General features: G+C 65.3%; 55 protein-coding genes and 1 pseudogene (1 of these 56 cut by a window edge). 35 read left to right on the top strand and 21 right to left on the bottom strand.

Going from position 1 to position 55,225, the window contains the following annotated elements:
- The 6 genes in view from hyfB to EPN80_RS20965 are tightly spaced (at most 3 nt apart) and all read left to right on the top strand, a layout consistent with a single transcriptional unit that may run on beyond the window.
- Positions 1-347 carry the 3' end of a hydrogenase 4 subunit B gene (gene hyfB, locus EPN80_RS20990; RefSeq protein ID WP_293031969.1) on the top strand. Its footprint begins 1,660 nt before the window's first position, so the window shows 347 of its 2,007 coding nt (coding positions 1,661-2,007); its start codon lies beyond the left edge, outside the window; its stop codon occupies positions 345-347.
- Positions 347-1,297, top strand: coding sequence for an NADH-quinone oxidoreductase subunit H (locus EPN80_RS20985; RefSeq protein ID WP_293032004.1), 951 nt, complete (start codon positions 347-349; stop codon positions 1,295-1,297). The genes hyfB and EPN80_RS20985 overlap by 1 nt, the downstream gene beginning before the upstream one ends.
- Positions 1,298-1,957, top strand: coding sequence for a formate hydrogenlyase (locus tag EPN80_RS20980; protein WP_293031967.1), 660 nt, complete (start codon positions 1,298-1,300; stop codon positions 1,955-1,957).
- Positions 1,950-3,413, top strand: a complete 1,464-nt coding sequence (locus EPN80_RS20975; RefSeq protein ID WP_293031965.1) for a hydrogenase 4 subunit F — start codon at positions 1,950-1,952, stop codon at positions 3,411-3,413. Before EPN80_RS20980 ends, EPN80_RS20975 begins: the two co-directional genes overlap by 8 nt.
- Positions 3,414-3,416: 3 nt before the next feature.
- Entirely contained in the window at positions 3,417-4,967 is a 1,551-nt protein-coding gene (locus EPN80_RS20970; protein ID WP_293031963.1) for an NADH-quinone oxidoreductase subunit C, read from the top strand.
- Entirely contained in the window at positions 4,967-5,494 is a 528-nt protein-coding gene (locus EPN80_RS20965) for an NADH-quinone oxidoreductase subunit B family protein (RefSeq protein WP_293031961.1), read from the top strand. The genes EPN80_RS20970 and EPN80_RS20965 overlap by 1 nt, the downstream gene beginning before the upstream one ends.
- Before the next feature lie 19 nt (positions 5,495-5,513).
- On the opposite strand, the gene EPN80_RS20960 is transcribed toward EPN80_RS20965, so the two are convergent.
- On the bottom strand, positions 5,514-5,945 hold the full coding sequence (locus EPN80_RS20960; protein ID WP_293031959.1) for a VOC family protein: 432 nt from the start codon (positions 5,943-5,945) through the stop codon (positions 5,514-5,516).
- A complete protein-coding gene (locus tag EPN80_RS20955) occupies positions 5,942-6,481 on the bottom strand; it encodes a helix-turn-helix transcriptional regulator (protein ID WP_293031957.1) in 540 nt (179 codons plus the stop codon). The genes EPN80_RS20960 and EPN80_RS20955 overlap by 4 nt, the downstream gene beginning before the upstream one ends.
- Before the next feature lie 180 nt (positions 6,482-6,661).
- On the opposite strand from EPN80_RS20955, the gene EPN80_RS20950 reads away from it, so the two are divergent.
- The 6 genes from EPN80_RS20950 to EPN80_RS20925 all read left to right on the top strand — a co-directional run bounded on the left by EPN80_RS20950 (position 6,662) and on the right by EPN80_RS20925 (position 13,934).
- Positions 6,662-7,057, top strand: a complete 396-nt coding sequence (locus EPN80_RS20950; protein WP_293031955.1) for a BlaI/MecI/CopY family transcriptional regulator — start codon at positions 6,662-6,664, stop codon at positions 7,055-7,057.
- Positions 7,047-7,949 carry a hypothetical protein gene (locus EPN80_RS20945; RefSeq protein ID WP_293031953.1) on the top strand — a complete coding sequence of 301 codons (903 nt, stop codon included), beginning with the start codon at positions 7,047-7,049 and terminating at the stop codon, positions 7,947-7,949. Before EPN80_RS20950 ends, EPN80_RS20945 begins: the two co-directional genes overlap by 11 nt.
- Positions 7,946-9,040, top strand: coding sequence for an efflux RND transporter periplasmic adaptor subunit (locus EPN80_RS20940; RefSeq protein ID WP_293031951.1), 1,095 nt, complete (start codon positions 7,946-7,948; stop codon positions 9,038-9,040). Before EPN80_RS20945 ends, EPN80_RS20940 begins: the two co-directional genes overlap by 4 nt.
- A gap of 6 nt (positions 9,041-9,046) precedes the next feature.
- Entirely contained in the window at positions 9,047-12,118 is a 3,072-nt protein-coding gene (locus EPN80_RS20935) for an efflux RND transporter permease subunit (protein ID WP_293031949.1), read from the top strand.
- Entirely contained in the window at positions 12,115-13,485 is a 1,371-nt protein-coding gene (locus EPN80_RS20930; protein WP_293031947.1) for a TolC family protein, read from the top strand. The genes EPN80_RS20935 and EPN80_RS20930 overlap by 4 nt, the downstream gene beginning before the upstream one ends.
- Positions 13,486-13,637: 152 nt before the next feature.
- Positions 13,638-13,934 (top strand): YciI family protein, encoded by a 297-nt coding sequence (locus EPN80_RS20925; RefSeq protein ID WP_293031945.1) that lies wholly within the window; start codon positions 13,638-13,640, stop codon positions 13,932-13,934.
- Here the strand turns inward: EPN80_RS20925 and EPN80_RS20920 are convergent, their stop codons facing one another.
- A complete protein-coding gene (locus EPN80_RS20920) occupies positions 13,935-14,858 on the bottom strand; it encodes a LysR family transcriptional regulator (protein WP_293031943.1) in 924 nt (307 codons plus the stop codon).
- Positions 14,859-15,056: 198 nt separating this feature from the next.
- Between EPN80_RS20920 and EPN80_RS20915 the strand changes: the two genes are divergently transcribed.
- Positions 15,057-15,761, top strand: a complete 705-nt coding sequence (locus EPN80_RS20915) for an SDR family NAD(P)-dependent oxidoreductase (RefSeq protein ID WP_293031941.1) — start codon at positions 15,057-15,059, stop codon at positions 15,759-15,761.
- A gap of 7 nt (positions 15,762-15,768) precedes the next feature.
- Here the strand turns inward: EPN80_RS20915 and EPN80_RS20910 are convergent, their stop codons facing one another.
- The 4 genes from EPN80_RS20910 to EPN80_RS20895 form a co-directional block, all read right to left on the bottom strand.
- Entirely contained in the window at positions 15,769-17,094 is a 1,326-nt protein-coding gene (locus EPN80_RS20910) for a chloride channel protein (protein ID WP_293031939.1), read from the bottom strand.
- A 136-nt stretch (positions 17,095-17,230) separates the two neighbouring features.
- Positions 17,231-18,100: an amidohydrolase family protein gene (locus tag EPN80_RS20905; protein WP_293032003.1), complete on the bottom strand. Its 870-nt coding sequence runs from the start codon at positions 18,098-18,100 to the stop codon at positions 17,231-17,233.
- Positions 18,101-18,201: 101 nt separating this feature from the next.
- A complete protein-coding gene (locus EPN80_RS20900; protein ID WP_293032002.1) occupies positions 18,202-19,503 on the bottom strand; it encodes an MFS transporter in 1,302 nt (433 codons plus the stop codon).
- A 40-nt stretch (positions 19,504-19,543) separates the two neighbouring features.
- Positions 19,544-20,266 carry a GntR family transcriptional regulator gene (locus EPN80_RS20895; protein ID WP_293031937.1) on the bottom strand — a complete coding sequence of 241 codons (723 nt, stop codon included), beginning with the start codon at positions 20,264-20,266 and terminating at the stop codon, positions 19,544-19,546.
- 209 nt (positions 20,267-20,475) lie between these two features.
- On the opposite strand from EPN80_RS20895, the pseudogene EPN80_RS20890 reads away from it, so the two are divergent.
- Positions 20,476-20,613 (top strand): annotated as a pseudogene (locus EPN80_RS20890) (RNA polymerase sigma factor SigJ); the annotation flags it as partial.
- Between the two features lie 4 nt (positions 20,614-20,617).
- Here EPN80_RS20890 and EPN80_RS20885 read toward each other — a convergent pair.
- Positions 20,618-21,511 carry a LysR family transcriptional regulator gene (locus EPN80_RS20885; RefSeq protein ID WP_293031935.1) on the bottom strand — a complete coding sequence of 298 codons (894 nt, stop codon included), beginning with the start codon at positions 21,509-21,511 and terminating at the stop codon, positions 20,618-20,620.
- A 109-nt stretch (positions 21,512-21,620) separates the two neighbouring features.
- Between EPN80_RS20885 and EPN80_RS20880 the strand changes: the two genes are divergently transcribed.
- From EPN80_RS20880 to EPN80_RS20870, 3 genes are read left to right on the top strand one after another with little or no spacing between them, the layout of a single operon-like run.
- Entirely contained in the window at positions 21,621-22,238 is a 618-nt protein-coding gene (locus tag EPN80_RS20880) for a nitroreductase family protein (protein ID WP_293031933.1), read from the top strand.
- The gene (locus EPN80_RS20875) at positions 22,235-23,107 is read left to right on the top strand and encodes an EamA family transporter (RefSeq protein WP_293031931.1); all 873 of its coding nucleotides are present in this window, start codon (positions 22,235-22,237) and stop codon (positions 23,105-23,107) included. Before EPN80_RS20880 ends, EPN80_RS20875 begins: the two co-directional genes overlap by 4 nt.
- A gap of 32 nt (positions 23,108-23,139) precedes the next feature.
- Positions 23,140-23,940, top strand: coding sequence for a dienelactone hydrolase family protein (locus tag EPN80_RS20870; protein ID WP_293031929.1), 801 nt, complete (start codon positions 23,140-23,142; stop codon positions 23,938-23,940).
- 38 nt (positions 23,941-23,978) lie between these two features.
- On the opposite strand, the gene EPN80_RS20865 is transcribed toward EPN80_RS20870, so the two are convergent.
- Positions 23,979-24,983, bottom strand: coding sequence for a LysR substrate-binding domain-containing protein (locus tag EPN80_RS20865; RefSeq protein WP_293031927.1), 1,005 nt, complete (start codon positions 24,981-24,983; stop codon positions 23,979-23,981).
- A 136-nt stretch (positions 24,984-25,119) separates the two neighbouring features.
- Here EPN80_RS20865 and EPN80_RS20860 point away from each other — a divergent pair, with 136 nt between their 5' ends.
- A complete protein-coding gene (locus EPN80_RS20860) occupies positions 25,120-26,334 on the top strand; it encodes an MFS transporter (RefSeq protein WP_293031925.1) in 1,215 nt (404 codons plus the stop codon).
- 5 nt (positions 26,335-26,339) lie between these two features.
- Here EPN80_RS20860 and EPN80_RS20855 read toward each other — a convergent pair whose 3' ends face one another.
- Positions 26,340-27,821, bottom strand: coding sequence for a PLP-dependent aminotransferase family protein (locus EPN80_RS20855; protein ID WP_293031923.1), 1,482 nt, complete (start codon positions 27,819-27,821; stop codon positions 26,340-26,342).
- A 121-nt stretch (positions 27,822-27,942) separates the two neighbouring features.
- Between EPN80_RS20855 and EPN80_RS20850 the strand changes: the two genes are divergently transcribed.
- A complete protein-coding gene (locus EPN80_RS20850; RefSeq protein ID WP_293031921.1) occupies positions 27,943-28,689 on the top strand; it encodes a GNAT family protein in 747 nt (248 codons plus the stop codon).
- A gap of 19 nt (positions 28,690-28,708) precedes the next feature.
- Here EPN80_RS20850 and EPN80_RS20845 read toward each other — a convergent pair whose 3' ends face one another.
- From EPN80_RS20845 to EPN80_RS20835, 3 genes are all read right to left on the bottom strand, one after another.
- Positions 28,709-29,926 (bottom strand): MFS transporter, encoded by a 1,218-nt coding sequence (locus tag EPN80_RS20845; RefSeq protein WP_293031919.1) that lies wholly within the window; start codon positions 29,924-29,926, stop codon positions 28,709-28,711.
- Positions 29,927-30,106: 180 nt separating this feature from the next.
- Entirely contained in the window at positions 30,107-31,246 is a 1,140-nt protein-coding gene (locus tag EPN80_RS20840) for an FAD-dependent oxidoreductase (protein ID WP_293031917.1), read from the bottom strand.
- Positions 31,243-31,917, bottom strand: a complete 675-nt coding sequence (locus tag EPN80_RS20835; protein WP_293031916.1) for a cupin domain-containing protein — start codon at positions 31,915-31,917, stop codon at positions 31,243-31,245. Before EPN80_RS20835 ends, EPN80_RS20840 begins: the two co-directional genes overlap by 4 nt.
- Positions 31,918-32,083: 166 nt before the next feature.
- Here EPN80_RS20835 and gcvA point away from each other — a divergent pair, with 166 nt between their 5' ends.
- From gcvA to EPN80_RS20800, 7 genes are all read left to right on the top strand, one after another.
- Complete coding sequence (gene gcvA, locus EPN80_RS20830; protein ID WP_293031915.1) at positions 32,084-33,016, top strand: transcriptional regulator GcvA; 933 nt, start codon at positions 32,084-32,086, stop codon at positions 33,014-33,016.
- Positions 33,017-33,148: 132 nt separating this feature from the next.
- A complete protein-coding gene (locus tag EPN80_RS20825) occupies positions 33,149-34,429 on the top strand; it encodes a thiolase family protein (RefSeq protein WP_293031914.1) in 1,281 nt (426 codons plus the stop codon).
- Between the two features lies 1 nt (position 34,430).
- Positions 34,431-34,850 carry a zinc ribbon domain-containing protein gene (locus EPN80_RS20820; protein WP_293031912.1) on the top strand — a complete coding sequence of 140 codons (420 nt, stop codon included), beginning with the start codon at positions 34,431-34,433 and terminating at the stop codon, positions 34,848-34,850.
- A gap of 121 nt (positions 34,851-34,971) precedes the next feature.
- The gene (locus EPN80_RS20815) at positions 34,972-36,390 is read left to right on the top strand and encodes an efflux transporter outer membrane subunit (protein WP_293031910.1); all 1,419 of its coding nucleotides are present in this window, start codon (positions 34,972-34,974) and stop codon (positions 36,388-36,390) included.
- A gap of 40 nt (positions 36,391-36,430) precedes the next feature.
- Entirely contained in the window at positions 36,431-37,726 is a 1,296-nt protein-coding gene (locus tag EPN80_RS20810; protein ID WP_293031908.1) for an efflux RND transporter periplasmic adaptor subunit, read from the top strand.
- Entirely contained in the window at positions 37,723-38,445 is a 723-nt protein-coding gene (locus EPN80_RS20805; protein WP_293031907.1) for an ABC transporter ATP-binding protein, read from the top strand. The genes EPN80_RS20810 and EPN80_RS20805 overlap by 4 nt, the downstream gene beginning before the upstream one ends.
- Entirely contained in the window at positions 38,442-39,650 is a 1,209-nt protein-coding gene (locus EPN80_RS20800; RefSeq protein WP_293031906.1) for an ABC transporter permease, read from the top strand. The genes EPN80_RS20805 and EPN80_RS20800 overlap by 4 nt, the downstream gene beginning before the upstream one ends.
- Before the next feature lie 121 nt (positions 39,651-39,771).
- Here EPN80_RS20800 and EPN80_RS20795 read toward each other — a convergent pair whose 3' ends face one another.
- The 6 genes from EPN80_RS20795 to EPN80_RS20770 form a co-directional block, all read right to left on the bottom strand.
- A complete protein-coding gene (locus EPN80_RS20795; protein ID WP_293031904.1) occupies positions 39,772-41,124 on the bottom strand; it encodes an MFS transporter in 1,353 nt (450 codons plus the stop codon).
- A gap of 61 nt (positions 41,125-41,185) precedes the next feature.
- A complete protein-coding gene (locus EPN80_RS20790) occupies positions 41,186-41,998 on the bottom strand; it encodes an enoyl-CoA hydratase-related protein (protein WP_293031902.1) in 813 nt (270 codons plus the stop codon).
- Between the two features lie 23 nt (positions 41,999-42,021).
- Positions 42,022-42,798, bottom strand: a complete 777-nt coding sequence (locus tag EPN80_RS20785) for an enoyl-CoA hydratase-related protein (protein ID WP_293031900.1) — start codon at positions 42,796-42,798, stop codon at positions 42,022-42,024.
- 9 nt (positions 42,799-42,807) lie between these two features.
- Positions 42,808-44,031: a CoA transferase gene (locus EPN80_RS20780; protein WP_293031897.1), complete on the bottom strand. Its 1,224-nt coding sequence runs from the start codon at positions 44,029-44,031 to the stop codon at positions 42,808-42,810.
- A 152-nt stretch (positions 44,032-44,183) separates the two neighbouring features.
- Positions 44,184-45,068 (bottom strand): LysR substrate-binding domain-containing protein, encoded by an 885-nt coding sequence (locus EPN80_RS20775; RefSeq protein WP_293031895.1) that lies wholly within the window; start codon positions 45,066-45,068, stop codon positions 44,184-44,186.
- A 27-nt stretch (positions 45,069-45,095) separates the two neighbouring features.
- Entirely contained in the window at positions 45,096-46,046 is a 951-nt protein-coding gene (locus tag EPN80_RS20770; RefSeq protein WP_293031893.1) for an AraC family transcriptional regulator, read from the bottom strand.
- Between the two features lie 250 nt (positions 46,047-46,296).
- On the opposite strand from EPN80_RS20770, the gene EPN80_RS20765 reads away from it, so the two are divergent.
- From EPN80_RS20765 to EPN80_RS20755, 3 genes are read left to right on the top strand one after another with little or no spacing between them, the layout of a single operon-like run.
- Positions 46,297-47,685 carry an NAD-dependent succinate-semialdehyde dehydrogenase gene (locus tag EPN80_RS20765; protein WP_293031891.1) on the top strand — a complete coding sequence of 463 codons (1,389 nt, stop codon included), beginning with the start codon at positions 46,297-46,299 and terminating at the stop codon, positions 47,683-47,685.
- A gap of 6 nt (positions 47,686-47,691) precedes the next feature.
- Positions 47,692-47,829, top strand: a complete 138-nt coding sequence (locus EPN80_RS20760; RefSeq protein ID WP_293031889.1) for a hypothetical protein — start codon at positions 47,692-47,694, stop codon at positions 47,827-47,829.
- Positions 47,830-47,836: 7 nt separating this feature from the next.
- Positions 47,837-47,989: a hypothetical protein gene (locus tag EPN80_RS20755; RefSeq protein WP_293031887.1), complete on the top strand. Its 153-nt coding sequence runs from the start codon at positions 47,837-47,839 to the stop codon at positions 47,987-47,989.
- A 255-nt stretch (positions 47,990-48,244) separates the two neighbouring features.
- On the opposite strand, the gene EPN80_RS20750 is transcribed toward EPN80_RS20755, so the two are convergent.
- A complete protein-coding gene (locus tag EPN80_RS20750) occupies positions 48,245-49,375 on the bottom strand; it encodes an alpha/beta hydrolase (RefSeq protein WP_293032000.1) in 1,131 nt (376 codons plus the stop codon).
- Positions 49,376-49,870: 495 nt separating this feature from the next.
- Between EPN80_RS20750 and EPN80_RS20745 the strand changes: the two genes are divergently transcribed.
- Positions 49,871-50,452, top strand: coding sequence for a TetR/AcrR family transcriptional regulator (locus EPN80_RS20745; protein ID WP_293031885.1), 582 nt, complete (start codon positions 49,871-49,873; stop codon positions 50,450-50,452).
- A gap of 337 nt (positions 50,453-50,789) precedes the next feature.
- On the opposite strand, the gene EPN80_RS20740 is transcribed toward EPN80_RS20745, so the two are convergent.
- Entirely contained in the window at positions 50,790-51,668 is an 879-nt protein-coding gene (locus tag EPN80_RS20740) for a LysR family transcriptional regulator (protein WP_293031883.1), read from the bottom strand.
- A 127-nt stretch (positions 51,669-51,795) separates the two neighbouring features.
- Here EPN80_RS20740 and EPN80_RS20735 point away from each other — a divergent pair, with 127 nt between their 5' ends.
- The 5 genes from EPN80_RS20735 (at position 51,796) to EPN80_RS20715 (ending at position 55,109) form a co-directional block, all read left to right on the top strand.
- A complete protein-coding gene (locus EPN80_RS20735; protein WP_293031998.1) occupies positions 51,796-52,227 on the top strand; it encodes a VOC family protein in 432 nt (143 codons plus the stop codon).
- Between the two features lie 18 nt (positions 52,228-52,245).
- On the top strand, positions 52,246-53,241 hold the full coding sequence (locus EPN80_RS20730) for a homoserine dehydrogenase (protein ID WP_293031881.1): 996 nt from the start codon (positions 52,246-52,248) through the stop codon (positions 53,239-53,241).
- A 51-nt stretch (positions 53,242-53,292) separates the two neighbouring features.
- On the top strand, positions 53,293-53,985 hold the full coding sequence (locus EPN80_RS20725; RefSeq protein WP_293031879.1) for a type 1 glutamine amidotransferase: 693 nt from the start codon (positions 53,293-53,295) through the stop codon (positions 53,983-53,985).
- Positions 53,986-54,271: 286 nt separating this feature from the next.
- The gene (locus EPN80_RS20720) at positions 54,272-54,598 is read left to right on the top strand and encodes a DUF1484 family protein (RefSeq protein ID WP_293031877.1); all 327 of its coding nucleotides are present in this window, start codon (positions 54,272-54,274) and stop codon (positions 54,596-54,598) included.
- A gap of 232 nt (positions 54,599-54,830) precedes the next feature.
- A complete protein-coding gene (locus EPN80_RS20715; RefSeq protein WP_293031875.1) occupies positions 54,831-55,109 on the top strand; it encodes a type II toxin-antitoxin system RelE/ParE family toxin in 279 nt (92 codons plus the stop codon).
- Positions 55,110-55,225 lie beyond the last annotated feature (116 nt).

Below are 55,225 nucleotides of genomic sequence, written 5' to 3'. Positions count from 1 at the left end.
TGCGCAGTCTCTATCATGGCCGCACCCGGCGCTCGGCCCCGTGGAGTTGCGGATACCCGGCCAGGAATGCCAGGATGCAGGACACCGCGGAGGGTTTCGGCCAACCCATTCGCGAAATTTTCACGCCGTTTTTCAAGATCGAGCGGCATCTGCCGTCGCCGTTCGACACCGCGCCAGCATATCGCGTCACCGCCACGGACCGCACCTGGCGCTGGATCTACGAGCCGGTGTTGCGTGCCGTCAAGCGCGGCGCGGCGCTGGTCGGCGCCCTCCAGACCGGCCGCATCTCCATTTACCTGTTGCACAGCTTTCTTGTGCTCATCGCACTGCTGATGGTGGTCCGATGATGCCGACCTTTTCCGGGATTTTTTCGCAAGGGCTCGAAATCCTGCTGGCGCTGGCGGCCGCGCCGCTGCTCACCGGATGGATCAACATATGCCGCGCCTGGCTGCAAAACCGCCGCCCGCCGAGCCTCTGGCAACCCTACCGGATGCTCCACAAGCTGTTCAACAAGGAGTCAGTCGTGGCCGAGCACGCCACCCCGGTGTTCCGCGGCGCGCCGTATGTCGTGTGGGCCTGCATGACGCTGGCATGCGCGATCGTGCCGACCCTGTCGACCGACCTGCCGCTCTCGCCGGCGGCCGACGCAATTGCGCTGGTAGGCCTGTTCGCATTGGCACGCGTGACGATTTCCCTGGCCGCGATGGACATCGGTACCGCGTTCGGCACGCTCGGCGCGCGGCGGGAAATGCTGGTCGGGTTCCTGGCCGAACCGGCCTTGCTGATGGTGCTGTTCTCGGCCTCGCTGCTCACGCAGTCCACCCTGCTGACCAGTATCGCCGGCATGCTCAGCCACCGCGACCTGGCGATCTATCCGAGCCTGGCTTTCGCCGGCATCGCCTTCACGATGGTGTCGCTGGCCGAGAACGCCCGGCTGCCGGTCGACAACCCGAACACGCACCTCGAACTGACGATGATCCACGAGGCGCTCATCCTCGAATATTCGGGCCGGCACCTGGCACTCATGGAATGGGCCGCCAGCCTCAAGTTGTTCGCCTATTCGTGCATTGGCCTCGCCCTGTTCGTGCCATGGGGCATTGCCGAGGCGGGCAACCTGATGGCGCTGCTGCTGGCGCTGCCGCTACTGGTACTCAAGCTGGCCATCGGCGGCGCCGCGCTGGCGCTGGTCGAGTCCACCAACGCCAAGATGCGTCTTTTCCGCGTTCCCGAATTCCTGTCGATGGCCTTCCTGCTCGCTGTCATCGGCATGCTGGTCCATTTCCTGCTGGGGGCTTAGATGCACAGCTTCTCGACGCAGATCATCAATTTCCTGGCGGCCATCCTGTTGCTGCTGTCGTTCGCGATGCTCAGCCAGCGCCGCATTCTCGCGCTGATCCACCTCTACACGCTGCAGGGCGTGACGCTCGTCTCGGCCAACCTCGTCCTGGGCGTTGCCACCGCCGACACCCATCTCTACGTCTCAGCCGTGCTCACGCTGCTGCTCAAAGTGGCATTGCTGCCCTGGATCCTTTACAAACTGGTGCAGCGCCTGAACGTGAAAGCCGACGTCGAACCGCTCTTGAATATCCCCGCGACGCTGCTGATCGGCATTGTGCTCGTGATCGTCGCCTTCAATGTCGCCTCCCCGGTCAGCCAGCTCGCCGCCTCGGTCGCGCGCGGCACGCTGGGCATTGCGCTGGCCTGCGTGCTGCTGTCATTCATGATGATGATCACGCGCGCCAAGGCAATCCCCCAGGTGATCGGCTTCCTGTCGATGGAAAACGCACTGTTCTTTGCCGCAACGGCCGCCACCAACGGCATGCCGATGATCGTCGAGCTCGGTATCGGGCTGGACGTGCTGGTCGGCCTGCTGATCCTTGGCGTGTTCATGTTCCAGATTCGCGAGCAGTTCGACAGCCTGGACATTCATCACCTTGAAAAGCTCAAAGATGACTGACGCCCACACGCTGCTGCTGATTCTGGCGACTCCGCTGCTGGCCGGCGGCTGCCTGGCGTGGGTTGGCCAGCATCGCGCGGCGCCTCGGCTCAATATCGCCTTCAGTTTTCTGACTTTCGCCGCCGCCATGCTGCTGGCCGCGCAAATCGTCTCGCACGGGCCGGCGATCCTGCTCGGCAAGCTCTTCTTCGTCGATCCCTTCAACGTGTTCCTGGTGGCCCTGACCACCTTCGTCGGCTGGACCACCGCGGTGTTTTCGCGGCCGTATATGCAAATCGAGCGGGATCGGGGCAAGATGACCGGCGCGCGCATGCGGCTCTATCACAGCATGTACCAGCTCTTCATCTTTGCCATGCTGCTCGCGCTGCTGACCAACAACATGGGGATTCTGTGGGTCGCGATGGAAGCCGCGACACTCACCACCGTCCTGCTGGTCAGCGTCTATCGCACCGCGGCCAGCCTCGAAGCCGCGTGGAAGTATTTCATTCTTTGCGGCGTTGGCATTGCCCAGGCGCTGTTCGGCACCGTGCTCCTCTATCTCGCTGCCAACCGGCAGCTCGGCGGCGCGGCAGACGCCTTGCTCTGGACCAGCCTGAATGCGGTCAAGGGGCATCTCGACCCTACTATCATTTCGCTCGCATTCATCTTCCTGCTGGTCGGCTACGGCACCAAGGTCGGCCTGGTGCCGATGCACAACTGGCTGCCCGATGCACACGCCGAAGGCCCCACGCCGATTTCCGCCGTGCTCTCCGGCCTGCTGCTCAATGTTGCGCTCTATGCGGTACTGCGCTGCAAGGTCCTGGCCGACGGCGCCCTTCACAACGGCTTGCCGGGCCATTTGCTGGTCGGCTTCGGACTGGTCTCGGTGGTAGTGGCGACCTTCTCGCTGTTTCGTCAAAAGGACGTCAAGCGGCTGTTTTCGTATTCGTCGATCGAGCACATGGGGCTGATGACTTTCGCCTTCGGCCTGGGCGGGCCGGTCGCGACCTTCGCCGGTTTGCTGCATATGACGGTGCATTCGCTGGTCAAGTCCTCGATCTTTTTCTCGGTCGGTCATGCCGCCCAGAAAGCCGGCACCCAGGTCATCGACGACATTCGCGGCGTGCTGCACGTGAGCCCCACGGTGGGATGGGGCATGATGCTGGGCTCGCTCGCGATCCTGGGACTGCCCCCTTTCGGCGTATTCGCCAGCGAGTTCCTGATCGTCACCACCACCATGAGCAAGCTGCCGTGGGCGGCGCCCATCCTGCTGGTCACGCTGGCCGTCGCGTTCGCCACGATTTTCGCGCGCGTGCGCCGCATGGTGTTCGGCGAGACCACTGCCAAAGTCCTCGAGCACTCGCCCGCCTTGCTTCCCGTGTTCATTCATCTGGGCATCGCGCTCATGCTCGGGCTCTACATTCCGGCGCATCTGGCGACCTGGTACCAGCAAGCTGCCGCCATGATCTCGGGGTAACGCATGCGTCTTGAACACCTTTCATTGCCCAACCAGACCCGCTTGCCCAATGTCGGCGACGGACCGGCAACTATCGTGGCCCGCGTCGACGCCCGTGCCTGGATCGACCTTGCCGGAACGGCACGCCAGGCTGGCGCATGGCTGATCTCGCTGTGGGGCCGCCAGGAAAGCACGGATACCTTTGTGATATCGGCCGCCTACGCGCTGGAAGACGGACTGCTATGGCTGCAGTTGCCGACCGGCGAGCATGATGGCTATCCCGATCTGTCGGCCCTATTTCCCTGCACGGCGCGCATGCAGCGCGCGCTCTGCGATCTGCTCGGATTGCGCGCGTCGGGCGCCGCCGATACCCGCCCATGGCTCAATCACGGTCACTGGCCGGCCGGCGATTATCCCTTGCGGCGCGAGCCGGTCGCGGCAACGCCCGGCTCGCCGCCGCCCGAGGACTACCCGTTCATCCCCGTGCTCGGCGACGGCGTCCATGAAATCGCGGTTGGCCCGATCCACGCCGGGACCATCGAGCCCGGGCACTTCCGCTTCTCGGTCGTCGGCGAAAAAGTCTTGCGCCTGGAGCAGCGCCTGGGCTACGCGCATCGCGGCATCGAACGCCAGTTCCTGGACACGCCGCTGCTTCACGGGCACCGGCTCGCCGGGCGCATCGCCGGAGATTCCACGGTGGCATTCGCCTGGGCGTTTTGCATGGCTGCCGAACAGGCGCTGGGCATCGGCGCGCCACCGCGTGCAAACCATCTGCGGGCGCTCCTGCTCGAGCGCGAGCGTGTCGCCAACCACCTGGGGGACCTCGGCGCGCTCGGCAACGACGCCGGCTTCGCCTATGGCCTGACACAGTTCTCTCGCCTGAAGGAAGATTGGTTGCGTTTGAACGCCCAAGCGTTCGGGCATCGCTACTTGATGGATCGCATCGTTCCCGGCGGCGTCGCGCAGGACGCCGCGCCGTCCACCACCGCAGCCATCGCCGCGCAATGCGATCACATCGAACCGCAGGTCCGCGTCATGCAGCGCATTTACGATGAGCAGTCGGGCTTGCAAGACCGCCTCTCCGGCACCGGGCGGCTCACGTCGGAGGTGGCCGGGCATTTCAGCGTTTACGGACTCGTCGGGCGCGCCAGCGGGCGCGCGATGGATGTGCGCGTCGATTACCCGCACGCGCCGTATCGCCAGATGCGGGTGCAGGCCGCCGGCGACGCTCGCGGCGACGTGGCGGCCCGGCTCGCCGTGCGCTTTAACGAAATTTACGAATCACTGCGGCTCATACGCGCGCTGGCGAATTCCTTGCCGGCCGGCGATATCCAGCTGCCGGTGACACACCAGGGCGCCGTATCTTGCGGGACCGGCTGGATCGAAGGCTGGCGCGGCGGCGTGCTCGTCGCGCTCGAGACCGATGCCGCCGGACGCATCGCCGGCTGCCATTGCCACGACCCGTCATGGCAAAGCTGGCCGGCACTGGAGCACGCGATCATCGGCAACATCGTTGCCGATTTTCCGCTGATCAACAAATCGTTCAATCTCAACTACGCTGGACACGACCTGTAATGTGGCAACTCCTCAAACAGATCGCCCGCACTCGCGCCCCGGCCGAGCCCACGCCGGCCGGCGAAGATGCCTGGCGTGCCGACGGCGAACGCATTCACCAGGACATCCTCGACGTGCTCGGCCGCGCGCTGTGCATCCGCGAAATCGATGCGGGCTCGTGCAACGGCTGCGAGCAGGAAATCAACGCGCTCGGCAATCCGTACTACAACATCGAGGGGCTCGGCATCAAATTCGTCGCCAGCCCACGCCATGCCGATATGCTGCTGGTCACCGGCCCGCTCACGCTGAACATGCGAGACGCCGTGCTGCGAGCCTACGAGGCCGTGCCTGATCCCAAACTGGTGGTCGCCGCCGGCGATTGCGCCTGCACCGGCGGCATCTTCCACGGCAATTACGCCGTGTGCGGGCCGTTATCGAATCTTCTGCCGGTGGACGTCACGATCCCCGGCTGCCCGCCCCCGCCTATCGACATCCTGCGAGGGATCATCACGGCGCTGCAGAACAAGCGCGCGGCACTGTGGCGCTAAGAGGCGTATATCAAATGCGTCAGGAAGCGTTTGCCCCGTTCGTGCCGGACGCCATCTGAATCATTTTCCAGCCGTTGCCGGCCGGGTCGCGAAAGCCCGCGTCGACGCTGCCGTAGCGCTCGACCGGCTCCTGGGTGAATTCCACGCCGCGGGCCTTGAAGCGCTCATAACTCGCGCGGCAGTCCGACACGGCGAGCACCAGCGGCGGCATGGCCCCCTTGGCGACCATCGCGCGCAAAGTGAGCGCGGTGGCTTGGTCGTGGACTGGCGGGCCGGGCAAAAACAGGCCCAGCTGAAACAAGGGCTGCTCCGGATGCTGGACCGTGAGCCACCGATAGTCGCCGTTGCGCACGTCCGTATGGACGCGAAATCCGAGTTTTTCGACATAGAACGCCAGTGCTTCGTCCTGATTGTCGACATACAAGCCCACCACATTCACACCTTGACTCATGACACCTCCTTGGTTGATGGCCCCAATGTATCCGCGCCCATGCGACGGCGCTTCTCCAAAACTGCACTGGTGAGATCGGGACGCTGCGCGGCCTTCAGCACGCAGGCGGGTACGCGGTCGAGCCGATCGGAGGCAGCCCTCGCCGCCTGGCGCATGGCGCCGGGGCTAAGGCCGGTGACGTCGCGAAAAATGCGGCCGAAGGTGCCCAGGCTCTCCCAACCGGTGGCAAAGGCGATTTCCGTGATGCTGAGTTCGGTATCGCGCAGCAGCGTGCTGGCCTGCTCGATACGCCGCGTCAGCAAGTAGCGATGCGGCGGCATTCCGTAGGCGCGCTTGAAGGATCGTGCGAAATATGCCTCCGAGACACCGCAAAGCGCCGCCAGACGGGCCACCGGCCAAGCTTCGTGGGAGGCGGCGTCCATCCGATCCCTGGCACGCAGCAAGCGCCGCAGCAACACGGGATCCTGCAATGGATCGTCCTCGGACGGCGCGATGCGCGAGACAGACGAATGGGAGCGGCGACGGGGCGCGGGCATGGATTCCAACGGGCGATCGGGATACGCATAGTTTAGCGCTACGAACGAGTCAGCAGGTGCACCAAGGTCCCTCCTTGGCCTTCATCGTGGTTATTTAACTTATTGCCCCCCGCGACGAATGCTGGCTGGCGGCCAGTGCCGCGCTTGACGACGCTACGACGAACGTCGTAACATCGCCGCATGACACGCTATCGACTACCTGCCGACGATCTCGAATACGCGGTGCTGAGTCTGCTCTGGCAGCTCGGCACGGGATCCGTGCGCACCTTGCACGAGCGCCTGGGCGAGCCGGCCGGGCGCGCCTACACAACTACCGCGAAAGTCGTCGACCGGTTGCGCGAGAAAGGACTGATCGAGCGCCGGCGCGAGGCGGGCGGGTTCGTCTACAGTCCGGCGGTCGCCCAGCAGGATGTCGAACGCGCCCGGGCACGCCATCTGATGACCCGCTTCCTCGGTGCGGCGCCGCATGCGGCAGTGGCGGCCCTGGTCGATGCGGTCGACGAGATCGATCCGGTGCTGCTCGAAGACCTCGAGCGCGCGATTCAAGCCAAAAGAGGACCAGGCCATGGAACGTGAGTCGTTGCTGACGGTCCTGCTGATCCTGTTCGGCGGCCTGGCGCTGCAACCGTTCGCGATGGTGTCGTTGCGCGCGACACCCAAGCTGGACGGGCGCAGCGCCGAGCGCCTTGCCTGGCTGCGCCTGTGGCTGCCGGTCATGCCCGCGCTGCTGGTTGCCGCCTGGTTGTGCGGCTGGGCGCTGCGTGAGCCGGACCCGGTGCACGACCACGTCGACCGCTGGGTGCTGATCGGCGCGTGCGTGCCCTTTGCCGTGGTGATCTGGCGCGCGGCGCTGCGCGCGGTCTGGGCGCTCACGCGCGAGCCGTTCGATGCCGGCACGGGTGTTTGCACCGTCGGGTTGCTGCGGCCGAAAATTCTGTTCTCGCCGTTCCTTGCCAAGACACTCGACGACGACATGATCGACGCGGCCTGGCGGCACGAGCAGGCGCATGTGCAGCACCGCGATCCGCTGCGCATCTGGCTGGCCCAACTGGCGACCGATCTGCAATGGCCATGGCCGGGCGCGCGGCAGCGCTTCGACACCTGGCTCGAGGCACTGGAACTGGCGCGCGACGACGAAGCGCGGCGGCACGGCGCATCCGGCGCGGCGCTGGCAGCGGCCTTGCTGAGCGCTTTGCGGCGCGCCTCCTCGGGCGCCGAGGCGCAGGCGCGGCGCAATCGCACGCACCTGAGCGCGCATGCCTGCCTGACGGGCAACCCGCAAGCGCTGCAACGACGAGTCGCCCTGCTGCTGGCGCCGCTGGCCGAGGCGCCGACGGCCCCGCCCCGGGCCCTGACCCGATTCCTGCAAATCGAGGCACGCTTCATTTGCATGCTGATGGCCGCCGGCATCCTCGGCGCGCTCTACGGCGAACGCATCCTGCACCCTTTGCTCGCTTGGACATTTTGAAAACTCACCGGCAGATTCGCCAGCGGCGCCTGGTTGCCGCGTGGCTGCTCACACCCCTGTTGTGCCTGGCTGGCACGGGCCTGGCGCAAGCCGCCGATGCCACGCAGGCCGGCATCCCGACACAGCCGCCCGTCGTCACTGTACAACCCAAAACGTTCTCGCCGCGCTTGAGCGCCTACGGCCAGGTCGTGCCCACCGCATTGGTCAAGGTCCGGGTGGTCAATGCTGGTGTCGTGCGCGATCTGCGCGTGCTGCCAGGCAGCGTGGTGAGTGCCGGCGAGGTGCTCGCGAAATTGAGCGGCACGCGCATGCAGGCTTTGCTCACGCAGCGCGAGACGGCGGTGCACAGCGCGCAGGCGCGGCTTGATGCCGCGCGCCAGGCGCTGGCCATCGCGCGCCGCCAGCTTGCGGCGCAACTGAGCACGCGCCAGGCAGTCGATGCGGCAGCCAGCGAACTCGCCGCCGCACAGGCGGCCCGGCAGACCGCGCAGGCCCAGCTCGACGAAGCCCGTGATCTGCAGGTCTTCAAGGCGCCGACGGCCGGCGCGGTGGTGGCCGTGCAAGCCGCCAACGGCGAGGAACTCACGCCCGGCCAGACGCTCCTGAGCCTGCAGCCGGCCGGCAAGCTTTGGATTCGCGCCGAATACTTCGGCGCGGACGCCGCCGCGGTGCATGTCGGCATGCGCGGCCGGTTCGAGCCGGCCGGCGGCGGCGACGCGGTCGCGGTCAAGGTCTCCACGGTCGGCGCTTCGCTCGACGCCGACGGCGGCACGCAAGTCGGGCTGAGCCCCGCGCAGGCGACAGGAACCACACCCTGGAAGAGCGGCCAATGGGGCACGGTCACGCTCGACGGCGCGCCGCAAGCGATGCTCGCGGTGCCCACCGCGTCGCTGATTCTCGATCGCGGCCACTGGTGGGTGATGGTGCGCACCGCGCACGGCGACGAGCCGCGGCAAGTCATGCCCGGCCCCACGCGCGGGTGGCAAACCTGGATCGCATCGGGCCTGCGGCCCGGCGAGCAGGTCGTGGCGCAAAACGCTTTCCTCGAGTATCACCGCGGCATCGCCCACGCCTACCAGCCCCCCGACTGAGCCGCCATGAACAAAAACATCTCGCTATCGCGCGTGTTTCAACGCCCGATACTATGGTTGCTCGTGCTCGGCGCGGTGGTGCTCTACGCCACCTACGCCTTTGTGCAAACGCCGGTGGAGGTACTGCCGCAGTTCGACTTTCCGCAGATCAGCGTGACCGCCCATCTGCCGGGCACCACCGCCACCGAGCTCGAGCGGCTGGTCGTCAACCCGCTGGAGAGCCAGATCCTGACGCTGACCAACCTGGCCAGCGTGCGCTCGACGATGGGTAACGGCACGGTCGAGATCGACGTGCGCTTCCGCCAGGGCAGCAATGCGCAGATCGACTTGCAGAGCGTCAACGGCGCGCTCGATCGTGCCCGCTCGGAATTGCCCACGCAAGTCAATCCGGTCGCGCAGATCATGGGCAACGCGATCAACGAGGTGGCCGACTACACCGCGCAGATTCCCGCCGACGTCGCGCCCGCGCAGGTTCAGCGCGCGGTGCGGGCGAACATCGTGCCGGCGCTGCGGGCAATTACCGGCGTGCAGTTCGTGCACGTGTTCGGCGCCGGCGACGAAGCGCTGTGGATCCAGCCCGATCTCGGCGCAATGCGGCGCTACGGCGTGCCGGTGACAGCGCTGGCCCGGGCGGTTCAGTCGCAGGTGCTGCTCGAACCAGCCGGCTTCGTGACGATAGGTCACAATGACGTGCTGATCGAGGCGCGGCACCTGCCGGTGCATATCGCGCAGCTCGAGCAGGTGCCGGTCACGACGCCGCAAGGCTCCATCCCGCTGAGCGCCCTGGCGCGCATCGTGCGCGCGGCGGTACCGACGCACAATGCGGTGGCCCTGGACGGCCGCCCCAGCATCGCGCTGACCGTCGTCAAGCAGCCGGGCGCCTCCACCCTGGCCGTCACGCAAGCGGTCCAGCGAACGCTCGACCAGACGCTGCCGCAGTTGCCGGCCGGCGTGCACTGGGTGCGGACCTACAGCCAGGGCCATCTCGTGCGTCTGGTCGGCGCCGACCTTGGCCGCAATCTCTTGATCGGCGCGGTGCTGGCGGTGCTGGTACTGTTTTGGGTGCTGGGCGCCGGACGCGGGATCGTGGCACTGGCCATGAGCATCCCGCTGTCGCTGGCGCTGGCCATCGCCGCGCTGCATGCGTTCGGGCAAGACCTGAACCTGATGACGTTCGGCGCGCTCACCGTCGCGGTCGGCTTGCTCGCAGACGATGCGATCATCGTGCTCGAGAGCATTTATCACCGCTGGGAACAGGGTGACGCGCATTGGGACGGCATCTGGGCTGGCCTGAAGTCGATCGTCATTCCCGACATCACCGGCACGCTGACCAATATCGCGATTTATGTACCGCTGCTGTTCGTCGGCGGGCTGGTGGGATTGTTCTTCATTCCCTTCTCGCTGGCGATGATTCTGGCGCTGCTGGCCTCGCTGCTGGTCTCGCTGACCTTCACCCCGCTGAGCCTGGGTTTTTTGCGCGCCAGGCCAAGCGCCGGCACCAGCGGCGGCCAGCGCTTGCTCAAGCGCCTGCAGCATGCCAACGAGAAGCTGTTTCAGTGGGTGGCGCGCGCGCCGCGCACCAGCCTGGCGATCACCTTCGGCGTGCTCGCGTTGAGCCTGGTGGGGCTCGTATTGGTGCCAATCAGTTTCCTGCCGCTGCCCAACGAGGGTGCGTTGCTCGAGTCCTTCACGCTGCCGCCCGGCAGCTCGCTGCTCGACACGCGCGCGGCGGTCGGCACCATTACCCGGCGCCTGCTCAATGACCCGGCGGTCGCGCACGTCTATGCGCGTATCGGTTCGGCCTCGTCGACGGCCTATACCGAACCGGCCTATGCGGGAGAAATCCAGGTGGTGCTCAAGTCCGGCGTCAGCGTCAATGCGCTGGATGCGATCGGCGAGCGCATCCAGCGCGAATCGCAATTGCCGGGCGTGCAGCTCGCGGTCGATACGCCGACCATCGAACGCGTCGGCGAGAGCCTGTCGGGCCTGCCGCAGCCGTTCGTGATTCATCTGTTCGGCAGTAACGTCGCGCGGCTGCGCAAGCTCTCGGAAGCCATCGCCGCCAAGCTGCACCAAATTCCGGCGCTGAGCGACGTGTTCAACAACGACGGCTATCCGGTCACGCAACTGCAGATCGAACCCAGCATGCAAGCACTGGCCGTCTACAAGATGACGCCGGCCTCGCTCTACGCGCAACTCGACGCGCTGATCAACGGCAAGGTGGTCAGCCGCGTGCCCGAGGGCAACGTGCCGCTGGTGCTTTATATGCGCCTGGCCGATGCGCCGCAGCGCAGCGTGGCGCAGCTCGCCGCGCTGCCGATCCGCACGCCCGGCGGCTGGATGCCGCTGTCGCAACTGGCGCGCGTCGAACTCGGCAATACGCCCAACCAGATCGAGCATATCGCCGGCGCGCGCGCGCTCGACATCCTGGCCACGCCCAACGGGCCGATCGGCAGCACCATCGCCGCCGTGCAGAAGGCGCTGGCCGATATGCACTTGCCCGCCGGCTATCGCATCGCCTTCGGCGGCCTCTATGCGCAGATCGAACAGGCGGCACTGGGGTTGCTGGTCGCGGCATTGGCGGCGTTCGTGATCATGGTCGGCATACTGCTGCTGCAATTCGATGGCCTGCTGATACCGGCCATTCTGCTGCTCGAAATCCCGCTCGCGCTGACCGGCGGCACGGTTGCGCTGGTGGTCAGCGGCGTGGGGCTGAACGCGACCGGCATGATCGGCTTCCTGACCTTGATCGGCATCGGCCTGCGGCACAGCATCGTCTTGCTCGACCGCGTGCGGCACAACGAGGCCGCCGGCATGCCAGTGGAAGAAGCCGTGCGCGAGGCCATCCAGGTGCGCTTTCGCCCGATCATGCTGACCGCGGTCACCGCCATGCTGGGCATGTTGCCGACCGCGCTCGGGCTCGGCGAAGGCGCCGCGCCCGAGCAGGGCCTGGCGGTCGTGATTCTCGGCGGACTGATCTGGAGCGCGGTGCGCAGCACTAATCTGATCCCGGCGCTGTACCTGCATTGGCGCCGCAAGCAACTCGCGCGCCTGGCGCAACGCAAGGAGCCGGCATGAAATCGATGAACGTCCCGCGCCTGTTGCGCAGGGGCCCGGCGCTTGCCTTGTGCGCCACGCTGGCGGCCTGTGCGACCTATGCTCCGAAGCCATTGCCGAACAACGTCGCATGGCACGACAGCGCTGCCGGCCCGCGCGTGACGACGCGCGACATCGCGCTGCCCGCGCTCGCCGCCCAGCAGATCGATTTGCACGCGCCGCTCGACATCCGCGCGGTAGCCGCCCTGGCGGTGCTCAACGATCCCCGCCTGGTAGCCGCGCGCGACCAGGCCGGTGTGGCCCGCGCCCAGGCGTTCGCCGCCGGCCTGCTGCCCGCGCCGAAACTCTCGGCCGAGCGTGATATTCCGCAAGGACAGTCCGACGCCACCACCACCGCCTACAACCTCGGCCTGAGTCTCGATCTCGACCAGTTGATCACGCGCGGCGCGTCGGTCGCGGCCGCGCGCGAGCATGTGCGTGCAGTCGACCTCGGCATCCTGTGGCAGGAATGGCAAACCGCATCGGCCGCCGAACTCGACTACATTGCACTGGTCGGGCTGCGCGAGCGCGATCGCCTGCTCGAGATGCAGCGCCAGGCCATTGCTGCCCGCCTGGGGCGCGAGCGCGCCGCCGCGGCGGCTGGCATCGCGCCGCGCACGACGGCTGACGCCGACCTGATCGAACTGAACGCCGTGCAGCATCTGCTGGCCACCGACGCGCGCCAGCGCGCGGCCAAGCAAGGCCAGCTCGATGCCATGCTCGGACTGCCGCCCGGGCAGGCGCTGCGCCTCGCCGGATTACCGCGCTTCGACGCCGCGGCGGTGCGCGAAGCGGCCGGCTCGCTCGACCGGCTGCCGGAGATTCGGCCCGACCTGATGGCGCTGCGCGCCGGCTACGCAAGCCAGGAACAGACGCTGCGCAAGGCCGTGCTGTCGCAGTTCCCGTCGGTGGGCGTGACGCTCTCCCGCGCGCGCGATACCTCCAACGTGCATACCCTGGGATTCGCGGTCGACTTCAGCCTGCCGATTCTCAACGGCAGCCCCGGCAAGATCGCCGTGGCGCGCGCCACGCGCCGCGCCCTCTACGATACCTACCGCGTGCGCCTGCAACAGGCGCATGCCGAAGTGGCGCAGGCGCTGGCTGACCTCGCCATCCTGCAACAGGAACGATCTTCACTGCAGGCCGCCCTGCCCGCGTTGCAAAGCGCCTCGCAAGCGGCCGACGCCGCGCTGCGATCCGGCGAAATCACCTTGCCGCAGGCGCAAAGGCAAGCGCAGGCGCTGCTCGACCAGCAACTGGCGCTGCAGGCCAACGCGCAGCAAATCGCCGAGCGCACCGTGGCGCTGCAACTGCTGACCGGCAGCGGCATATTCGCGGCAAAAGGATAGAATCCCGAACTGTACGGAATGCCTGCCCTGAACCGGTCGATCCGCATCGTCGGCAGGCATGCCCGAGCGCTGGGGAACGCCAGCAACGTTACCGCCGGTCGGGACGAACCGCGTTCCCGGAGTCGTCGTCCCGGCTGTCCAAGGAGAAATCGATGTTTATTGTTTTGCTGCGCTACGTCAAACCCATCGAGGTGGTCGAAAGCCTCGTCCAGGAGCACAGGGATTATCTGGACCGCCACTACGCGGCGGGACACTTCGTGGCTTCCGGGTCCCAGGTGCCGCGTGTCGGGGGCGCCATTCTTGTCCAGGGACTGTCTCGCCCGGAACTCGACGCCGTGCTGGCCGAAGATCCGTTCCATCGGGAGCAGGTCGCGCAATATGAGGTCGTAGAGTTCGATGCGACCAAGGTCGCCTCCGGATTCGAGACGCTACTCGCGCGCGCTCGCTGATCAGCCCGGCGCCTGCTGCCGGCAGACCGTCACAAACAGCTGCCGTAGCCAGCGGTGAACCGGGTCGGCCTCCAGGCGCGGATGCCACAGCAGCGACACCGTGATGGCCTCGATGGCTACCGGCAGCTCGAACGCGTGGATTGCGGCGGTATCGCCCGGACCGGCCGGCTGCGCGCGCAAGATTGAGGCCGGCACCAGTGCCACCAGATCCGAGGCGCGAGCCACGGCCAACGCCGCTGAAAAACTCGGCACGATAGCCGTCACGCGGCGTGCCAAACCCAATGCCGAGAGCGCCGCGTCCACCGGGCCATTCGCACGCCCCTGGCGCGATGCGACTACGTGGCAGAACGCCACATAGCGCGCCAGCGTCACCTCGCCCTCGGCGGCGAGCGGATGCCCGCTTCTGACGACGCCCACGAAGCGATCGCGAAACAGCGCCTGCACGCGCACTTCCGGGCCCATCTCGCCCAGCACGCCAACTTCGAGATCGGCCGTCCCTTCGCGCAAGGGCCTCGCGGTCTTCTCCGATTTGGCGGCGAAGCGCAAGCGCGCCAGGGGCGCGGCGGCCGTCACCGCCGCGATGAGCGGTGCGCCAAACACCTCCACGAAACCTTCGTTGGTCCGGATCACAAAGGTGCGATCCAGCGCCGGCAAATCGACTTCCGTCGCCGCGGGCCGCAGCACGATGCGAGCCTCGTGCAGCGCATCCCGTGCGCGCTCGCGCAAGATCCGGGCGCGCGGCGTCGGCACCATGGCCCGGCCGGCCCGCACCAGCAACGGGTCGCCGGTGGCGGAGCGCAGGCGGGCCAGCGTGCGGCTCATTGCCGACGCGCTCAGCCCCAACCGGCGTGCCGCCCCCGCGACGCTGCCTTCGGCAAGCAGTGCATCGAGCGCAATGAGCAGATTCAAGTCGGGTTCGGCCATGCGCGCATGCTAGCACGCAGGCATGTCCAGGCGCGTGGCCACCGGGCATGGCGTGCGATGCATGCCAACAGTGCATCGGCCGCGCCTTCCGACATCGCCCTCGCGCCGTTATATTGGCTCGGCCGATTCGCTCGACCCTGATTCTTACCCACCACCCGCCGCCTGCGCGAAGCCGGTCTTGTCTCAAAGGAGTAACCCATGCAACATCCATCGCCGCATAAAACCGCCCTGCTCATTGGCGCCTCCCGTGGGCTGGGGTTCGCCATGGTCGAGGAATACCTGAAGCGGGGCTGGCGCGTTATCGCCACCGCCCGGGCCAACTCCACCGACCGCTTGCGCCGCCTCGCCGGGGATTGCCCCGGCATGCTCGACGTCGAAACCGTCGACATCACGCACGACGACGAAATCGCGGCTTTGCACACACGCCTCGCGGGCCGGCGGCTGGATCTGCTTTTCGTGAATGCGGGCGTCAAGAACGACGACCGGGAGACGATCGCCGATGTCTCGACGGAAGAGTTTGTTCGGGTGATGGTGACCAACGCGCTGGCGCCGATGCGAGTTGTCGAGGCGTTCCAGGACCTTGTTGCGCCGGACGGCATGATCGGCGTGATGTCTTCCGGTCAAGGCAGCGTCGCCAACAACCAGAACGGCAACTACGAGGTCTATCGCGGCAGCAAGGCCGCGCTCAATATGTTCATGCGCAGCTTTGCCGCACGCCACGCCGGCGACTCACGCACGCTGCTGCTGACGGCACCCGGCTGGGTGCGCACCGATATGGGCGGGCCCGAAGCACGCTTGAGCATCGAGCAAAGCATTCCCAGTCTGGTGAGCGTCATCGAAACGCAACGAGGCCGCCCCGGGCTGCAGTACCTCGATTATCTCGGCCGCGTGGTGCCCTGGTGAGCGCCCGTCACGCCGACGGCTTATGCTCTTGGCTGTGATAGCGCTCCGACAGCGCTTCATACAGCGGCGGCGCAAAGAAGCTCGAGACGCGACTGGCGATGAGCGCGGTGGCCATAAGGGCGATCACCAGCGCGTGGCCGTTGATCATCTCGATAACAATGACGAACGCAGTGATCGGGCTTTGCGTGACGGCGGCCAGATAGCCGACCATGCCGAGCGCGATGAGCATCGGTAGCTGCATTTGCGAAAACACCAGGTGCAGCGTGTTGCCGATGCCCGCGCCGATCGCCAGCGATGGCGCGAACAGCCCGCCCGGCGAGCCCGGCAAATACGAGCCGACCATCGACACCATTTTGAGCGCCGGGTAAAACACCGTGAAGTGACCGCGCTGGTCCAGCATCGAACGCGCTTCGGCGTAGCCGCTGCCGAACGTGTGGCCGCCCGAGGCCACGCCGACCACGGCAATCGCCAGGCCGCACAACGCGCCGAAGTAGACCGGGCGCCTGGCGCGCAGCGTCAATACGGCAGGCGGCATCCAGCGCGAGGTATTGAGCAGGAGCCAGCAGAAGATGCCGCCGGCGCAGCCCGCGAGCACGCCGATCATGGCCACGGCCACGACCAGCAGATCGGGAAAGCGCGAGCCGATATTGATGGTGCCGAAATAGGTGTAGTTGCCTTGCAGACCCAGCGATACGATCCCGGCAAAGATGATTGCGGTGATCAGCACCCCGCTGGTGCGCTGCTCGAAGCTGCGGGTCAGCTCCTCGATGGCGAACACGACCCCGGCCAGCGGCGCGTTGAACGCGGCCGACAGCCCCGCCGCCGCGCCCGCCAGCGCCAGCCGTCGCTCCAGCGCGACGCCGCGCATCGCGCGAAACCGCTTTGGATAAAAGCGCCGCAGGTTGTACATCAGCGCCGCGCCAACGTGAATCGTCGGGCCTTCTCGGCCAATCGTCATGCCGCCGAGAATCGCCAAAAATGACACCAGAATCTTGCCGATCAGAATGCGAAGCGTCAGCAGCCGCTCGCCCAGTTCGCTGGGACCGTGCAGCATCGCAATCACCTGGGGAATACCGCTGCCCTCGGAGCCCTTGAAGAATTTCAGCGTGATCCAGACGCACGCCGCACTGACCGCCGGCGTGACCAGCAGCGGCAACCACGGATAATGTCTGGCGAAATGCAGGAATGCGGCATAACCGACGTCGATCAACTCGGCGTACAGCACGGCAACCAGACCTACCGCAATGGCGCCAAGCCAGAAGATGCCGTAGTGCAACCACAGCCGATAGGCACGCTGGAATGTCCGTTGGTCGATAAGGTAGGCCAATTGCATGTTTTCGGGGGACGGCGAAAACCTGCCATTATAGTCCTCCAGGTTCTGCGCGCAGCCCTGTATTACCCTGCCCGGCCTCATCCGCCGGGCAAATGCGTGCCGCCACGGCCGGTTTGGGGCAGGCCGCCCCGCCGCCTCAACCGAACCTGAAGAGTCGGGCCGGCGTATCGACCAGCACCGCGCGCCGCTCGTCGGCATCAGGCAACAGCGCCTGTATCGCACGGCAAGCCTGGCTATAGTCCACCGTGGTCTCGAAGCGAGTGTGCGGCCAATCGCTGCCCCACAGCAGCCGGTCGAGCCCGAACGCCTGTTTGAGCAGTGGCGTCGCCGCGCGTGCGATTGCCTCGCCGGCGACGCCTGCGGCACTGCGGTACGCCGCCGAGAGCTTGACCCAGACCCGCCGCGTCGCGCCCAGCGTCAGCAAATAACGAAAACCCGGGTCGGTGACGCCTTGCGCCGGATCCGGCAAGCCGAAATGGTCGATCACGACATCCAGGCCGTGTTCGAGCAGCGGCCGAACCAGCCGGGCCAGCCGCGACGCTTCGCACTGCAATTCAATCTGCCAGCGCAATGCCGCCAGGCGCGGCAGCAGCGTTTGCCACGCGGCGGCGGCGAAATCGGGATCGGACATGCCGAGCAGATTCAGGCGAATGCCGACCACGCCTGCCCGCGCCCATCGCTGCAGCCGCTGCGCATCCGCGGCGGCCTCGAGCGGGTCGATCACCACGATGCCGCGCAGTCGTTCCGGTTGCGCAGCCAGCGATTGCAGCAAATAGCCGTTGTCGGTGCCCAGAAAACTGGGTTGCACCAGCACCCCATGCGACACGCCGTGCGCATCCAGTTGCGCCAGATAGGCGCCAAGCGGCGCGTCGTAACCTGGCGCATAGCGGCGTTGCCGCGCCAATGGCAAATCGCGCACGAACACGTGCGCGTGCGTATCGATAGCCGTGATGGCTTCGTCACGCGGCGACGCCGTGCAAGCGAGCGAGTCGGAAATCTCCAGCATGGTTGATACGTTCGGCATAAACATCGTCGGCGCGGCGGGCTACCCGCCCGCCGCACCGGCATCTTGAAGTCATTCACGACGCGGCTGCAGGGCCGCGCGGCTCAGTAGCGGGCCTGATGGCTGGCCGCGGCGGCAGGCGCCGGCTCGCCGCCGGGCAGCGCCTCGGCCAGCGAGCGTCCGCGTGTCTCGGGCAGCATCAGCACGGCCAGCGTGACGATACTATAGGCAATCGCCGCATCGATACCGATCGCATAACCCAGCGGCATGCTCGCGGCCATATGCCCGACCAGCACCGGAAAAGCGGCCGACGCGACCCGCCCGAAGTTATAGCAGAATCCGACGCCCGTGCCGCGCACGCCGCGCGGATACAGCTCGCTGAAAAGCGCCCCCATGCTGGCCGGAATGCCCGCGGCGAAAAATCCCAGCGGAAAGCCCAGCACCAGCATCGCGGCGTTGCCCAGCGGCAGGAATAGGTAGATCAACACTGTCGCCACGCAGCAGATCGCGAACAACAGAATCGTGCCGCGCCGGCCGATGCGATCAAGCAAATGGGAGCTGGCCACGCAACCGCAAAAGAACGCGAAGATGATGACCGCCAGATACCCGCCCGTGCCGAGCACCGAGAGGTGGCGCTCGGTCTTCAGGTAGGTCGGCAGCCAAGTCATCAGCGCATAGTAGCCGCCGTGCGCGCCCACGCCCAGCAGCGCGCCGACCAGCGTCATGCGCAGCATGCGCGGCGAAAAAATGCCAACCAGCGGTGCGCTATCGCCACTGCCGCCGCTACCGGCGGCGTTGCGCGCCGCCTGGCGCGGCACTTCCGGCTCCTTGACGTGGCGACGCACGTAAAGGACCAGCAGCGCGGGCAAAATACCGGCGGCGAACATCGCCCGCCAGGCCATATGCGCGGGCATCACGGAAAACGCCAGCATGTAGAGCAGCACGGCGGCGGCCCAGCCGACCGCCCAGGCGCTTTGCACCGTGCCCATCGCCTTGCCGCGATGCTCGGGGCGGATCGACTCGGCCATCAGCACCGCGCCGGCGGCCCACTCGCCACCGAAACCCAGGCCTTGCAGCGTTTTCAGGAGCAAGAACTGCGTGTAGTCCTGCGCGAACGCCGAGGCGAAAGTGAACACCGCAAAAAACACGATGGTGATCTGCAAGGTGCGCACCCGCCCGATACGGTCGGCCATCGCGCCGGCAATCCAGCCGCCCACCGCCGAGGCAATCAGGGTGGCGCCGCCCACATAGCCGGCCTGGGTCTTACTGATCGCCCATTCGGCGATGATCGCGGGAATCACCAGGCTGAACATCTGCACGTCGAGCGCATCGAGCGCCCAGCCGCCGAAACACGCCCAGAAAGTGCGTCTTTCGGACGCCGATACTTGCTTGAACCAACTGAACATCATGGGTCTCCTCAATCATTGACAGGGGTCGCACCGATCTCTAGCGGATCTCGACCTGGTAAAGGAATTCACTGGCCGGCCCGCGCGAGCGCCGCCATTCGAGCGGGCGACGGTCGTAGCCGAGGGCCAGCCGCTCGATCACCACCACCGGCGCGCCGCGCTCGATACGCAACAGCCGCGCGTGCATCGGATCGACCGTCTCCACGGTCAGCGTCTCGCTGGCCGAGGCGACCACCTGGCCGCACTGCGCCTCGTAGACCGGGTACAGCAGATCACCAATGCCGGCGACGTCGAGCCCGGCAAAGGCCGCGAAGGGCTCGTAGGGCAGCCAGATCTCTTCGGCCAGGATCGGGGCGTCATCAATGATCCGCAGCCGCGACATGCGAATCACCTTGGCGTTCGGCGCGATCTGCAGCGCCGACGAAACGGCGGACGGCGCCTCGAGCACTTCGCGCTTCAGAATGCGGCTCGACGGAATGCGGCGCTCGCCAAGCCGGCTCTGAAACCGGAAGAAACGAAACAGCGAACCATCGAAACTCACCCGCCGCACAAACGTGCCGCGCCCCTGAAAGCGCTCGAGCATGCCCTCGGCGACCAGCACATCCACGGCCTTGCGCACCGTGCCCACCGCGACGTCGTAACTGCGCGCGAGCTCCTGCTCAGTGGGAATGGCCTCGCCTGGCCGCCAGCGCCGCTCGGCGATCTGTGCCGCCAGCTCATCACGCAGGCGCTGATAACGCGGCAATCGGTTGTCGATTTGCATGGCAAATTTCATTTGGTCGTTTAGTCATATATATGTTTATATGAAACAGCATGAGCCGCAATGCGCGTTAACCCTTGGGGCACGAAGAATGGAATGCAGCACGCACGCCTGCGCGGCCCGCGCGCCGGCCATAAAATTTTCCTGACGATGTCGCACGCGAGCTCGCCCGCTCGTCATGTCAGGTGAACCCTCACCAAAGAAGATGCCACATGGCGGGCTGCATCACGCGCGAGGCTGACGGCGAGTTGCAAACGACCGTCCTCGATATCGGGGATAGCAAGGCGCGCGCCATTTATGTCGCGGGCAATCCGGACAAGCTGCGGCGCCTGCATGGGCAGCGGGGTTGAAAAACTAAAGCGCGCGGCTGAACTCGTCGACCAGGAAATCGAGGAAAGCGCGAATTTTCGGGGCGACGTGCTGCCGCGACGAATAGACCGCGTAGAGGGTGGTTTCCACGGTGCGCCAGTCCTCCAGCGCGGCTTGCAGCCGCCCTTCCCGCAGATCATCGTCGACATACGGACGGGGCATCAGGCTCACGCCGAAACCGGCGCGCAGCGCGTCGCGCACCGCCAGACTCGATGACACCGAATAGCGCGCGCCGACGGCAACCCGCTCGGTGCGACCGTCCTTGCTGAACTCCCAGACGTCGGCATGCCCGGACAGGCTGAAGCGAACGTGATCGAGCGCCTTCAGCTCGGCTGGCGTGCGGGGCTTGCCGCGCGCCGCGAAGTAAGACGGCGCCGCGCACAGCACGTGCGGCATGACCGCCAGCTTTCTGGCGATCAGGCTGGAATCCTCGAGATTGTCGCTGCCGCGAATGGCCATGTCGAACCCGTCCCGAACGAGATCGACGCGCCGGTCGTCCAGATGCAGATCGAGTTTCAAATCGGGATAGCGCGACAAAAACCGGGGGATGGCCGCCGACAGCCGCGTCAAGGTCACCGTCATCGGTGCGCTTACGCGCAGCGTGCCGCGTGGCGCTGCCTTGATCGGAGACAGCGCCTGATCGGCTTCGGCCAGCGCGTCGAGCCCGCGCGTGACATGCGCCAGATAAATCCGCCCTTCCTCGGTCAGCGCCATGCGCCGCGTCGTCCGGTGGATAAGCCGCACGCCGACATGCGCCTCCAGCTCGGCGACATTCTTGCTGATCGCCGCCGATGACAGTCCGAGCCGCCGCCCGGCTTCGGCAAAACTGTTGAGTTCCGCGGCACAACGAAACACTTGCAGGGCCGTATAGCGATCCATTGATCATCCACCTTTGGTAAATAATGTTCTTACTTTTATCGCATTAACATCTGGCAGTGCATTTTGTATTCTAGCTGCAGCCTTTCTCACTTTCCTGGTCAGGAACGAAATGACGACCCATCCCAGCATTGCCTTGATCGAGCAGCGCGTCTCCGCCAATCGATTCGACACATCGCATGCCATGGCGCCCGCCGAGATCGAGGCGCTGGTGCGCCTGGCGACGCGCGCCCCGACTGCCTACAACCTGCAGAACTGGCGGTTCATCGCCGTGCACACGGCGGCGGCCAAGGCCACGCTGCGCAGCCTCGCGCACGGCCAGGCCAAGGTCGCCGAGGCCGCCGTCACTTTCATCGTCTGCGGCGCGCTGCCCGACCCGGCCGCACTCCCCGCCAGACTGCGGCCTTTCGTCGAAGCGGGCCATATGCCGGCGGGAATGGCCGAGAGCTGGCAAGCCGGCGCGCTCGCGCAATACGCCAATGCGCAGACCGCCCGCGACGAAGCCGTACGCTCGGCCAGCCTGGGCGCCGCAACACTGATCCATGCGGCCGGGGCGCTGGATTTCGCCTCATGCCCGATGGTCGGGTTCGATGCCGAAGGCGTCGCGCACGCGTTCGGGCTCGCCTCAAACGAAATCCCCGTGCTGTTGCTCCCGGTTGGCCGCGCCGCGCCGGGGAACTGGCCGCAAAAGCCCCGCCGTCCGCTCTCCGAGGTCCTGCAAATCATATGAAAACCGCCGCTTCCGACCTGCTGCTCACGGCCATCGCGCCTGCCGTCTGGGGCAGCACCTATATCGTCACCACCCAGTTTCTGCCGAATTTTTCCCCGATGACAGTCGCCATGTTGCGCGCCCTGCCCGCAGGATTGCTACTGCTGGCGATCGTGCGGCAACTGCCGCGCGGCATCTGGTGGCTGCGCGCTTTCGTGCTCGGCGCGCTCAATATCTCGATCTTCCTGAGCCTGTTGTTCGTCGCGGCGTACCGCCTGCCCGGCGGGGTCGCGGCGACGGTGGCGGCGGTCCAGCCGCTGTTCGCGATCTTCCTGGCCGCCGCTTTGCTGGGCAGCGTGATCCGCGTCATGGCAGTGCTCGCGGCCCTGATCGGCATCGGCGGTGTCGGACTGCTGGTGCTGAGCCCGCATGCCGCGCTCGATGCCGTGGGTGTGGCCGCCGGGCTCGCCGGCGCGGCCTCGATGGCGCTGGGCAATATATTGACCCGCAAGTGGCAACCGCCAGTCTCGCTGCTGACCTTCACCGCATGGCAACTCACCGCCGGCGGCATCCTGCTGGTGCCGGCGGTGCTGCTGTTCGAGCCGGCGATGCCGGCGCCTACCCTCGCCAATCTGGCCGGACTGACGTGGCTCGGCCTGATCGGCGCAGCGTTGACCTACGTGCTCTGGTTCCGGGGCATCGCGCGGCTCGACGCCGCCGTGGTGTCACCGCTGCTGTTCATCAGCCCATTGACCGCCGTGCTGCTGGGATGGATGATCCTGAATCAGACGTTGAGCCCGCCGCAGATCGCCGGTATCGTGCTCGTCATCGGCAGCATCTGGCTCAGCCAACGCCCCACTCGCAGGTTAGCGCGCCAAGCGTCACACTGAATCGTCGTCTCAACCGTCGGGAGAACACCGCCATGCGACTCGCACGCCTCATCCCTGTCCTGCTCGCCGCGCTCACGGCGTCCCTCGCCTCGTCGGCCTTCGCGAAAATGGTCGCCCGCCCGGTCGACTGGACCCTCGGGGGCACCACTTTCAAGAACGTGCTGGTCTATGACGACGCCACCACGGCCAGGCGCCCCGGTCTGGTGATGGTGCCCAACTGGTTCGGCGTCAATGACACGGCCATCGCCAAAGCCAAGATGATCGCGGGCAAGAACTATGTGATTTTGCTCACCGACATGTACGGCGCAGGCATCCGGCCCACCAATACCAGCGAGGCCCAGCAGGCCGTCGCGCCGCTCTATCACGATCGCAGCCTGATGCGCGCGCGCATCGGCAAAGCCTTCGCGCAACTCAAGGCCGAAGCCGGCAGCGCACCGATCGATCTGTCGCGGCTGGCTGCCATCGGCTTTTGCTTCGGCGGCGCCGCGGTGCTCGATCTGGCGCGCAGCGGCTCGGATGTGAAGGCCGTGGTGGCGTTTCACGGTGACCTGAGCACGGACGATCCGGCGCTCGCCAGAAACATCAAGGCGCGCGTGCTGGCCATCAACGGCGGTGACGACACCATCACCATGCCGCAAGTGCCGCAATTCACACAGGACATGCGGCAAAGCCCCGCCGATTGGGAGTTCGTCGAAATCGGCCATGTCGTGCATTGCTTCACCGAAACCGAGGCGACCGCCACGACCGGCAATTGCCGTTACAACGCCAAGGCCGCGGCGCGCTCCTACCAGATGATGCGCGACTGGCTTAATGAGAGCTTTGCCGCGAATTGAGCGCACGCCCCTGGCGCGGCGGGCGGCTCACCGCGGAATCATGCTTTGCGGCGCGCCCGCTTCGCAGGTGGCGCCGCTGGCCTGAGCTGTCGCGCACGCTCGCGTTGGGCCGGCGCGGCCGGATGTTGGGCGGCCGCCGTGATCCATTTTTTGAAGGCCATGACCGCGCCGTCGTCCGCGCGCTCGGCGTTCACCACCAGCGTGTAATCGGGCCCGCGCCAGATCGGCCCTGAAATCGGACATACCAGACGCCCGGTGGCAATCTCGCGCTCTATCAGCGGCAGCGACGCCAGGGTCACGCCAAGGCCTTCGGCGGCCGCGCCCAGTTGCAGAAAGACGTGATCGAAATCGAGGTGGCGCACGCCCCGCAGGCCCGGCGCGCCGGCCTCGCGCAGCCAGTCGGACCAGGCCGTGCGCGTGCTCATGGAGTGCAGCAGCGTGTGATGGCGCAAATCGGCAACGGTCCTGATCGGGTGGTTAAGCAGCACCGCCGGACTGCACGCCGGCAGGCGCAAGTCGGGCATCAGCGGCATCGAGACGAGGCCGGCCGCCTCCTCCGGCCCCGAGCGCACGCCGATGTCGAAGGCATCCCCGACGTAGCGCAACTTGCGCGAGGCGGTCGACAGGCGCACCTCGATATCGGGGTAGCGCGTCTGGAAGCTCGCCAGGCGCGGAATCAGCCAGCACAGGGCGAAGCTCGCCAGCGCGTTCACACGCACCACACCGGTAATGCGGCGCGGCATTGACTCGTGGCGCAGCCGGGTCACCGAACTGCTCAGGCGCGCGAACGCGCCGTTGACGTCATTGAGCAGCGCTGCGCCTTCGTCGGTCAGCACCACGCCGCGCGAGCGGCGCTCGAACAGCGGCACGCCGAACCAGTCTTCCAGTGATCGAATCTGCTTGCCGACCGCCCAGTGCGTGACATGCAGATCGCTGGCCGCGGCCGCGAAACTCCCCAGGCGGGCCACCGCCTCGAAATGCCGCAACGCATTCAATGGCGGTAATCGTTCGGCGTCCTTGGCGGTGCGTTTGTCTGTACTCATGAGGTGACTTTTTCTCCCGGCTGACTCAATATTACGTCAGTTGCGGCACGTCGAGAGCGAACCTAGACTATCCGTGTTCCGCAACACGACGCTCGCGCTGTCGCCACCGCCCGCGCCGGCGCGACTCGCCTGAACCATGAGACCTTTCTCTTTCTCCAGCACCACGACCGGCGCGGCCGACGGCTCCGGCCCATCGACGGCCACGACACGCACGCGTGTTTTATGGATCTCGTGCATGGCGCATGCGCTGCACGACGGGTACACCGACATGATCTACGCCCTGCTGCCCATTTGGCAGGCGGACTTCGGTCTCGATTACGGCGCCCTGGCGATCGTGCGCGGCATCTACGCGGGCACGATGGCCGCGCTGCAGATGCCCGCCGGGCGCCTGGCCCGAACCCTGGGCACGCGTGCCACGCTTGCGCTCGGCACGCTCCTGGCCGCACTGGGCTATGCCGTCGCGGGCATGTCCGGCAGCCTGGCCGGCCTATGCGTGGCGCTCGCCATCTCGGGCGGCGGTTCGAGCACCCAACATCCGCTGGCTTCCGGCGCGGTAGCGCGCGCCTACGGCCGCGACGCGCGGGGGCCGCTGAGCGTCTACAATTTTTCCGGCGATCTCGGCAAAGCGGCGCTGCCGGCTGCCATCTCGCTGCTGATTACCTTCATGCCATGGCGCCATGCGCTGTGGACCCTATCCACCGCCGGTGTTTTGTTCGCGCTGGCGATTGCACTTTTTCTCCCCTCGGTACCGCGCGGCGAGCCGGCGCCGGCAAACGCGCAGTGCGCCACCGGCAACGGCTCGCGATCGGGTTTCTCATGGCTGTTCACGATCGGCGTGCTTGACACGGCCGTACGCATGGGACTGTTGACGTTCCTGCCCTTCCTGTTGAAGGAAAAAGGCATCTCGCCGCCGATGATCGGCACTGCGCTGGCGCTCGTGTTCATCGGCGGCGCTGCCGGCAAGTTCGTGTGCGGCTGGCTCGGCGCGCGCCTGGGCGTGATCGGCACGGTGTTCGCCACCGAAGGCGGCACGGCCGCGTTGATACTGGCCGTGATTTACCTGCCGTTGACGCCCGCGATGATCCTGCTGCCGCTGCTGGGCGTGATGCTCAACGGCACCTCGTCTGTCCTCTACGGCACGGTGCCCGAGCTGACCCCGGTCGAGCGCACCGAGCGGGCATTTGCGCTCTTTTACACCGGCACCATCGCGGCAGGCGCACTCGCCCCGATTGCCTATGGTTTTCTGGGCGACCGCATCGGCGTGCACGGCGCGACGATCGCCACCGCAGCAACAGCGCTGGCCGTGTTCCCGCTTGCGCTTGCCCTGCGGCCGCATCTGCGCGCGGCGTGAGCGTGCTATCGCCGTACGGCAGCCGGTCGGGCCGCCTTCGACGCCAGCCGCGCCAGCACGCGCACGCCCCCCGGAATCTCTTGCGCAGAAGTATTGCCATAGCCAATGACCAACCCGTTGCCCTGCGTGGCGCCGCCGATTGCGAAGCGCGACAGCGCCCCCACGCCAATCTGGCGGGCCTGGGCCAGCTCGACCACCTTGCGGTCGACGATATGCGGGGGCAGGCGCAAGGTCAGATGCATCCCGCAGTTGCCGCCCAGAATGGGCGCCTGCGGGAAATACCGGCTCAGCGCGTCGCGCAGCACCTGCTGCCGCTCGCGATACAGGCGGCGCATGCGGCCCAGGTGCCGGGCGAATTCGCCGCTGGCGATGAAGTCGGCGAGCGCCAGCTGGTCGAGCCGGTGGCCGCCGCGCAGCAGTTCCTGCAGGGCCAGCCGGGATGGCTCGACGATGCCGCGCGGCAGTACCGCAAAGCCGATGCGAAGCGCCGGGAACATCGTCTTGCTGAACGAACCGACATAGAGCACCGGCGCATCGGGCACCAGCCCCTGCATGCTGGCGATCGGCTCGCCGGTATGGCGAAACTCGCCGTCGTAGTCATCCTCGATCAGCCAGGCGCCGGCACGGCGGGCCTGGGCAATCAGTTCGAGCCGGCGCGCGACCGACAGCACCGCGCCGGTCGGATACTGGTGCGCCGGCGTCGTGTAGACGAGCTTCGGCGCCTGCGTGCGCCATGCCCTGGCTGGGGCGGCAAGTCCCTCCTGATCGACAGGCATCGGCACGATCCGCAGATCGCCGGCATGGAACGCCGCGCGCGCGCCGCGATAGCCGGGGTCTTCAATCCACCCCACGTCGCCGGGATTGCTCAGCAGCGTCACGCACAGATTCAGCGCCTCCTGCGCGCCGCCCGTGATCACCACTTGCGCGCCATCGCAGCGCACGCCACGCGCGATTCGCAGATGCGCGGCGACCGCCTCGCGCAGCATCGGCTCGCCAGCCGGTTCGCCATAGCCCAGCGCATGAGGCCGCGCACCTTGCAATGCGCGCTCGAGAGAGCGGCGCCAGGCCGCCAGCGGAAAACGGTCCAGCGCCGGCGTGCCGGCCCTGAGCAACGCCTCGCGCGCCGGTTGCGCCCCGATGCCGGCAAAACCCGCCAGCCGCCGCGCCAGTGCCGGCGGCGCCGGCGGGGTATCGCACGCAAGCTCCCGATGCATCGCCGGGCTCGAGAGCGCGCTCACGCGCGTACCCTTTCGGTCGGCGATCACATAACCCTGCGCGGCCAGATGGTCGTAGGCGATCACCACCGTGTTGCGCGATACGTCAAGCTCGGCAGCCAGCAGCCGCGACGACGGCAGCAACGCGCCGGCCGGCAGGCGGCCCGACAAAATGGCCTGTTGCAGCCGCTCGATCAGCTGCTTTTGGAGCGACATGGGTTTGCCGGTCTGCGCAACCAGGCCGGGCGCCAGCGGGCCAATGATTTCAATCATGATGCCTGGACCTATGAAATGCTTGAACGGTGGATCTTTCTAACGTACCACAGGTGGCTTATCTTACGAGCCAGAACGCGGCGTACACCGCCACCGTCCCCCAACGATCAAGGAGATTGACATGGCGTCACGACTCAACGAATACCAGCAGCCGATCGGTGCGGCGCTGCCCGACTGGCGCGGCGCGCGGCTACCGCAGCGCGTGACGCTGGCGGGCCGCTATTGCCGGATCGAACCCGTGGCGGTCGAGCGGCACGCCGCCGAACTCTTTGACGCCTACCAAGATGCGCCCGACGGCCGCGACTGGACGTATCTGTCGGTCGGCCCGTTCGAGACGCTCGAGGCTTATCGAACTCACCTGACGAGCGCCGCGCAAAGCCGCGATCCGATGCATTACGCGGTGATCGACCTGGCCACCGGCAAGGCGGTCGGCACGCTCGCGCTGATGCGCATCGACGCGCCCAACGGCGTCATCGAAGTCGGACACGTGACGTATTCGCCGCGCCTGAAGCGCACCCGCATCGCCACCGAGGCGCTGGCGCTGCTGATGAAATACGTGTTCGAGGATCTCGGCTACCGCCGCTTCGAGTGGAAGTGCGACGCGCACAATGAACCATCGCGCGTCGCCGCCTTGCGCTACGGTTTTACATTCGAGGGAATTTTCCGCCAGGCCATCGTGACACGCGGGCGCAATCGCGACACCGCGTGGCATTCGATTATCGACACCGAATACCCGGCGCTGAGCGCAGCCTATGCGCGGTGGCTTGCCCCGCAGAATTTCGATGCGCAGGGGAAACAGATCGAGACGCTCGCGAGCTGCATTGCGCGGGAATCGTCGCGCCCCAGCCAGCCTTTGGCAGAGCACTGATCGGAGTCGACGCGCGAACTCAGGCGGCCATCCCGCCGCGACGCGTCGCGGCCGAGTAGGCCAGCACGCAGATCACCAGCGCCAGCGGAACGAAGGACACCCCCAGCACCGCGCTCCATCCATACGCGGTCAGCAGCCCGCCTGACAGGAAGGAGCCGACGGCGATGGTGCCGAACACGATAAAGTCGTTCAGCGATTGCACGCGGGCCTTCTCTTCGGGGCGATGACATTCGAGCACCAGCGCCGATGCGCCCACGAAACCGAAATTCCAGCCCAGGCCCAGCAGGATGAGCGTGAGCCAGAAATGCGCGACGTCGACGCCCGCGAGGCCAATCGCCGCGGCGCATCCGATGAGCGTAAGCCCCGTGACGACGACCCGCTGCGCGCCGAAACGCGCAATGAGGCGGCCGGTGAAGAAACTGGGCGCGTACATGGCGATGACATGCCACTGAATGCCCAGGTTGGCGGACTTTTGCGTCAGGCCGCACATCTGCATCGCCAATGGCGCCGCCGTCATCAGGAAATTCATCAGCAGGTAGGACACGGCGGCACAACTCACCGCGGTGACGAACAGCGGCTGGCGAACGATCTCGCGCATCGGGCGGCCGACAGTCGCCGCCGTTCTCACCGACGCCGACGCCGATACTGGTAAGGGAATGCGCACGCCCGATAGCACGAGCGCCGCGAGGACGGCGACCGCGCCTTGCGCCAGAAACGTCACTGCGAAGGTGTGCGGCGTCCACAGGTTCATCGTGACGTTCACCAGTTGCGGCCCGATCACGCCGGCCACCACGCCGCCGGCCATCACGAACGACAATGCCCGCGCGCGGCGGTCCGGCGGCACGCAATCGGCCGCTGAAAACCGGAAAGAAAGCACCACCGCCGCATAGGCGCCGCCGAAGAACATCGCCGTGCAAAACAGCGCAAACGAGCCCAGTACGACGGCAAGCGCGGCGAGCAGGCCGACCAGCACGCCGCACCCCGTGCCCAGCAAAAACGCGGCCCGGCGCCCGAACCGCTGAGCGACGACCCCTGCCGGCAAGGAGCACGCCGCCATGCCCACCACGAATATCGAAATCGGCAATGTCGCGAGCGCGCGATTGGGTGCCAGTGCGTCGCCGACAATCGAGCCCGTCGCATACACCACGGTCGAATTCGCGCCGGCGAGCGCCTGCGCGATCGTGAGTCGTGCGACGTTGCCGCTGGCGTGGGTGTACAGGCTGTCGTCAGAATGCACGATGCGTCTTCCCCATCGCCCTGGCCCGGCGGCCCACGGCAGCACTCCGCGCGCCCCGGTGGGCAACGCACTGCATCGTGACCTGCGTGGCCCTGCTGGTACTTTTCACGTTGACGTTCCCCAGTGTCGTTTGCACGGCCGCCGATGCCGCATTGCATCGGCCTCAGCACCCATCGGTTGTTACCGCATTGTAGGGGCGTGGCCCAATGCCGTGCGCAGCCCCGCACTGGCCGCCTCGATCGCGCCCGCGACGTAGCCGGGGAATTGCGGCGACCATTCGCTTGCAATGCCAATCAGCGCGTTGCGCCAGACGCCCGCGCCGGCCGTGGCCGCCGGCGCGGCGGCATGCCCGGCCGGGCCATCCAGATCCTCGGCGATCGCGGTCAGCGCGTCCGCCGACCAATCCTTGACGAATTCGTCGCGGGGCCGCGCGGCCGGCTCGCCGAAGAGCCGTGTGAATTGTGCGCGGCAGTGCTCGCGCAACGCGTCGTCGGACAAACGCCGGCGCGCCGACGCGGCGATCCCGAAAAAGCCGAACAGCGCGGCATGGCCGCCCGGCATCGAGGCGTCGTGGATTTCGACGAGCGGGCCGCAGGCGCTGCGGGCCTCGCCCGAGAGGCCGCGCTCACGCCAGAACGGCGCATCGTACACGGCAACATACTTGGCATGCGCGGCCATCCAGGTGGCGGTATGGCGCCACTCGCGCGCGAGCGGCTCGGGCAAGGCCGGCGAAAAATCGATCGTGGCGAGCGCAAGACGCGGGGGCACCGCCAGCAGCACCGACTCGGCGCGATAAGTCACCAACCGCCCTTGCGCATCCTCGGCGCTCAGCTCGACGTGCGACTCGGCGCGACGCATCTGCCGCACCCGCGTGCCCAGCGCGAGCCGCGATGGCGGCAACTGCCGCCGCAGCGCGTCGGTCAGGGCGGCCATGCCGCCCACCAGGCGCATCGATTGCGGCGACGTCGCATAGCCGCGCATGCGCATCGGCCCCTCGTGCAACGAGCGCTCCGCCACCATGTCGCCAGACTCGTGCTGCGGGAAGCGCGCCAGGCCAAGCTGCGTTACCAGCGCGTCGAGTTCGGGTTGCAGCGCCGGCCAGAACCACGTCGGCCCAAGGTCGAAGCGATCGCGATCGCCCGACGCGATGGTGTCGACGGCACCCGGCGTGGGTGACAGCGAGGCCGACAGAATGCGTCCGCCCGGCCGCGTGCGCGCCTCCAGCACCACATAGTCGTGCATGCCCTGCTGCTCGAGCAGCGACGCCGCATACAGGCCGGCGACGCCGGCGCCCACGATGGCGATGCGCGTTGCCGTCATGGCTGTGCTCCGCTCGGGTGGTAAGCCGCCTCGGTCTCTTTCACGTAAAACATCGCACCGTGCGCGCCAGCCAAGACGGCCGGGCATGCGCCGCGCGGCGACCGCACCCAGCTGCCGCGCTCGTAGGACTGCACGCCGATCACGACCGCGCCGGCCAATACCAGCAGCTCGACACCGCGCTTCGATGCGGCCAGGGCCGTCGCGCCGGGCGCCGCGCGCCGCAGGCTGACATGCTCCACCGCATTGGAAAAAAGCGGGCAGACGTCGACACCCTCCCGCCGCTGCCACGCCGCCGGATCCCGGGTGTCGATGCGTACGCTCAGGCGCTCGTCGGGCAGCATCTGCCGCAGCTTGACGAAGATAAGCGCGCCCTCGCGGCTCGACGGGCAATGGCCGGAACCCGGCGGATTGCGCAGGTACCAGCCCGCCGGATAATCCTCGCCCTCTTCGGAGAACACGCCCGAGAGCACCAGGATCTCTTCGCCGGCCGGATGCTCATGGCGCGGAAAAAACGAATCGGGCGCATAGCGCACGATGCTGGTCGCGCGTGCCTGCTCGCCACCGATGCGATCCAGCATCACGCGTTCGACGCCGCCCTGCGGCGACGTCACCCAGCGATACTCGCGCGGCGTCACGCTCGCCCAACGGGAAAAGTCGTCATTGATCCGCATGATTGTCGAAAAGGAAAACTATCTGCCTACCCTGCCCGGCCGCGGGCCTGCGGCGTACCGCCGCCGCCCGCCCCGCCAGGCAGACCGTGAGTGATATTTTTCATCGATTCCCGCCAGCCGGCAAACGAGATAAAGTATCCGGCATCGATAGAAAATCTTTAGCTCCATGAAATCTCCCGTTCATCTGAACGCGTTGCGCGCGTTCGAGGCCAGCGCCCGCCATCGAAGCTTTGCAGCCGCCGCAGCCGAATTGCATGTGACCCCCGCCGCGGTGGGGCAACTGGTGCGCACGCTGGAAGATTCGCTGGGCGTGACGCTGTTTCACCGCACCGCGAGCGGGCGCGTGCGGCTGGTGCCGACCGATGCCGCCGAGCGCGCCCTGCCCGACATTCGCGCGGGTTTCGATCGCCTGACCCTGGGGCTCGAGCGGCTCAGGGAGGAGTCGACCAGCGGGATGCTGACGGTGGCCGTGAGCCCCGCGTTCGCGGCCAAATGGCTGCTGCCGCGCATCGAGCGCTTCCAGGCCGCGTGGCCGGATACCGACGTGCGGCTCGACACCAATCTGAAGCCGGTGGATTTCGTCGCGCTGGGCGTCGATATCGGCGTGCGCTATGGCACCGGCCGCTGGCCCGGCCTGAGCGCGGTCAAGCTGATGGACGAGGAAGTGTATCCGGTCTGCTCGCCCAAGCTGCTGCACCGGCGCGGCCGCTTGCAGACGCCGGAATCGCTGGCGCGCGAGACATTGATTCACGATCTCTCGATGGACGCCGCCACCGGTTTTCCCACCTGGGACATGTGGCTGCAAAAAGCCGGCGTGACGGGCGTGGCGACCATGCGCGGCATGAAAATCAACAACTCCGCCGCCGTGCTGCAGGCGGCCATCGACGGCCATGGCATTGCGCTGGCGCGCAGCGTGATGGCCGGCGACGACCTGGCCACCGGCCGGCTGGTGCGCCTGTTTGCGGGCATCACGTTCGCTTCGCCGCTGGCCTATTACGTGGTGTATCGCGCCGACGGCGCGAGCCTGCCCAAACTCGCCGCATTTCGCGACTGGCTGCTCGACGAGGCGGCCGCCGCTCACGGCAAGCGCCGCTTCTGACGACGCGCGTCCGCAAAAAGACCCGCTTGCCCGCGGCCGATGAAAATCACGGCGCGATTGACGTGCATCAAACCACCCCCCCTTGGCCGGTGCTCAGATAGCGCTGCGTGAACCATTCAAGGAGGCATTTCCATGAGAAACACTTTACGCGAACGAGTGGCGATTTCGGGTGTCGGCTGTTCTCGTTTTGGCGACCTGCTCGAGACGCCCGAGCTCAAGGGAACGAGCCTCCAGGAGCTCACCGCGCGTGCGGTCAAGGAAGCGCTCGACGACGCCGGCATCAGCGCGCAGGACGTCGATGCCGTGTGCGCCGGCAATGCCATGGTCGCCAGCTCGCAGTTGCCCGGCACCTATACGCAGCTCTCCAAATGGACCGGCACGCAGTTCAAGGCCGGCGTGCATTTCGAGGCACAATGCTCGACCACCAACGTCGGCGCTTCGCTGGCCGCCATGGCGATCGCCGCCGGCGTCTACGACACGGTCCTGGTCTACGGCGTGGAGACCACGCGCACCAAGGTCAAGCAATACAGTCCGTACGAGCGCGAGCCCATCTCGCACCAGCAGACCTGGCTATGGACCGATATGGCGGTCAACCAGGCCTATGGCGTGCCGCAGGGCTATGACATTTTCTCGACGTATAACGGCCTGGTCGCGCTCGGCTACTGCCGCAAATACGGCATCTCGATCGAAGATTTCGACCGGGGCATGTTCGAACTTTGCCGCACGCGGCGCATGCACGGCGCGATGAATCCCAAGGCCAACATCCAGGAAAAGCTGGAAGATCGCGCCGCGCGCGAGGGCTTCTCCGACCCGTACGACTACTGGCGATCGGACAAGCACAATCCGTTCGTCGCCTGGCCGTCGCGGCTGCTGAGCCTGGTGACCACGGCCGACGGCGCCTCGGCCATGGTGCTCACGCGCGCCGACCTGGCCAAGCGCGGCAAAACGGAGCCGGTCGAGTTCAAGGGATTCGGCATCAGCTACAGCGACCTGCCGTGGTACGGCGATGACCCGACCTACTGGGAATTCGACAAGCGGGCCATCGACGCGGCCTTCGGCATGGCCAACATCAAGGCGGCCGACATCGACTATCTGCACACGCACGACTGCTCGCACATCTCGAGCATTTGCACCGCCGAGACGATCGGCTACCTCGACGCGGGCAAAGGCCTCGCCGCCGCGCGCGACGGACGCCTGCGCTTTGACGGCAACCGGCCCATGTCGACCCACGGCGGGCGCCATGCGTTCGGGCATGCGTGGGCGGCCAGCGCCGGCTCCGATACCTACGAGGCCGTGATGCAAATGCGCGGCAAGGCAGGCGCACGGCAGATTCCCAGGCCGCCCCGGGTCTCCGTCATTCACACCCACGGCTACGCCATGATCGGCACCGTGGTCGTTCTCGGGAGTCTCTGACATGCAAAACGCTACCGAACAGCCCAACACCATCCGCTCCTACTACGAAGGGCTCGCCAGCGGCGTGTTTCGCGCCATCGCCTGCAAGTCGTGCGGGCGCTACACGTTCCCGCCGACCGGCTGCTGCGAGCATTGCGGCAGCTGGAACGTCGAGCCCGCGGAACTCAGCGGCGAGGGCACGCTGCTGTTTGCCACGCACAACATCACGCCGGCCTGCCACCCGCGCTTCGAAAAAATCGCGCCCTACGTCTACGGCCACATCCAGCTCAAGGAGGGCCCGATCGTCCAGGCCATCGTGCTCGGCGTCAAGGCCGCGCCGGAAGACCTGCGCCAGCTCTTCGAGCGCGGCCCGGTGCCCGTCAAGGCCGAAGTGCTGCAAATGGATGACCTGCCGGTGCTGGCGTTCAGGGTGGCGGGTTGAGTGGGTGGGTAAGCGCGCAACGAAGGCCCGCACGTCGAGCATCGGCGCCACGCCGGCGGCACGCTCGACGGATCGCAGATCGGTTGCGGCGACGCTTGCATCCAGGTGGAGACGAGGCGCCATGCCGGCCGGCATGGCGGTCATCGCCCTGCTGCTGTCGGGCTGCGCCGCGGTCGGTCCCGATTACAGCAAGCCACACATCGCGGTGCCCGAGAACTGGCATGCCGCCCATCAGGCAGGCGCCGTCGACGCGAACGCGTTGGCCCAGTGGTGGACGCAGTTCCACGACCCCGTACTCGAGCGCCTGATCACCGAGGCGCTCGTATCCAACACCGATCTGGCGGCGGCGCGCGCCCGGCTGCGGCAAGCCCGGGCCCTGCGCGCCCTGGCCGGCGCCCAGTTCTATCCTACCGTCAGCGCATCAGGCGCGGCCCAGCACAGCAAGTTCAGCGGGACGACCGGCACGGCAGGCTCCCGCAACTACTTCAGCGCCGGCTTCGACGCGGCATGGGAGCCGGACATCTTCGGCGCACAGCGGCGTGGCGCCGAGGCGGCGCAGGCGGACCTGGAAGCCACCGAGGCGTCCTTGCACGCCACCCAGGTTTCACTCGTGGCGGAAGTGGCCGTCAACGTCGTGGAACTGCGCGCCTACCAGGGACGTCTGGCGATTGCGAGGGCCAACGAGGCCACCCAGGCGCAAACCCTGCAGATCGCCGAATGGCGCGCGCAGGCGGGCCTGGTGACCAGCCTCGACGTGGAGCAGGCCCGCACCAACCTCGAGCAGACCCGGGCCAGCATCCTGCCGCTCGAGACCAGCGTGGCCGCAACGACGAACCGCCTGGCGGTCCTGCTCGGCAAGACGCCCGGCAGCCTGAACGCCCTGCTCGACCCGCCGGAGAACATCCCCGCCGTGCCGGAGGCGGTCGCAGTGGGCATTCCTGCGGACACCCTGCGGCAGCGCCCCGACGTTCGGGCCGCCGAACGCACCCTGGCTGCGGAAACCGCGCGCATCGGCGTCGCCCAGGCGCACCGCTATCCCAACCTGACGTTGAGCGGATCCCTCGGCCTCGAATCCCTGACGCTCGGCGGCCTGAGCGGCGGCAACGCTGCGGCCGGCTCGCTGTTGGCGAGCCTGGCCGGCACCGTGTTCGACGGCGGCCGCCTCAAACAGCAGGTGGAAGTTCAGAGCGCCGTGCAGGCTCAGGCGCTGGCCGCCTACCAGGCCACCGTGCTGACCGCCTTGAGCGATGTGGAAAATGCCCTGACCGCCCTGGCCAACGGCCGCGGCCGGGTGCAGGCGCTCAGGATCGCGGCCAGGTCCGCCGCCAATGCCGAGCAACTGGCCCAGCAGCAATATGCCGCCGGCCTGGTCGATTTCGAGACCGTGCTCACCAGCCAGCGGACCCTGCTCCTGGTGCAGGACAGCCTGAAGAGCAGCGAGGCGGACACCGCCACCTCCCTGATCCAGCTCTACAAGGCTCTCGGCGGCGGCTGGCGCAACAGCAACACGCTGCAAGGCACGAAGCAGCGGCCCGAGTGAATGTACGAACCATCCCGACCCAGAACACAGGCAGACCAGCATGAACCCACCGAAAAACCCGTCTCCCGACGACATCAAGGCCACCTTGGGCCTGCGCTCGGGCATGCGACGATGGGCCGGCCGCCGCCTCTGGTGGTGGGCAGCGGCCATCCTCGCCGTGGCTGCCCTGGCCTTCTTCTTTCTTGGATCGGGCAATGATGCACAGGCGCCCCGCTACCAGACCACGGAGGCCCGCAAGGGCGACCTGACCGTCACCGTGTCCGCCACCGGCACGCTGGCGCCGACCAATGAAGTCGAAGTCGGCAGCGAGGTGTCCGGGACCATCGAGGAGGTCGACGTGGACGTGAACGACCGGGTGAAGAAGGGCCAGCTCCTGGCAAGCCTGGACACCTCCAGGCAGCGGGACGCCGTGGCCAAGGCCAGGGCGACGCTGGCGGCAGCCGACGCGACGGTGCAGCAGAAGCGCGCCACGGTCGCCCAGGCGAAGGCGACGCTGGCCCGCTACCGGCAGGTTGCCGAGCTGTCCGGCGGGAAGGTGCCTTCCAGGCAGGAGCTGGACATCGCCGCGGCCGATGTGCAGCGCGCCATTGCCGACGAAGCCAGCGCCGCGGCGTCGGTAATGCAGGCCAGGGCCGCCCTGCGCGCCGAGGAAACCACCCTGTCCAAGGCCTACATCCACTCGCCGATCGACGGCGTGGTGCTGACCCGCAAAGTGGACCCGGGCCAGACCGTGGCCGCTACGATGCAGACCCCGGTGCTGTTCTCCCTCGCGGAAGATCTGTCCAAGATGGAGCTGCAGGTGGATGTGGACGAGGCCGACGTCGGCAACGTCAAGGACGGGCAGTCCGCCGTGTTCACCGTGGATGCCTGGCCCAACCGCAAATACCAGGCCCGCGTCACCCGCGTGAGCTTCGGCTCGCAGACCACGGACAAAGTCGTGTCTTACCTCACGACCCTGCAGGTGGACAACCAGGATCTGAGCCTTCGGCCGGGCATGACGGCGACGGCCGAGATCACCACGGTGGAATTGAAGGATGTGCTGCTGGTGCCGAACGCGGCACTTCGGTTCAGCCCCGCGGAGACCGCCACTGCGGCCAGGAAGTCCGGCGGGCTGCTCTCCGCCATGATGCCGCGCCCGCCGATGCAGCCGCAGAAGAAGCTGGCCAGGGAGAAGAAGGAAGGCAGCCAGCGCGTCTGGGTGCTGCAGAACGGACAGGCCGTGCCGATGGACGTCACGGTCGGCTACACGAACGGCAGCCAGACCCAGGTAAGCGGCGGCGATCTGCGCGCCGGCATGCAGGTCATCACCGACGCCTTGTCGACGGCCCGGCCATGAGCGAGCAGGCGGCGGCCGATACCCGCATCATCGCCCTGGAGGCGGTCACCAAGACCTATGGCCAAGGGCCGGCGGCCTTCCAGGCGCTGCGCGGCGTGGACCTTGCCATCGAAGCGGGAGACTTCGTGGCGGTGATGGGTCCCAGCGGATCGGGCAAGTCCACGGTGATGAACATCATCGGCTGCCTTGACACGCCGACCAGCGGCGTCTACCGGTTCAAGGGCATCCGCGTGGAGCAGCTCGACCGCAACCAGCGCGCCCTGCTGCGCCGCAACTACCTGGGCTTCGTGTTCCAGGGCTTCAACCTGCTGGCCCGCACCACCGCCCTGGAGAACGTGGAGCTGCCGCTGTTGTACCGGGGCGAGACGCCGGCCAGCCGCCACGCCACCGCGCGCGCTGCCCTGGCACAGGTGGGCCTGGCCGGCTGGGAGGAGCACACCCCGGCCGAGCTGTCCGGTGGCCAGCAGCAGCGCGTGGCCATCGCCCGGGCCATCGTCACCCGGCCCACCGTGCTGCTCGCGGACGAGCCGACCGGCAACCTCGACACCCGGCGCAGCCACGAAATCATGGAACTGCTGGCGGCGCTCAACCGGGACATGGGCATCACCGTCCTCATGGTGACCCACGAGCCGCCCATGGCCGAATATGCGCACCGGCAGGTGTATTTCGTCGACGGCATGGTGGAGAGCGACAAGGACAAAAGGAAGGCCGCGCCATGAACCGGAACACGCTGCTGATCGCCCTGCGGGAGATCCGGCGCAACCTGATGCGCTCCTTCCTCACCATCCTCGGCATCGTCATCGGCGTCGCGGCGGTGATCACCATGGTCACCCTGGGCAACGGCGCCACCCGCGCCGTCGCCGCCCAGGTGGCCAGCCTGGGAAGCAATCTGATCATGATCAGGCCCGGCCAGCGGCTTGGCCCGGGCCAGGGCTCCGCCGGCGCGCCCAGCTTCAAGCTCGCCGACGTCAACGCCATCAAGGCGCAGATCCCCGGCCTGGCCGCCGTCGCCCCCATCGCCAGCACCATGGTCACCGTGGTGGCCGGCGCCAACAACTGGTCCACCACGGTGCAGGGCACCAGCGATGCGTGGTTCACGGCGCGGGGCTGGACGCTGGCCGCCGGCCGCACCTTCTACGAAGGCGAGGAGCGCGCCGGCGCGGCCGTATGCGTGATCGGCGAGCGGGTGCGCAAGGAACTGTTCGGCAGCCAGAGCCCCATCGGCAGCAGCATCCGCGTCAGGCAGTTCGCCTGCAACGTCATCGGCCTGCTCAAGGCCAAGGGACAGTCGGGCATGGGCCAGGACCAGGACGACGTGGTGGTCATGCCCCTGCGCACCGTGCAGCGGCGCCTGACCGGAAGCCTCGACGTGGGCACGCTGATCGTGTCGGTCAAGGACGGCGTGTCCACCAGCAAGGTGCAGAGCCAGCTCCAACTGCTCCTGCGGGAACGGCGCCACATTGCGGCGAATGAAAACGACAACTTCAATGTCATGGATACCAAACAGATCGCCGAAGCCCTGTCCGGCACCACCGACGTGCTCACCACCCTGCTCGGCGCGGTGGCCGCGGTAAGCCTGCTGGTGGGCGGCATCGGCATCATGAACATCATGCTCGTGTCGGTCACCGAGCGCACCCGTGAGATCGGCATCCGCCTGGCCATCGGCGCGCTGGAGCGCGAGGTGCTGCTGCAGTTCCTGATCGAAGCGGTCGTGCTCTCCAGCCTGGGCGGCCTGATCGGCATCGCCATCGCCACGGGAGCGTCGATCTTCCTGGCCGGCGTCATGCAGGTGCCCTACGTTTTCAACCCCGGCATCAACCTCCTGTCCTTCGCCTTCTCCGCGGCCATCGGCGTGGTCTTCGGCTATTTTCCGGCCCGCCGCGCGGCTCGGCTTGATCCGATCGAGGCGCTCAGGCATGAGTGAATCGGATGGGCCGGGCCAGCCCCGGGGCACCTGCGTGAGCGAACCGGCGACGCGGCGGCAATTTGTGGATCGTCGCTGTGTGCGCCGGGCCCAACAGTGACCGCAAGGTTTTTCCGGTGGATCAGTCGCCTGCGGGTGCCGGCGCCGTCATCAACTCCGCCCGGCTTTTGGCCCGGTCCCGCTTGAATCCCCAGAAGTAGGTAACGGCAAGGCAAGGTACCAGTGACGTAATCGAATAGGCGACCCCTGCCAATTGATTGCCGGTCAGCGCGACCAGCGACAGGCTGATCAGCGGCAGGAATCCGCCAAACAGGATGTTGCCGAGTTGCTGCGCGAGTCCGAATCCGGTCGTCCGGCTCTGAGGCGGAAAGCACTCGGCGATAAATGCGGGTAGCGGCGCCATGATCATGGCGGTCAGCACGGCGAGCACAGTGATAAGTGCCGCGACCACACCCCAGGCGCCGTCGAGCACCCCTGTGCGGATCCCCGCAAAGGCCGGATACGCGCAGGCCATCCATGCGAGGATGCCGATGAACATGACGCGTGCTCGCCCGATTCGATCGGACAGGCGGCCGAACACCGGGAACATCGGCGTGGCGATCACGATGCCGACCGCCACGCAAAGACTGGCGTGCGTCGGTTCGACCTTGAGCACGTTCTGCAGAAAGTACAGCATGTAGACAATCGACGTGTACAACGATACCGAGGTACCCCCCTGGGCGCCGAAGATCGCCACCAGAATGGCTTTCCATGAGGTTTTGCTCGTCACCGTGTCGGACAGGGGCGCCTTCGACAAACGCCCGCTTGCCTGCATCTCCACGAACACCGGCGTCTCCTTCATGCCCAGCCGAATCATCGTTGCAATCGCGACAATCGGCGCGGAGACCAGGAACGGCACGCGCCAGCCCCAGGCGGCGAATGCGTGGGCGTCGAGCGTCAGTCGCAATGCCGACACGATCGCCAGGGCGAGCAACAGGCCGACCCCGGCCGTGCTCTGCAACACGCTCGTGAACATGCCGCGCTTGTCCTGCGGTGCGTATTCGACCACGTAGACGACAGCCGATCCATACTCCCCGCCGAGCGCAATACCTTGCGTAATGCGCAGCACCAGCAACGCGACAGGCGCCGCCACTCCGAGCGCGCCATAAGTCGGCAAACAACCGATGCCGACCGTCGCGATGCCCATCAACGCCAGTGTGATGACAAAGGTCTTCTTGCGCCCGATCCGATCCGCCATGGGGCTGAAGATGATCGTGCCGATTGGCCTGGCCAGATAGGCGATGCCAAAGGTGGCAACGCCCGCGAGCGCGGCGACGGTGCGGTCCTCCGACGGCAGAAACAAATGCGTCAGCGTGCCCGTCAGCGCGACGTACACGAAGAAGTCGTAGTACTCGAGCATCGTTCCCAGGCTCGAGGTCGTGATGATCTTCAACATTTGCCGTAGCGTCGCCGGTTGGCGATGGTGCGTGTTCATGACTGTCTCCTTCCACTGTTTTTTTGTTTGCGTTACATAGAACGCGTCGTCTGCCGACGCTTTACCTGAGAAACCGGCGAACCGCGGCCTTGTGCTCTTCGCCGCAAAGGAGAATGGCCTGCATCGACGCGGCCATCTCCAACGCCGCCGGCAACGTTGCCTCCGCCGATTGGCGGACCAGTTGCTTGGCCATGCGCAAGGCATGCGGCGGGCTGCCGGCGATTTTTTCGGCAAGCAGTTGCGCCTGGGCTTCCAGCGCGTCGTCGGCCACGACATGCGAGACGATACCGACGTCGAGCGCGCGATGCGCATCGATGAATTCGCTGGTCAGCGTCAACTCCATCGCCTTGGCCACGCCGACGATCCGGGCGAGGAACCAGGCGCCGCCGATGCCGGAGACCAGGCCGAGCCGCAGAAAGCTCTCCGCGAAGCGCGCATTTTCCGCGGCAATGCGCAAATCGCACATCAATGCGATATCGAATCCGGCGCCCACCGCGGCGCCATTGACCGCGGCAATGGACGGCACGGGCAGCGCATGCAACGCGCGGGTAATGCGATGCAGGCTCCCGGCGAGGCGCTCCCTGACGGCCTCGACCGAGCCTTGCATCAGATCGGCGCCGGCCTCCATATCCTTCACATTGCCGCCCGTGCAAAAATGCCTGCCCGAGGACCTCAGCAGAACGCAGTGCACGCTCGCCAGACCGCTCGCGCGCTCCAGCGCGTCCGCCAGCGTTTCGGTCATTGCGACATCGAGCGCGTTGCCGGTTTTCGGTTCATTCAGTGTGATGGCCATCACGCCATTGACGACGCGGGTCGTGACCAGGCCCTCGCCTTGCGCCCCGTCGGCCGTCGTGTCATCGCTTATGGTGTTCATTGGGTAACCGTTCATTCCGATACTCACTTGTTGAGAAATTCCGGCGCTCGCTTCTGCAGGAACGCCGCCATGCCTTCCTTCTGGTCGTGCAACGCGAAGCCAGCATGAAAAAGCCGTCGCTCGAATAACAGCCCGTCGCCCAGGGACGACTCGAAGGATCGGCCCACGGCTTCCTTGATCGCCATCAGGACCGGCAGTGAGTGTCTTGCGATCGAGCCGGCGATATCGAGCGCCTCGGCAACCAGTCGCTCGCGGGCGACGACCCCGGAGACGAGGCCGGAGGCCAGGGCCTGCCGTGCCGAAATCGACACGCCGCTCAGGCACATCTGCATCGCCAGCGACTTGCCCACGGCGCGCGGCAGGCGTTGCGTGCCGCCCGCGCCGGGCACGATGCCCAGCTTGACTTCCGGCTGGCCGAACGTGGCATCTTCCGCGCAGATCACGATGTCGCACATCATTGCCAGCTCACATCCGCCACCCAGCGCATACCCCTGAACCGCGGCAACCAGCGGTTTGCGATGGGCACGGATGCGATCCCAGTTCCGGCCGACGTAGTCCGATTGAAAGGCATCGGCGTAATTCAGCACCGACATCGCCGCAATGTCGGCGCCGGCTGCAAATGCCTTGTCCGAACCGGTGATGACAGTGGCATGCACGGCGTCGTCGGCATCGATCCGGCCGAGAGCATCGCCTAACGCATCAACCAGGTCATCCGTGAGCGGGTTCAAAGGGTTGTCCGATGCCAGCCTGAGCAAGGCGACATTTCGATGATTCTCGATAATTACGGGAGCGCGCTTCATACCCACCTCCTACAAAGAGGCCGGCGCATCTTGCGCGGCGGCGGTCCGTATCACGCCCTGGCCGAGCAACTCGGCGATCTCTTCATTGGCAACGCCGTATTCCTCGAGGACTTGAATGGAGTGCTGCCCGACGAGCGGCGCGGCGACGTCCGCCGCACGCGGATCGTCCCTTTTGCCGAGCGCGAAGCCCGGCAGCCGCACCTTGCCGGCAATCGGATGATCGAAGCTCGAATCGATTCCGCTTTCGCGATACTCGCGGGAATCCACCACCTCGCTGTACGTCGAAACCGGAGCGCACAGGATGTCGCGAGCGGCCAACAGGTCGATCCATTCGGATGTGGTGCGGGTCACGAAGCATTCGTCCAGCGCGCGGCGCAGGGCAGCCCGGTTGCGCACGCGATCCGTGTTGGTGACAAAGCGCGGGTCGGATTCGAGATGCGGCAAGCCCAGCACTTCGCAAAGCGACGCCCATCGGTGCGGGTGATAGGCGGCAATCATCAGCCAGCCGTCGCGGGTCTGGAACGCCTCGTTGGGAGACGCATAAGGCGCCGCGCTGCCGACCTTTTCGGGATCGATACTGGAGGCGAGAAACGACGTGAAGCCGACCTGCTGCAGCGTAACGGCCGCCGTAAACAAGCTGATGTCCAGATGCTGGCCAGCACCACCGCATCGGACCTGGTGCAGTGCCGCGAGCAGGGCAATGGTGGCCATATAGCCGCCCACCATGTCGGCGACCGGCACCGGAACCTTCAACGGCGCCGAACCGGGCTCACCGAGCGTGCTCATCAGCCCACTGGCGGCCTGAATGATGCCGTCGACGGCCGGGCGACTGCGTGCAGCACCGGTTTGTCCGAACGCGGAGATCGAGCAGTAGACCAGCTTGCCGTGAGTCGCTTCGAGCGACGCATAATCCAGACCCCACGTCGCCATGACGCCGGGCCGGAAGTTCTCGACAATCACGTCGGCCCGCCGGACCATCTCTCTTATCGTTCGCTGGCCAGCCTCGGTTTTCAGATCGATCGCCAGACTGCGCTTGTTGCGATTGACACTGAGATTGGCGACGCTCTCGCCGTTGATCCATGGCGGGCCGATCTTGCGCCCCAGCTCACCGGCCGGCGGCTCGATCTTGACCACGTCCGCACCGAGATCGGCAAGCATCATGGAGCAAACGGGCCCGGCCAGCACGTGCGAAAAATCCAGCACGCGTATGCCTCGAAGACTGTCTCTTATCATTTTTTCCTATCCAGTTCCGCGCTGCGAATCGGCGACACGAATGTCATTCGCAGCCATTGAAAACAGGATAGAGAGCGCACGCAGCGCGGACAAACGACTTTATCGATCGTACCTTTTGACTTTTTGTAAAGCCATGTGCCGCACCGCAAGCGCTAGCTGTGCACCACCGTGGCAAGCCATTCGCGAAACGCGCGCAATGCTGCGGTCTGCCGCTTGCCCGAGGGCCATGCGAAATAGTAGGTGTATGCGCCGCGATCGAGTGTCGGTCCAAACGGGATCACCAGCGTGCCGTCGGCCAGATCCTTATCTACCAGCGCCTTCTGTGCGATCGCCACGCCGTGCCCCTCGATCGCCGCCTGGTAGGCCAGCAGCGATGTCTCATAGCGCATGCCGCGCTGTGCGTTGATTCTCGGCACGCCCGCGGCGGCCAGCCACAGCCCCCAGTCGTCGGCGCGCGCGAGCGAATGTAGCAGCGTTTGTTTTTCGAGCTGCCTCGGCTTTTTCAAGGCGAGGGTGGGCGCGGCTACCGGCACCAGTTCGTTGGGAATCAGGCGCTGCGTGTTCATCCCCGGCCAGTCGCCGTCGCCCAGCTGGATGCCCGCGTCAATGTCTTCCAGCGCGAAGTTCAGCGGTACCGACGACGTGGTCAATTGCACATCGATGTTTTGATTGAGGCGGTGAAAGCTCGCCAGCCGTGGAATCAGCCAGCGCACCGCGAACGTGGCCGGCGAGCGGATGCGCAGCACGTTGCCGCCCGGGCTGCCCGACATCACCGCCTCCGTCGCTTCGCGCAGCGTGGCGAAAAGCGGCATCAAATCGGAAAGATAACGGGCGCCCAGCGCGGTCAACACGAGGCCGCCGCGCACCCGCTCGAACAGCGGCGCCTTCAGAAAATCCTCGAGCGCCCTGACCTGCCGGCTCACCGCCGCCGGGGTCACGGCCAATTCGTCGGCCGCCTTCGAAATACTGAGCAGACGCCCGGTCGCTTCGAAAGCGCGGGTCGGATTGAGTGGCGGTAGCGAGTCGCGGCGGGCCATGGTCGATGGTTGTCCGGAGAGTATGGGTTAATGCGAGGAAACAAAAATCGACGGCGCGCCTTCGTCGGGCAGCGCGAAATTGCGCTTCATGCGCGCGATTTCCTGCAACGGGCTGCCGCCGAACAACCGCTTGAATTCGCGGCTGAATTGCGACGGGCTTTCATAACCGACCTGGCCACTGGCGGCCGCCGCGGTCATGCCGTGCCGCGCCATCAGAAGCCGCGCCTGGTGCAGGCGCGTGGACTTGATGTATTGCAGCGGCGACGTATCGGTCACCGCTTTGAAGTGCACATGGAAGGTGGGTACGCTCATGCGCGCTTCGGCGGCGAGTTCTTCGACCGTCAGCGGTTGCGCAAAACTCGTGTGAATCTTGCGGATCGCGCGGGAGATGCGACCGAAATTGCCCTGGCGGCTGATCGCGGCGCGCATCGAGCCGCCCTGCTCGCCCATGAAAACCCGGAAATAGATTTCCCGCACCAGCGCCGGCCCGAGGATCTGCGCCTCGAGAGGATTCAACATGGCCTGCAAAAAACGCAAGACGCTCTGCCCCAGCGGGATATCGAGCCGGGTGGTCGCCATGCCGCGAGGCGGCATCGGCGTCAGCGCTTCGTGCTCCTCGAGCTGCAGCAGCAAATCGGCGGCCATGCCGAAATCCAGCCGCAAATAAATCGCCAGCAACGGCTCGGCCTCGCTCGCGTCGGTCTCCATCGAAAACGGCAACGGCACCGAGACCACCAGATATCGCTGGGCATCGTAAAGATAAACCTGATCGCCCCAATAACCGCGCTTGCGCCCCTGGCACACGATCACGATGCCCGGCTCATAGAGCACTGGCGTTCGGGTCAACGACCGGTTCGAACGCAGGAAGCGAATATCGGGCAGCGGGGAAAGGTTATAGCCCTCATCGGGCGCGAGCTCGAGCAACAGATCGATCATCTGTTGGCGCAGGTGCTCTTGACGTTTGGATGCGGGGTCCATGGCGGCGGAAAGACAAACCGTAGCGGTCGACCGGTGCAGTTTCGCATGCAGCCGAGCAAAGCACCAGCCGCTCATAGGATCAGGCAAGAATCACAGACGAATGCGCGTTTGCCGCGCCGGCCGGCGCCCATAACATTTCCGCAAGATTGCCGCGAACGCCGGTAGCGACGTCGAGGCGCCGGTTAACGGCTCTCGCGCACTGCGCGCGCTTGCGGCAATCGCCATCCCGACACGGACTCAAGGATACGTCATGATCGAAGTAAGAAACCCCGCCGACGGCAGCATCGTCGGCCACGTCAAACACCACTCGGAGCAGGAAGTGCGCGAGGCGATCGATCGCACCTGCGCGGCGTTCCATGCATGGTCGCGAACCCTGGCCAGGCAGCGCAGCGACCTGCTGCGCAAGTGGTTCGAGCTGGTCAGGCAAGACAGGCAGGACTTCGCCGAACTGATCTCGCGCGAGAACGGCAAGTGCCTGAGCGAAGCGCTCGGCGAAATCGACTACGGCCTGGGCTTCATCGAATGGTATGCGGAAGAAGCCCGGCGCGTATATGGCGACACCATTCCATCGCACGCCGCCGATGCCGCCGTGCTGGTCGTCAAGGAACCGATCGGCCCGGTGGCGTCGATCACGCCATGGAATTTCCCGTTCATGATGATTGCGCGCAAGGTCGCCACCGCCCTCGCGGCCGGTTGCACGATCATCATCAAGCCGGCCGAGGAAACGCCGCTGACCGCCTACAAGCTGCTTGAATACGCGAGACGCGCCGGCATTCCCGAGGGCGTTTTAGAAATGGTGACCGGCGACCCCGCCACCATCGGCGGCTTGATGACCGGCGACCCGCGCATCCGGAAGATCTCGTTCACCGGGTCGACCCAAATCGGCCGGCTGCTCGCCCGGCAAAGCGCCGATACGCTCAAAAAACTGACCATGGAACTCGGCGGCAACGCGCCGTTCATCGTGTTCGACGATGCCGACATCGAACAGGCGCTGTCAGGACTGGTTGCCGCCAAGCTGCGCAACTCCGGCCAGGTCTGCATCTCGCCGAACCGCATCTACGTGCAGGCCGGCATTCACGATCGCTTCGTGCAGCGCTTGAAGGAAGCCGTCGAGCCAATCCCCGTCGACCAGGGATTGCAGCCCGACTTCGTGGTAGGGCCGCTGATCAACCAGGCCGCGCTCGACAAGGTATCGCGGCTCGTTGAACAGGCGCAGCAAAGCGGCGCCAGGACGCTGCTCGGCGGGCGGCGACACGACAACGGCGGGCTCTTCTACGCACCGACCATCCTCACCCACCTCACCGACGACATGGAGATCTGCTCGACTGAAATCTTCGGCCCGGTCTTCCCCGTCTACACATTCGCCTCCGAGCACGAAGTCATCGCGCGCGCCAACGCCACCGAATACGGCCTGGTCGCCTACGCATTCACGCGCGATCTCGGCCGGGCATTCCGGCTCTCGCGCGACATCGAGGCCGGCATGGTGATCCTCAACTCAGGCTCGGTGGGCACCGCTTCCGTGCCGTTTGGCGGGGTCAAGCAGTCCGGCTACGGGCGCGAAGGCAGCTATTACGGCATCGAGGAGTATGTGCAAGTGAAGTATGTGTTGATGGCCGGGTTGGGCGAGGCGGCTCGATAGATTCGGTTGCTTGATTGCCCGGGGCTGGGCATCGATGAAACGTTGATTGCCTGGCCGCTGGGCGAATCGCGCATGATCAACGCGGCCGGCACGAGCTATCTGGCGCGCTGCGGCACGCAAGATCAACGAACTATGAACCTGTGACCGCCAGATGGTGCAATGCACGCTGCCCGCGGCGACGGCTACGCTCGCGCAGCACCTCGAAACCGGCGCGCTGGTCGAAGTGTCGCCCGAACTGCGCACCGCACCGCACGGTGTTCACTCACGTTACGGCCGGCGCACTTGCGCTGTCACCAATTCGTGATACGCATCACCGAAGATTTTCACCGCTGCGCTGCCCACTGTTGCTGCGCTGGCTGTTTCCGACTGGGACGGTTGCCGTGCGGGGCCTTGCGCCCTCTGGAAAGCACCGCCTTTGCACGACGCAAACCCGAAGCAATCACCGGAAGCGACACGAAATAAGTGTCCGATGCGGAACGTCTTTCGGTCGTCGAGTGGATCTAGCCAGACTCATGGTGATCGGAACGCAGCTGAAGTCGCGGAGCGTGCGGTCCCCGACCTAACAACTGGCGTGATCCACCCCGCCAACCTCCTTGATGAAAGTGAGCAGGAGCTCGCTGAGCCGAATCGGCTGCTCCTGTTGGATCCAGTGACCGGCGCCGTCAATCAGCTCGACGCCATGCATTCTCGTCGCCGCCCTCGTGCTCATAAGGTCAAGCGCGCCCGGCGCTGCATAGGTGCCCCAATCGCTTTTCCCACCGATGAAGAGCGACGGGACATCGATCGTCTTGCCCGAATATAGGTGCAACTCAGCGTTTAAGTCGGGATCGGAAAACACGCGATAAGCCTGCAGAGCGCCTTGAAACCCAGTGCGGCCATACTCTTCCACATACACCTCAAGTTCCGGCTCGGTGAGCCATTTGCTGGCCAGGATCTCGGCGGCGGAAGGTTGAAATGGGGCGACGGTCTCGGGCATCGTCTTGCCGAGATCCATGACGTAATAGGTGGGCATTTGTGCAAGTTCTGTTGCAGTTGGCGCGTTTAACGGATGCGGCCTGTTCCACGGCCAGTCTGCGCTCTTGACATAGAAAAATGCTCGAAGGAACCCGTGCAAGCCTTGAGGGGGGTGCCACATGTCCTGGTTTGCCTTCCGTGTGCTCAAGTATTGCTGGTAGTGCTCTCTAGGCGGGCTGAGCGCCGCCAGCGCGGCCGCTAAATTTTGATTGCCCGCGTTCGGTTTAACTGGCGATACATCGCTTTGCGCGGTGTTGAAGGGGAGAGCTGGTGGACCTGGGAACGGCGCGCTCATCAAAACCACTGAGGGAAAGACGTCAGGTCTGGCTAGCGCACAGTAGGCTGCAACAGGCGAGCCGAGGTCGTGCCCGACGACCATTGCCGTACGCCGATATCCCAACGCAGAGACCAGACCGAGTGCGTCCCGCGTCATATTCAGGAGGCTGAAGGGCGCTAGCTGAGCGTCATAGTCGTTCACCCAACCGGTGGTGCGGCCAAACCCCCGCTGGTCGGGGGCCACGACATGGTACCCAGCGTCGGCCAGGATAGGCATCAGGTGGCGCCAGCCGTACGCCAAGTCCGGGAAGCCGTGCAACAGCAGCGCGAGCGGCCGGCCCTGACTTTCGTACCCGGCCTCGAGAATATGCACATCGAGGCCGTTGACCCGATGAATCATGCGCGAGCGAAGCCCCTTGGGAAGCGTTCCCTCGCCATAGGTTAATGTGTCCAAATCAGTTCCTTCCTTATAGGGTTTGCGCGGGCGGATCGAAGCAAAGCCGCAATCAGGCCGGCCGCGCCCACTGCCAAGATGGCTCGTCGGGACGCCGATGGCCTGAGACCAAATGAATGATTCATGACGCAACGCACCGTCTGCGTGCAAGGGTCCTATGCGCCTTCAGCGACGATGCACGCGACCAGCAATTCACTCGGCGGCCGAGCAATCGAGGACCATCGGCCTCAAAACGGAGAGGCTCGGCACAGAGTGAACGACGAAACCCACGTACTTCGTCACTAGCTATTCCAACCACAATCCGAGTAGGAGGCGCGCCACTGAACAAACCGCCTGGGCTTAAGATTTGATAGATGGGCATCGCCGAGCTCATACTATGGCGATCGACATAGTATGCCGATCGCCATAGTAACGTCAAGCGAAACGTGTTAAATTTGCTGCATGCCACGTAAGACCGACGCCCGCGCTCGCGCCATTGCCACCGCCGAACGACTGTTTCGCATCCAAGGCTACACTGCGACCGGATTGACCCAAATCCTTGAAGAAAGCGGCGCGCCTAAGGGATCGTTCTACTTTCACTTTCCGCGCGGCAAGGCACAACTCGCAGAAGAAGCAATCGATAATTACATTGCGAATCGTATTGCTGTATTGCGGAGCATCTCGGCGAATACGGCGGGTGATGCTTTGAATTTCGTTCAGCAGATTTTCAGCACATTCGCGAACGAAATGGTCGCCTCTGACTTCCAGTATGGATGTCTAATGCAAAATTTGGCGAATGAGCTTCCCGCGCTGGACGCTGAGCTGACCAAACGGGTAGCGCGCGGATTTGTTGAGTCGACCGAGGTTATTGCGGAGCATTTCAGGGGGTGTGGCTTTGCTCCCGCGCGCGCGTCCTCTACCGCTGCCGCATTGGTAGCCGCCCTCGAAGGCGCGCGGACGATCGCCCGCCTAGAACATACACCGGCTATATTCAAGGCACTGGCGGATGTTACTCTCCAAGGGCGGGCTGCCTCTAAGGGGTGATCCCGCTTAATGTCCTCGATCGGACGAAATTGGCACCGATCATCCTTAGATGAGCGTCCGGCTCTCGCGAGTCTCCGTGCGCAGGCACCTGGTCACGTCTGAATGTCTTAGCGACGCACCCGGCAAACATCTGCTCTGGGCCGGCAAATGACCGCGCCCCGGCCGTCCATGCGCTCATACCTCGGTTCGTGCCGCTATTTCGCGGGCGTCGTCTACCTCAAACCCCACGGATCGCTTTCTTATTTCAATCAAAGGGAGATTTAGCTTGCGCTACTTCCAGCGACCGATTTACGACTCAAGCAACCATATAGGGTATGGCGCCGCTGTTCGCGTTTGATCACTTGAGCTCACTTCGAGTCACCGTCTCGACCAAGCAGCCTGCGAACTCGCTCGAAGCACGTTGCTGGTCACCTGTCGTCCTGGCAACGATTCCGACGTCACGGTAAAAGGTGTCGTCGCCTAGTAAAAGCGTTTGTACGCCTGGCGGTATATGCAACGTCGCTGCTTGCGGCACGATCGCGATGCCCGTTCCCGCTTTCACGAGTCCCACGATACCTTGCAATTCGTCGAGCTCCGCCACCTCGTCCACATTGATGCGCAGACGTTTGAGGAAACGGTCCACAAGCCGTCCACCGAACGAATTTCTGTCATAGCGAATAAGCGGTTCGCGAGCGAGCAGCACTCGCCACGATTCTTTCGCGAGCCTGCGCGGAACCAGAACCACAAAAGGCTCCTTGACGAGCGAATGCCATTTCAACCCGGGTGGCAACGCGAACGGCGGCTTGATGATGACGGCCAGGTCAAGTTCGCCCGAATCGACCTGCGCAAGCAGATTCAACGATACGCCCGGCGATACGGAAATTCTCCAGCCCGGCGAAGCTGTCCGAAATTTTTGGATCGCGCCGACCAGCAACGCTTGCTGCGCTGACGCGATTGCCCCGACACGCAGCAAGCCAACGCTCTCGCCCGCAGCACCCTGCGTGGCGAGTCGCGTATATACGGCCAGCAGTTCCTTGGCGACGTCGACAGTCCGCTTACCCGCTGCATTGAGAATGGCAGAGCGGCCGGTGCGGTCGAACAAAGTGAAGCCTAGGTCATGTTCCAGACGTTGAATCTGCGCACTGACGGCCGACTGCGTCAGTCCAATCTGCGAGCCGGCGCGGGCAAAAGTGCCGTACCGCACGACGGCAAGGAATGTCTTGAGCTCTCTGAGCATAACTCCATTGATCAATAAATGTGGGTCTGAGGCATGAAATCTATCGTTATACATCGAATTATCTCATGCCTAAAATGCTTCCCATATCTTCACCAAACCGGTCTCTTCCTTAACCTCCTGAATTGGCATCGTAATGAATACTCCTCTTTTGCCGTTCCATATGGCCTTTCCCGTCCACAGCCTCGAGAAGGCACGCGCGTTCTATGGCGATCTGCTCGGATGTTCCGAGGGGCGCAGCGCTCCTGACTGGATTGACTTCAACCTTTTCGGTCACCAGATCGTCGCGCATCTCGCACCAAGCGAGGTACACGTCAGTCCGACCAATGCCGTTGACGGCCATGGTGTACCTGTACGTCACTTTGGCGCGATTCTGACGATGCAACAGTGGACGTCACTTGCTGACAGGTTGACGGCCGCCGGTACGCAGTTTGTGATTGACCCGTACATTCGCTTCAAGGGCGAAGCGGGCGAACAGGCCACGATGTTCTTTCTCGATCCGAGCGGCAACGCACTCGAATTCAAGTCTTTCGCGAACCTAGATATGCTGTTTGCGAAGTAACGCGACGAGAAGATAATCATGCAACGTTGGAATATCGCCATTTCCGGTTTTGGTGCAATTGGCCGGAACATAGCTCGATTGCTTGAGCAGCGACGAAATCATTACGCCGAGCGCTACGATGCCGACGTGCGGCTGACCGCGGTCTGTGGTTCACGCGCGGGGTTGTATGAGCCCGACGGCCTGCAAGGGCCTTTGGGGTCCGAACGACGAGAGCTGCGAGCCGGAATGACCGGCACTGACTTCATCGAACGGACTCATGCAGACGTGCTAATCGACGCTGGACCGACCGACTACCAAACCGGCGGCGCTCCCTATGCGTATTTGCGTAGCGCACTGTCGCACGGAATGCATGCGATCGCAGTTTCCAAGGGCGCGTTGATCTTCGACTTGGCTGGGCTGCGCACGCTTGCCGCTGCAAACGGCGTCGCATTGAAGTTTAGCGGCGCAACCGCCGCGGCACTGCCGACGCTCGACCTGATCGAGCACAACCTTGCTGGATGTCGTGTCCTGAAAATAGAAGGCATTTTCACGGCGACTACCAACTATGTGCTGAGTCGAATGATGGACGGCATTGAGTTGCAGGATGCCCTGTCGGAAGCCCAGCAACGCGGCATGGCAGAACCCGATCCGCATTTCGACATGGAAGGCTGGGACTCTGCCTGCAAGATCGCATTGATTGCCAACGCTTCGCTCGGCGCCAACATTCGCTTGAACGATGTCGAGCGTCAAGGGATAAGCCATGTCACGCAGGACGATATCCGCGCGTGGAAATCTGAGAACCTGGTGCCCAAACTCATTGGGGAAATCGTTCCGGGCGAGCAATCTCCAAAGGCTGCCGTAGCGCTTCGAATCTATCCCAGCAGTCATCCGTTCGCGCAGGTCGGCGAATCGATGAAAGCGATCAGCGTCCATTCCGATGCGATGGGCGAAATCACTGCCCTGTGCCGGACCAGTCCGCTTGCGACGGCTGCGGCCGCGCTCAAGGATTTCGAACACATCCTGATGAAGAGATGAGAAATGAAGGTACATGTTTTGCAGCACGCGTCATTCGAAGGATTGGGCAACATGGAAGCATGGCTGCGCGAGCGGGATGCACGGATCACCTATAGCCATCTATACGAATCGCCCGCGCTTCCCGCTATTGGCGATTTGGCTGATCTCGACCTTTTGATCGCACTTGGTGGCCCGATGAGCGTAAACGACGAAGTGACCCTGCCATGGCTCAGGCCCGAAAAGCTATTGCTTGCGACGGCGATTGAACGCGGCGTTGCCGTCCTGGGTGTATGCCTCGGCGCGCAGCTCATTGCAACTGCGCTGGGCGCTCGCGTCTACGCGGCCAAAGAGAAAGAGATCGGATGGCACACGATATCGGGCACACCACATGGGACGTCGGCATTTCGGTTTCCTGCCGAGGTCGAAGTGTTTCACTGGCACGGTGAAACTTTCGACCTTCCGGCAACCGCGGTCCACCTGGCGAGTAGCACCTCGTGCGCAAACCAGGCATTCCAAATAGGCTCGAATGTGATCGGCCTGCAATTCCATCTGGAGGTCACGCGCGCTGGCATCGACCGTATGCTCGATCACGGCAGGGCTGAAATGACGAACGGACAATACGTCCAATCCGAACGCGAGATTCAGAGTGTGCACGAGAGCCGGTACGCCACCGTGCAAACGTTGATGTCTCGTGTGCTTGATCATTTGGTTGCTCGATCGAGCGCATGGCTCCCAGGTACGATTGAGCGGCATGCAGATCACTAGAAATGGAGAGCCACGGAGAGAAAACGGGAGGAAAATGGTAGCCCGAACTTTGCTAGACTCCGGATGGCCCTGTTTGCCGGGGGCAGGTCAGCGGGGCGAGAGTGGGCTCGGGCGGCACGTCGATTGTGGCGATGCATGACGGTGTCGGCAGCGTGCCCGTGCCTTGACACCTCGGTTCAAATCACCAAAAATCGCCCCGTTGCCGAAACAGCGGCGACCCGGGTTGAGAGCCGGAACATCGACGGTCGATGCCGCCCGATAGGCGGCGTTTACTATTGGAGATTCCATGGCTCGCCATCCTGCTGCCCACCCCCCCTTCCCCCTCTCCCGCCAACGCGACCTGCTCGCCGAACCCGCCAATCAGCCCACGCTGGATCTTGCCTGCACCCAACCGATCCTCACCGAACTCGAAATGCTCGCCGCCACGGTCGACGACGCGGTGCAGGCCCCCTGCCATGAATTGGCCGTGGTCAGCGAAGGGTTGGAAGGTTTGTTGGCACTGCTTGACGAGGCCGATCAGCAGCGGCTGACGGCACGGCAGTTGCATACGCTGGTGGCGCCGCTCAAGCAGCAGCTCGACGCGGCGTATGCGCCGGTGCGGCAGATGATTTGACGCGCGCTTGCGCGGCGCGGATTTGGGCCGATCGTCTTTTTACGAGGCGGTCGCCAATGAACTTTGCCGGGTGTCCAGCCGCCGCCATCGAACGACGGCCGGCACTCAATATTCAGCCCTGGCGCACGTCGACACCAGCCCCAGTCGGACCTGGCGCAATCTGACATTGGTGTTTTCAGGTTTGATTCATGGCCACACTTGTGCAGTGTGACGCTACAGAATACAATGCGCCATGATCAAATCGTTTCTGCACAAGGGTCTGTGCGACTTTTTCGAGAAAGGCAGCAAAGCCGGCATCCAACCGCGCCATGCTCCACGGCTAGCCCGTCAGTTGCGGCAACTCGATGATGCGAGCGGCCCGGACGATATGAACGTCCCGGGCTGGAAGTTGCAGCCGCTACACGGTGACCTGGAAGGACATTTTTCGGTATCGGTTAACGGCAATTGGCGAATGACGTTTCGCTTTGATGGTACCGACGCCGTGCTGATCGATTACCAGGACTATCACTAGCAGGCTGTTGAAAAGCGCCCCGTCATGACGACCGAAGCTACGTTCAGGAACTTGCGCGTGCAATTTCCCGCTGAATTACCGGTTTGCCGCGCGATCCGCGCGGTGCATGCGCAGGC

It is taken from the genome of Pandoraea sp., from assembly GCF_004297875.1.
Lineage (GTDB): Bacteria > Pseudomonadota > Gammaproteobacteria > Burkholderiales > Burkholderiaceae > Pandoraea.
This window is presented reverse-complemented; position numbering and strand designations above follow the sequence as displayed.

What these genes read in the sequence shown, in the direction of transcription:
- EPN80_RS20985 (WP_293032004.1), top strand. Translation starts at nt 347, where the DNA reads ATGCCGACCTTTTCCGGGATTTTTTCGCAAGGGCTCGAAATCCTGCTG.
- EPN80_RS20980 (WP_293031967.1), top strand. Translation starts at nt 1,298, where the DNA reads ATGCACAGCTTCTCGACGCAGATCATCAATTTCCTGGCGGCCATCCTG.
- EPN80_RS20975 (WP_293031965.1), top strand. Translation starts at nt 1,950, where the DNA reads ATGACTGACGCCCACACGCTGCTGCTGATTCTGGCGACTCCGCTGCTG.
- EPN80_RS20970 (WP_293031963.1), top strand. Translation starts at nt 3,417, where the DNA reads ATGCGTCTTGAACACCTTTCATTGCCCAACCAGACCCGCTTGCCCAAT.
- EPN80_RS20965 (WP_293031961.1), top strand. Translation starts at nt 4,967, where the DNA reads ATGTGGCAACTCCTCAAACAGATCGCCCGCACTCGCGCCCCGGCCGAG.
- EPN80_RS20960 (WP_293031959.1), bottom strand. Translation starts at nt 5,945, where the DNA reads ATGAGTCAAGGTGTGAATGTGGTGGGCTTGTATGTCGACAATCAGGAC.
- EPN80_RS20955 (WP_293031957.1), bottom strand. Translation starts at nt 6,481, where the DNA reads ATGCCCGCGCCCCGTCGCCGCTCCCATTCGTCTGTCTCGCGCATCGCG.
- EPN80_RS20950 (WP_293031955.1), top strand. Translation starts at nt 6,662, where the DNA reads ATGACACGCTATCGACTACCTGCCGACGATCTCGAATACGCGGTGCTG.
- EPN80_RS20945 (WP_293031953.1), top strand. Translation starts at nt 7,047, where the DNA reads ATGGAACGTGAGTCGTTGCTGACGGTCCTGCTGATCCTGTTCGGCGGC.
- EPN80_RS20935 (WP_293031949.1), top strand. Translation starts at nt 9,047, where the DNA reads ATGAACAAAAACATCTCGCTATCGCGCGTGTTTCAACGCCCGATACTA.
- EPN80_RS20930 (WP_293031947.1), top strand. Translation starts at nt 12,115, where the DNA reads ATGAAATCGATGAACGTCCCGCGCCTGTTGCGCAGGGGCCCGGCGCTT.
- EPN80_RS20925 (WP_293031945.1), top strand. Translation starts at nt 13,638, where the DNA reads ATGTTTATTGTTTTGCTGCGCTACGTCAAACCCATCGAGGTGGTCGAA.
- EPN80_RS20920 (WP_293031943.1), bottom strand. Translation starts at nt 14,858, where the DNA reads ATGGCCGAACCCGACTTGAATCTGCTCATTGCGCTCGATGCACTGCTT.
- EPN80_RS20915 (WP_293031941.1), top strand. Translation starts at nt 15,057, where the DNA reads ATGCAACATCCATCGCCGCATAAAACCGCCCTGCTCATTGGCGCCTCC.
- EPN80_RS20910 (WP_293031939.1), bottom strand. Translation starts at nt 17,094, where the DNA reads ATGCAATTGGCCTACCTTATCGACCAACGGACATTCCAGCGTGCCTAT.
- EPN80_RS20905 (WP_293032003.1), bottom strand. Translation starts at nt 18,100, where the DNA reads ATGCTGGAGATTTCCGACTCGCTCGCTTGCACGGCGTCGCCGCGTGAC.
- EPN80_RS20900 (WP_293032002.1), bottom strand. Translation starts at nt 19,503, where the DNA reads ATGTTCAGTTGGTTCAAGCAAGTATCGGCGTCCGAAAGACGCACTTTC.
- EPN80_RS20895 (WP_293031937.1), bottom strand. Translation starts at nt 20,266, where the DNA reads ATGCAAATCGACAACCGATTGCCGCGTTATCAGCGCCTGCGTGATGAG.
- EPN80_RS20885 (WP_293031935.1), bottom strand. Translation starts at nt 21,511, where the DNA reads ATGGATCGCTATACGGCCCTGCAAGTGTTTCGTTGTGCCGCGGAACTC.
- EPN80_RS20880 (WP_293031933.1), top strand. Translation starts at nt 21,621, where the DNA reads ATGACGACCCATCCCAGCATTGCCTTGATCGAGCAGCGCGTCTCCGCC.
- EPN80_RS20875 (WP_293031931.1), top strand. Translation starts at nt 22,235, where the DNA reads ATGAAAACCGCCGCTTCCGACCTGCTGCTCACGGCCATCGCGCCTGCC.
- EPN80_RS20870 (WP_293031929.1), top strand. Translation starts at nt 23,140, where the DNA reads ATGCGACTCGCACGCCTCATCCCTGTCCTGCTCGCCGCGCTCACGGCG.
- EPN80_RS20865 (WP_293031927.1), bottom strand. Translation starts at nt 24,983, where the DNA reads ATGAGTACAGACAAACGCACCGCCAAGGACGCCGAACGATTACCGCCA.
- EPN80_RS20860 (WP_293031925.1), top strand. Translation starts at nt 25,120, where the DNA reads ATGAGACCTTTCTCTTTCTCCAGCACCACGACCGGCGCGGCCGACGGC.
- EPN80_RS20855 (WP_293031923.1), bottom strand. Translation starts at nt 27,821, where the DNA reads ATGATTGAAATCATTGGCCCGCTGGCGCCCGGCCTGGTTGCGCAGACC.
- EPN80_RS20850 (WP_293031921.1), top strand. Translation starts at nt 27,943, where the DNA reads ATGGCGTCACGACTCAACGAATACCAGCAGCCGATCGGTGCGGCGCTG.
- EPN80_RS20840 (WP_293031917.1), bottom strand. Translation starts at nt 31,246, where the DNA reads ATGACGGCAACGCGCATCGCCATCGTGGGCGCCGGCGTCGCCGGCCTG.
- EPN80_RS20835 (WP_293031916.1), bottom strand. Translation starts at nt 31,917, where the DNA reads ATGCGGATCAATGACGACTTTTCCCGTTGGGCGAGCGTGACGCCGCGC.
- gcvA (WP_293031915.1), top strand. Translation starts at nt 32,084, where the DNA reads ATGAAATCTCCCGTTCATCTGAACGCGTTGCGCGCGTTCGAGGCCAGC.
- EPN80_RS20825 (WP_293031914.1), top strand. Translation starts at nt 33,149, where the DNA reads ATGAGAAACACTTTACGCGAACGAGTGGCGATTTCGGGTGTCGGCTGT.
- EPN80_RS20820 (WP_293031912.1), top strand. Translation starts at nt 34,431, where the DNA reads ATGCAAAACGCTACCGAACAGCCCAACACCATCCGCTCCTACTACGAA.
- EPN80_RS20815 (WP_293031910.1), top strand. Translation starts at nt 34,972, where the DNA reads ATGCCGGCCGGCATGGCGGTCATCGCCCTGCTGCTGTCGGGCTGCGCC.
- EPN80_RS20810 (WP_293031908.1), top strand. Translation starts at nt 36,431, where the DNA reads ATGAACCCACCGAAAAACCCGTCTCCCGACGACATCAAGGCCACCTTG.
- EPN80_RS20805 (WP_293031907.1), top strand. Translation starts at nt 37,723, where the DNA reads ATGAGCGAGCAGGCGGCGGCCGATACCCGCATCATCGCCCTGGAGGCG.
- EPN80_RS20800 (WP_293031906.1), top strand. Translation starts at nt 38,442, where the DNA reads ATGAACCGGAACACGCTGCTGATCGCCCTGCGGGAGATCCGGCGCAAC.
- EPN80_RS20795 (WP_293031904.1), bottom strand. Translation starts at nt 41,124, where the DNA reads ATGAACACGCACCATCGCCAACCGGCGACGCTACGGCAAATGTTGAAG.
- EPN80_RS20790 (WP_293031902.1), bottom strand. Translation starts at nt 41,998, where the DNA reads ATGAACACCATAAGCGATGACACGACGGCCGACGGGGCGCAAGGCGAG.
- EPN80_RS20785 (WP_293031900.1), bottom strand. Translation starts at nt 42,798, where the DNA reads ATGAAGCGCGCTCCCGTAATTATCGAGAATCATCGAAATGTCGCCTTG.
- EPN80_RS20780 (WP_293031897.1), bottom strand. Translation starts at nt 44,031, where the DNA reads ATGATAAGAGACAGTCTTCGAGGCATACGCGTGCTGGATTTTTCGCAC.
- EPN80_RS20775 (WP_293031895.1), bottom strand. Translation starts at nt 45,068, where the DNA reads ATGGCCCGCCGCGACTCGCTACCGCCACTCAATCCGACCCGCGCTTTC.
- EPN80_RS20770 (WP_293031893.1), bottom strand. Translation starts at nt 46,046, where the DNA reads ATGGACCCCGCATCCAAACGTCAAGAGCACCTGCGCCAACAGATGATC.
- EPN80_RS20765 (WP_293031891.1), top strand. Translation starts at nt 46,297, where the DNA reads ATGATCGAAGTAAGAAACCCCGCCGACGGCAGCATCGTCGGCCACGTC.
- EPN80_RS20755 (WP_293031887.1), top strand. Translation starts at nt 47,837, where the DNA reads ATGGTGCAATGCACGCTGCCCGCGGCGACGGCTACGCTCGCGCAGCAC.
- EPN80_RS20750 (WP_293032000.1), bottom strand. Translation starts at nt 49,375, where the DNA reads ATGATTCATCGGGTCAACGGCCTCGATGTGCATATTCTCGAGGCCGGG.
- EPN80_RS20745 (WP_293031885.1), top strand. Translation starts at nt 49,871, where the DNA reads ATGCCACGTAAGACCGACGCCCGCGCTCGCGCCATTGCCACCGCCGAA.
- EPN80_RS20740 (WP_293031883.1), bottom strand. Translation starts at nt 51,668, where the DNA reads ATGCTCAGAGAGCTCAAGACATTCCTTGCCGTCGTGCGGTACGGCACT.
- EPN80_RS20730 (WP_293031881.1), top strand. Translation starts at nt 52,246, where the DNA reads ATGCAACGTTGGAATATCGCCATTTCCGGTTTTGGTGCAATTGGCCGG.
- EPN80_RS20725 (WP_293031879.1), top strand. Translation starts at nt 53,293, where the DNA reads ATGGAAGCATGGCTGCGCGAGCGGGATGCACGGATCACCTATAGCCAT.
- EPN80_RS20720 (WP_293031877.1), top strand. Translation starts at nt 54,272, where the DNA reads ATGGCTCGCCATCCTGCTGCCCACCCCCCCTTCCCCCTCTCCCGCCAA.
- EPN80_RS20715 (WP_293031875.1), top strand. Translation starts at nt 54,831, where the DNA reads ATGATCAAATCGTTTCTGCACAAGGGTCTGTGCGACTTTTTCGAGAAA.